The sequence below is a fragment of the Paenibacillus sp. 1781tsa1 genome, from assembly GCF_024159265.1.
GTDB lineage: Bacteria > Bacillota > Bacilli > Paenibacillales > Paenibacillaceae > Paenibacillus.
The window spans coordinates 115,343-173,013 of the sequence record NZ_JAMYWY010000001.1 but is presented as its reverse complement, the minus strand read 5'-3'; the positions used below and the strand labels follow the sequence as shown (position 1 = coordinate 173,013).

General features: G+C 47.4%; 48 protein-coding genes, 10 tRNA genes, 3 rRNA genes and 1 other RNA gene (2 of these 62 running past the window's edge). 4 read left to right on the top strand and 58 right to left on the bottom strand.

What is annotated here, in order from left to right; all coding sequences use genetic code 11:
- Nucleotides 1–651, bottom strand: partial view of a tetratricopeptide repeat protein gene (locus NKT06_RS00855; protein WP_253429037.1) — the 5' end (the start) only. 1,083 nt of this gene lie to the left of the window's left edge; only the first 651 of its 1,734 coding nucleotides appear in the window; the start codon lies at nt 649–651; its stop codon lies off the left edge, out of view.
- 317 nt (nt 652–968) lie between these two features.
- On the opposite strand from NKT06_RS00855, the gene NKT06_RS00850 reads away from it, so the two are divergent.
- The gene (locus NKT06_RS00850; protein ID WP_253429035.1) at nt 969–1,418 is read left to right on the top strand and encodes a hypothetical protein; all 450 of its coding nucleotides are present in this window, start codon (nt 969–971) and stop codon (nt 1,416–1,418) included.
- Between the two features lie 143 nt (nt 1,419–1,561).
- Here the strand turns inward: NKT06_RS00850 and NKT06_RS00845 are convergent, their stop codons facing one another.
- The 49 genes from NKT06_RS00845 to rpoE form a co-directional block, all read right to left on the bottom strand.
- Nucleotides 1,562–3,319, bottom strand: a complete 1,758-nt coding sequence (locus tag NKT06_RS00845; protein ID WP_253429033.1) for a hypothetical protein — start codon at nt 3,317–3,319, stop codon at nt 1,562–1,564.
- 262 nt (nt 3,320–3,581) lie between these two features.
- Nucleotides 3,582–4,532 (bottom strand): sugar phosphate isomerase/epimerase family protein, encoded by a 951-nt coding sequence (locus tag NKT06_RS00840; protein WP_253429031.1) that lies wholly within the window; start codon nt 4,530–4,532, stop codon nt 3,582–3,584.
- A 49-nt stretch (nt 4,533–4,581) separates the two neighbouring features.
- Nucleotides 4,582–5,454: a carbohydrate ABC transporter permease gene (locus tag NKT06_RS00835; protein ID WP_091038632.1), complete on the bottom strand. Its 873-nt coding sequence runs from the start codon at nt 5,452–5,454 to the stop codon at nt 4,582–4,584.
- Between the two features lie 69 nt (nt 5,455–5,523).
- The gene (locus NKT06_RS00830) at nt 5,524–6,423 is read right to left on the bottom strand and encodes an ABC transporter permease (protein ID WP_253429029.1); all 900 of its coding nucleotides are present in this window, start codon (nt 6,421–6,423) and stop codon (nt 5,524–5,526) included.
- 117 nt (nt 6,424–6,540) lie between these two features.
- Nucleotides 6,541–8,142, bottom strand: a complete 1,602-nt coding sequence (locus NKT06_RS00825; RefSeq protein WP_253429027.1) for an extracellular solute-binding protein — start codon at nt 8,140–8,142, stop codon at nt 6,541–6,543.
- Between the two features lie 447 nt (nt 8,143–8,589).
- A complete protein-coding gene (locus tag NKT06_RS00820; RefSeq protein ID WP_253429025.1) occupies nt 8,590–10,851 on the bottom strand; it encodes a helix-turn-helix domain-containing protein in 2,262 nt (753 codons plus the stop codon).
- Nucleotides 10,852–11,105: 254 nt separating this feature from the next.
- Entirely contained in the window at nt 11,106–12,053 is a 948-nt protein-coding gene (locus tag NKT06_RS00815; protein ID WP_036616184.1) for a ribose-phosphate diphosphokinase, read from the bottom strand.
- 302 nt (nt 12,054–12,355) lie between these two features.
- The gene (gene hisJ / locus NKT06_RS00810; RefSeq protein ID WP_253429023.1) at nt 12,356–13,180 is read right to left on the bottom strand and encodes a histidinol-phosphatase HisJ; all 825 of its coding nucleotides are present in this window, start codon (nt 13,178–13,180) and stop codon (nt 12,356–12,358) included.
- Nucleotides 13,181–13,192: 12 nt separating this feature from the next.
- On the bottom strand, nt 13,193–13,927 hold the full coding sequence (gene hisIE / locus NKT06_RS00805) for a bifunctional phosphoribosyl-AMP cyclohydrolase/phosphoribosyl-ATP diphosphatase HisIE (RefSeq protein WP_483311554.1): 735 nt from the start codon (nt 13,925–13,927) through the stop codon (nt 13,193–13,195).
- On the bottom strand, nt 13,920–14,681 hold the full coding sequence (hisF, locus tag NKT06_RS00800; RefSeq protein ID WP_253429021.1) for an imidazole glycerol phosphate synthase subunit HisF: 762 nt from the start codon (nt 14,679–14,681) through the stop codon (nt 13,920–13,922). Before hisF ends, hisIE begins: the two co-directional genes overlap by 8 nt.
- Nucleotides 14,682–14,711: 30 nt before the next feature.
- Complete coding sequence (gene hisA / locus NKT06_RS00795) at nt 14,712–15,446, bottom strand: 1-(5-phosphoribosyl)-5-[(5-phosphoribosylamino)methylideneamino]imidazole-4-carboxamide isomerase (RefSeq protein ID WP_253429019.1); 735 nt, start codon at nt 15,444–15,446, stop codon at nt 14,712–14,714.
- Nucleotides 15,447–15,508: 62 nt separating this feature from the next.
- Complete coding sequence (hisH, locus tag NKT06_RS00790; RefSeq protein WP_105602314.1) at nt 15,509–16,135, bottom strand: imidazole glycerol phosphate synthase subunit HisH; 627 nt, start codon at nt 16,133–16,135, stop codon at nt 15,509–15,511.
- A gap of 3 nt (nt 16,136–16,138) precedes the next feature.
- Nucleotides 16,139–16,768 carry an imidazoleglycerol-phosphate dehydratase HisB gene (gene hisB / locus NKT06_RS00785; protein WP_197997954.1) on the bottom strand — a complete coding sequence of 210 codons (630 nt, stop codon included), beginning with the start codon at nt 16,766–16,768 and terminating at the stop codon, nt 16,139–16,141.
- Nucleotides 16,761–18,065, bottom strand: a complete 1,305-nt coding sequence (hisD, locus tag NKT06_RS00780; RefSeq protein WP_074092955.1) for a histidinol dehydrogenase — start codon at nt 18,063–18,065, stop codon at nt 16,761–16,763. Before hisD ends, hisB begins: the two co-directional genes overlap by 8 nt.
- A gap of 155 nt (nt 18,066–18,220) precedes the next feature.
- Complete coding sequence (gene hisG / locus NKT06_RS00775; protein WP_091012003.1) at nt 18,221–18,880, bottom strand: ATP phosphoribosyltransferase; 660 nt, start codon at nt 18,878–18,880, stop codon at nt 18,221–18,223.
- A 1-nt stretch (nt 18,881) separates the two neighbouring features.
- Nucleotides 18,882–20,081: an ATP phosphoribosyltransferase regulatory subunit gene (locus tag NKT06_RS00770; RefSeq protein ID WP_253429017.1), complete on the bottom strand. Its 1,200-nt coding sequence runs from the start codon at nt 20,079–20,081 to the stop codon at nt 18,882–18,884.
- A gap of 389 nt (nt 20,082–20,470) precedes the next feature.
- Nucleotides 20,471–21,013 carry an acyltransferase gene (locus NKT06_RS00765; protein WP_036616162.1) on the bottom strand — a complete coding sequence of 181 codons (543 nt, stop codon included), beginning with the start codon at nt 21,011–21,013 and terminating at the stop codon, nt 20,471–20,473.
- On the bottom strand, nt 21,010–21,666 hold the full coding sequence (ppaX, locus tag NKT06_RS00760) for a pyrophosphatase PpaX (RefSeq protein ID WP_211083888.1): 657 nt from the start codon (nt 21,664–21,666) through the stop codon (nt 21,010–21,012). The genes NKT06_RS00765 and ppaX overlap by 4 nt, the downstream gene beginning before the upstream one ends.
- 6 nt (nt 21,667–21,672) lie before the next feature.
- Nucleotides 21,673–22,698: a prolipoprotein diacylglyceryl transferase gene (lgt, locus tag NKT06_RS00755; RefSeq protein ID WP_253429015.1), complete on the bottom strand. Its 1,026-nt coding sequence runs from the start codon at nt 22,696–22,698 to the stop codon at nt 21,673–21,675.
- A gap of 121 nt (nt 22,699–22,819) precedes the next feature.
- Nucleotides 22,820–23,758, bottom strand: coding sequence for an HPr(Ser) kinase/phosphatase (hprK, locus tag NKT06_RS00750; RefSeq protein WP_091011999.1), 939 nt, complete (start codon nt 23,756–23,758; stop codon nt 22,820–22,822).
- A gap of 421 nt (nt 23,759–24,179) precedes the next feature.
- The gene (locus tag NKT06_RS00745) at nt 24,180–25,304 is read right to left on the bottom strand and encodes an ABC transporter ATP-binding protein (RefSeq protein WP_062837775.1); all 1,125 of its coding nucleotides are present in this window, start codon (nt 25,302–25,304) and stop codon (nt 24,180–24,182) included.
- A 103-nt stretch (nt 25,305–25,407) separates the two neighbouring features.
- Nucleotides 25,408–26,601, bottom strand: coding sequence for a PucR family transcriptional regulator (locus NKT06_RS00740; protein ID WP_253429013.1), 1,194 nt, complete (start codon nt 26,599–26,601; stop codon nt 25,408–25,410).
- A 143-nt stretch (nt 26,602–26,744) separates the two neighbouring features.
- Nucleotides 26,745–26,817: transfer RNA gene (locus NKT06_RS00735), tRNA-Lys, on the bottom strand.
- 7 nt (nt 26,818–26,824) lie between these two features.
- Nucleotides 26,825–26,910 (bottom strand) — tRNA-Tyr (locus tag NKT06_RS00730).
- A gap of 12 nt (nt 26,911–26,922) precedes the next feature.
- A tRNA-Phe gene (locus NKT06_RS00725) sits at nt 26,923–26,995 on the bottom strand.
- Nucleotides 26,996–27,016: 21 nt separating this feature from the next.
- Nucleotides 27,017–27,094: transfer RNA gene (locus NKT06_RS00720), tRNA-Asp, on the bottom strand.
- A 9-nt stretch (nt 27,095–27,103) separates the two neighbouring features.
- Nucleotides 27,104–27,179, bottom strand: a tRNA-Thr gene (locus tag NKT06_RS00715).
- A 5-nt stretch (nt 27,180–27,184) separates the two neighbouring features.
- Nucleotides 27,185–27,260 (bottom strand) — tRNA-Val (locus NKT06_RS00710).
- A 9-nt stretch (nt 27,261–27,269) separates the two neighbouring features.
- Nucleotides 27,270–27,346: transfer RNA gene (locus tag NKT06_RS00705), tRNA-Met, on the bottom strand.
- Between the two features lie 43 nt (nt 27,347–27,389).
- Nucleotides 27,390–27,481, bottom strand: a tRNA-Ser gene (locus NKT06_RS00700).
- 81 nt (nt 27,482–27,562) lie between these two features.
- Nucleotides 27,563–30,488 (bottom strand): 23S ribosomal RNA (locus tag NKT06_RS00695).
- Nucleotides 30,489–30,697: 209 nt separating this feature from the next.
- Nucleotides 30,698–30,773: transfer RNA gene (locus NKT06_RS00690), tRNA-Ala, on the bottom strand.
- Between the two features lie 22 nt (nt 30,774–30,795).
- Nucleotides 30,796–30,872: transfer RNA gene (locus NKT06_RS00685), tRNA-Ile, on the bottom strand.
- Between the two features lie 36 nt (nt 30,873–30,908).
- A 5S ribosomal RNA gene (gene rrf / locus NKT06_RS00680) occupies nt 30,909–31,025 on the bottom strand.
- A 105-nt stretch (nt 31,026–31,130) separates the two neighbouring features.
- Nucleotides 31,131–32,682, bottom strand: a 16S ribosomal RNA gene (locus tag NKT06_RS00675).
- Together the 16S, 23S and 5S rRNA genes with 10 tRNA genes alongside form the textbook arrangement of a ribosomal RNA operon.
- 345 nt (nt 32,683–33,027) lie before the next feature.
- On the bottom strand, nt 33,028–33,297 hold the full coding sequence (locus NKT06_RS00670; protein ID WP_253429011.1) for a pro-sigmaK processing inhibitor BofA family protein: 270 nt from the start codon (nt 33,295–33,297) through the stop codon (nt 33,028–33,030).
- A 34-nt stretch (nt 33,298–33,331) separates the two neighbouring features.
- A complete protein-coding gene (locus tag NKT06_RS00665; RefSeq protein ID WP_253429009.1) occupies nt 33,332–33,607 on the bottom strand; it encodes a DUF2508 family protein in 276 nt (91 codons plus the stop codon).
- A 185-nt stretch (nt 33,608–33,792) separates the two neighbouring features.
- Nucleotides 33,793–34,392: a recombination mediator RecR gene (gene recR / locus NKT06_RS00660; protein ID WP_062838113.1), complete on the bottom strand. Its 600-nt coding sequence runs from the start codon at nt 34,390–34,392 to the stop codon at nt 33,793–33,795.
- A 35-nt stretch (nt 34,393–34,427) separates the two neighbouring features.
- A complete protein-coding gene (locus tag NKT06_RS00655; RefSeq protein WP_036607248.1) occupies nt 34,428–34,739 on the bottom strand; it encodes a YbaB/EbfC family nucleoid-associated protein in 312 nt (103 codons plus the stop codon).
- 41 nt (nt 34,740–34,780) lie between these two features.
- On the bottom strand, nt 34,781–36,526 hold the full coding sequence (gene dnaX, locus NKT06_RS00650; protein ID WP_253429007.1) for a DNA polymerase III subunit gamma/tau: 1,746 nt from the start codon (nt 36,524–36,526) through the stop codon (nt 34,781–34,783).
- Nucleotides 36,527–36,700: 174 nt separating this feature from the next.
- An RNA gene (gene ffs / locus NKT06_RS00645) (signal recognition particle sRNA large type) lies at nt 36,701–36,968 on the bottom strand.
- A 146-nt stretch (nt 36,969–37,114) separates the two neighbouring features.
- Nucleotides 37,115–37,312 (bottom strand): 50S ribosomal protein L31, encoded by a 198-nt coding sequence (gene rpmE / locus NKT06_RS00640; protein ID WP_036607255.1) that lies wholly within the window; start codon nt 37,310–37,312, stop codon nt 37,115–37,117.
- Between the two features lie 103 nt (nt 37,313–37,415).
- A complete protein-coding gene (locus tag NKT06_RS00635; protein WP_253429004.1) occupies nt 37,416–38,690 on the bottom strand; it encodes a radical SAM family protein in 1,275 nt (424 codons plus the stop codon).
- Between the two features lie 97 nt (nt 38,691–38,787).
- Nucleotides 38,788–40,113 carry a transcription termination factor Rho gene (gene rho / locus NKT06_RS00630; RefSeq protein WP_036607258.1) on the bottom strand — a complete coding sequence of 442 codons (1,326 nt, stop codon included), beginning with the start codon at nt 40,111–40,113 and terminating at the stop codon, nt 38,788–38,790.
- A gap of 465 nt (nt 40,114–40,578) precedes the next feature.
- The gene (locus tag NKT06_RS00625; RefSeq protein ID WP_253429002.1) at nt 40,579–41,832 is read right to left on the bottom strand and encodes a UDP-N-acetylglucosamine 1-carboxyvinyltransferase; all 1,254 of its coding nucleotides are present in this window, start codon (nt 41,830–41,832) and stop codon (nt 40,579–40,581) included.
- Between the two features lie 147 nt (nt 41,833–41,979).
- Entirely contained in the window at nt 41,980–42,834 is an 855-nt protein-coding gene (fba, locus tag NKT06_RS00620) for a class II fructose-1,6-bisphosphate aldolase (protein ID WP_091039193.1), read from the bottom strand.
- 261 nt (nt 42,835–43,095) lie between these two features.
- A complete protein-coding gene (locus NKT06_RS00615) occupies nt 43,096–43,482 on the bottom strand; it encodes a response regulator (protein WP_017691292.1) in 387 nt (128 codons plus the stop codon).
- Nucleotides 43,483–43,709: 227 nt separating this feature from the next.
- A complete protein-coding gene (locus NKT06_RS00610; RefSeq protein WP_253429000.1) occupies nt 43,710–45,314 on the bottom strand; it encodes a CTP synthase in 1,605 nt (534 codons plus the stop codon).
- A gap of 453 nt (nt 45,315–45,767) precedes the next feature.
- A complete protein-coding gene (rpoE, locus tag NKT06_RS00605) occupies nt 45,768–46,337 on the bottom strand; it encodes a DNA-directed RNA polymerase subunit delta (RefSeq protein WP_091039194.1) in 570 nt (189 codons plus the stop codon).
- Nucleotides 46,338–46,802: 465 nt separating this feature from the next.
- Between rpoE and NKT06_RS00600 the strand changes: the two genes are divergently transcribed.
- Nucleotides 46,803–47,957, top strand: a complete 1,155-nt coding sequence (locus NKT06_RS00600; RefSeq protein ID WP_253428991.1) for a S8 family peptidase — start codon at nt 46,803–46,805, stop codon at nt 47,955–47,957.
- A gap of 281 nt (nt 47,958–48,238) precedes the next feature.
- On the opposite strand, the gene argS is transcribed toward NKT06_RS00600, so the two are convergent.
- From argS to NKT06_RS00575, 5 genes are all read right to left on the bottom strand, one after another.
- A complete protein-coding gene (argS, locus tag NKT06_RS00595; RefSeq protein ID WP_253428989.1) occupies nt 48,239–49,918 on the bottom strand; it encodes an arginine--tRNA ligase in 1,680 nt (559 codons plus the stop codon).
- Complete coding sequence (locus NKT06_RS00590; protein ID WP_017691299.1) at nt 49,915–50,340, bottom strand: YwiB family protein; 426 nt, start codon at nt 50,338–50,340, stop codon at nt 49,915–49,917. Before NKT06_RS00590 ends, argS begins: the two co-directional genes overlap by 4 nt.
- Before the next feature lie 265 nt (nt 50,341–50,605).
- Nucleotides 50,606–50,875, bottom strand: a complete 270-nt coding sequence (locus NKT06_RS00585; RefSeq protein WP_253428987.1) for a DUF6171 family protein — start codon at nt 50,873–50,875, stop codon at nt 50,606–50,608.
- Nucleotides 50,875–52,356, bottom strand: coding sequence for an alpha-N-arabinofuranosidase (locus NKT06_RS00580; RefSeq protein WP_253428985.1), 1,482 nt, complete (start codon nt 52,354–52,356; stop codon nt 50,875–50,877). The genes NKT06_RS00585 and NKT06_RS00580 overlap by 1 nt, the downstream gene beginning before the upstream one ends.
- Nucleotides 52,357–52,574: 218 nt before the next feature.
- On the bottom strand, nt 52,575–53,762 hold the full coding sequence (locus tag NKT06_RS00575) for a WD40/YVTN/BNR-like repeat-containing protein (RefSeq protein ID WP_253428982.1): 1,188 nt from the start codon (nt 53,760–53,762) through the stop codon (nt 52,575–52,577).
- Nucleotides 53,763–54,155: 393 nt separating this feature from the next.
- Here NKT06_RS00575 and NKT06_RS31610 point away from each other — a divergent pair, with 393 nt between their 5' ends.
- Complete coding sequence (locus NKT06_RS31610; RefSeq protein WP_017691304.1) at nt 54,156–54,287, top strand: hypothetical protein; 132 nt, start codon at nt 54,156–54,158, stop codon at nt 54,285–54,287.
- A 409-nt stretch (nt 54,288–54,696) separates the two neighbouring features.
- Here NKT06_RS31610 and speB read toward each other — a convergent pair whose 3' ends face one another.
- The 3 genes from speB to NKT06_RS00560 are packed head-to-tail and all read right to left on the bottom strand — an operon-like array spanning nt 54,697 to nt 56,613.
- Nucleotides 54,697–55,566: an agmatinase gene (gene speB / locus NKT06_RS00570; protein ID WP_253428980.1), complete on the bottom strand. Its 870-nt coding sequence runs from the start codon at nt 55,564–55,566 to the stop codon at nt 54,697–54,699.
- A 14-nt stretch (nt 55,567–55,580) separates the two neighbouring features.
- The gene (speE, locus tag NKT06_RS00565) at nt 55,581–56,408 is read right to left on the bottom strand and encodes a polyamine aminopropyltransferase (protein WP_017691306.1); all 828 of its coding nucleotides are present in this window, start codon (nt 56,406–56,408) and stop codon (nt 55,581–55,583) included.
- A gap of 31 nt (nt 56,409–56,439) precedes the next feature.
- Nucleotides 56,440–56,613 (bottom strand): hypothetical protein, encoded by a 174-nt coding sequence (locus NKT06_RS00560; protein ID WP_253428978.1) that lies wholly within the window; start codon nt 56,611–56,613, stop codon nt 56,440–56,442.
- A 207-nt stretch (nt 56,614–56,820) separates the two neighbouring features.
- Between NKT06_RS00560 and NKT06_RS00555 the strand changes: the two genes are divergently transcribed.
- Nucleotides 56,821–57,671 carry the 5' portion of a transglycosylase domain-containing protein gene (locus tag NKT06_RS00555; RefSeq protein WP_253428976.1) on the top strand. It continues 1,228 nt past the right edge of the window, so only the first 851 of its 2,079 coding nucleotides appear in the window; the start codon lies at nt 56,821–56,823; its stop codon lies off the right edge, out of view.

Here is a 57,671-nt window from a genome sequence, read left to right as displayed (position 1 = left end):
TTCAAGCACTTCGGCAATGGTCTCTTTCGCTTTGGAAAACAGACCCATATAATAGTAGGCGAGTGCCAGATTGTTACGGGCAGCCAAGTAATCAGGATAATCAGAAGACATGCCTTCGAGCAATTCAGCAGCCTGTGCAAATTTCCCTTCTTCCAATAGTTCCCGTGCCTGATCGTGCTCCACTACACCTTTGCGTGATTTGATTCGATTCAGTTTGGTCGGACGATCCAGCTCATAGTACAGAAGCTCCATCATCTCTTCGGCCTCCGTCATGAACTGACCCTGGGTGTCCTCCTCCAGATAGGTAACAAGTGCTTGCTCGGCTTCCTCAAACCGATCCATATTTGCATAATTGTTCGCCATATAGAAATAACATTCCGTCATCGACGGATCTACCACTTCCAGCACGTTAGCCAGAATGGCATTGGAGGCTTCGTAATCCCCCTTCTCCGATAATATACCCGCCATATTACAATGATTTACCGGATTTTCCGGTTCGTATTCAACAGCTTTGCGAAAATATTTTAATGCCTTGTCAACATGATTACGGTCCAGCGAGCGGACAGCTCTTTCAAAAAAGAAAGAAGCATCCAAGTGAATCGGTATAATATTGGCAAGGTGTCCCTCAGCCCGCACTAGCTTGCCCTTCATCTTCCAAGGCACCTCCTCTTTGCATTTCATTCATACTCTCCAGTATACCACATCTTAAGGCCCACTTCTCAATATGTAGTTTCATGTCGTTTATGAAAAAAATGCAAAAGAAAGTGATATTCCATTTTGTAGGAAACATATCACCTTGGAGCGTTGTTTATTAAAAGGATACCCTTTTTTGCCTAGAGATTCCGACACCACTTGCCACAGGATCTCTTTGCAGTATTGCATTAGTCTAATCCCGTCGGTTACGGGATGTCGTATGTAATTATAAAAATGAAGGTACATCATTATTGTTTTAAGGAGATGTTATATTGATGATCTCGAAAATAACACCACGTATATTCATCTTAATCTGCTTGTTTGCTTTGAATGGATGTTCAGAAGATATAAAAAATGATGAAAATCAATTTACACTTGATGAAGTAGTAACAGTGCTCGAGTCTCAAAACTTGAATTTAGTGTCCTTTGGTATAACGGGGTATCCGTTGAAATTAAATGATGTTGTACCTGAGGTGTACTCCGTTGAAGTGCCAGTGGAAGAAGATCCGTATAACCCTGAATTTATGCATTTCTATATTTTCAATTCTGAAAAGGATCGTAGTAGCGGGACCAAAGAATTCAATAAACACATGGAAAGTGCCCATTTCACAACGTTCCCTTTTCTATATGAGAAAGGAAATGTTCTTATCGTCTACTGGAGCAATACCAAAGATAATCCTCTGTTCACTAAACCAATCGAAACTGCGTTGGAGCAACTGAAATGATAGTTCACAGTATGAGACGTATCCTGAAATATCAAAATCCATTAAGTTGCATGGATTGAGCACATCATTGGGGATGTAGTGAAATCTTCGCCGTAATCATTCGTAAAAAAGAAGACCAAGCCCGCAGGCTCGGTCTTCTAAAGTTATGACTCAATATTCAACGCTATCGAAGGCGATAGTGAAATATGAATGGTTTTATCAAATGGTGTCATGAAATTGACCAGCACAACCTTGCATTTGTCCGGTAATTTTGCCTCCCGTACCGTTGCCGCCAGATGCCCAAGCTCGCCCCCGGTGATCTCCAGCCAGTCTTCTCCGCAGGTATAGCGTAATGTACCGCTTTTCCACAGATAGTGACCCTCACTCGTTTCCATCGCGTCCTCACAGGTCAGCTCACCTTCGCTTCCAAACACAAAGGACAATTGCATCATCGTATCCTCCGGTTCATTCCCTGTGAGATGCATCGTCCAGCCATTTTCCGTATGCAGAACTTCTGCCCCTACGCGCAATGTCTGCTCATGAGTAAGTTGACGACTCTGATGGGGTAACAAATACCACGGACTTATTGTTGATGCAGCAGATTCCGGCAGGAGTTCCGTAGGAATCGGACCGTAGTACCCTTTCTTCTGTTCACCCGTCAGATGATATCCCTCGGGCAGCTTCGTCATGTTTTGCATGGGTATATATCCTGGATTAAAATAAGAAGCCAGTTGCACAGCAAGCAGACGTACCTTACCGTGTCGGAGTGCAAAGAAAGGTGGAACTTCTGTCATGACAGTTACGCTTGTCTCACCCTCACGGATTCGGACCACAGGAGCACCAAAGTCCGTGTGCATCCGACTGTGAGAGATTCGTCCATGATGTCCAGTCGAACCCATCTGCCCCAGATATTGCTCGCGTACAAAGTGTTCATTCAGCATCAACTCGTAATTTTCCGGGAGCGAATTCTTCGTACCACTGGTTTGTTGAAGATCAGGTTCCAGCAACAATCTAACAAGAGCGTTGACCGAGCATACGCCCGGGTCCGTTAATGTACTATCTGCCCATGTTGCCATGCCCGCAAAAATGGAGTCACCATCTATCTTCGCCAAGATCGCATATGGTAGATAATACGACGACAAGTCGTGAATGCTTCCCAGATCCTGCCGACCAGAATAATCTGTCACAATCTCACCCGTGGGATGCACCAGATACACCATCATACGAAGATTTAGACGCACCGGCTCCAGCAACTCTGGGCGCTTGAGCAGACGTGCCGCATGAATGAGCATAATGTCGCTTACCGCATTATAGATTCCGTTGCTTCGTTCGGTCCACTCCCCATCGGGTGTAATATCCATGCCTTCCGCCAGCCACTGCTCTGCGCGCTGCACAGCTTCCTCCACACCAAAAATTTCATGCAAGAAACCGAGCGCCGCGCATAGCACCCAGCGATGATTAGGCGTATGACAGCCTCCTGTAAGCATGGTTGGAATCGTGCGTTCCAGAAACAGCCTCATGTTGGTCAGTACAGGTTGCAATGGTTCCCATTCCTGTTGCTGAAGTAGCTGATACAACTGTGAATATCCCACAACGACAAATGCAGTGTCTGGAGGGGAGTGGTAATTAGTCCAACCCGGAGATATTGAACCATCTTCATGCTGGAAGCGGAGTACATATTCCGTAGCTATCAGCAGTCGATCTAACAACACCTCATCCCGATAATAGATGGAGTCCGGATTGGAGATCGCAGCCCCCCAGTAACACATATCCGTGGGCGTGCCAGTTGTGTGGTTGACCCAGGCAACACCTGTATAGGGATCGATGGTGCCTCCATAATAACGGCTTTCAGGGTCAAGCATCTGCCGGGATATGCCTCTTTCTACCGCTCTGTCATTACTCTCCACCAGTTGTTTGTACATGTGCAGTCCCTCCATACCAATGCATTCTCCCGATGTGCGGAGTATGTTGCTTCAGCGCCTTCAATTCAGAACGGAAGCATACTCATACCGCCCGTAGGTGAGTTCATTTTTCTCGTCAGTATATACCATATACCGACAAAAGTCGCTAGAAAATACGTGCTTGTTTACTTCATATTTACGGGTCTTTGTCACTGAGGAAACAGTCGTTGAACACACGCTGTGAACACGCCAACTGTTTCCCCATCACCGCGCCTACTCTGTCTTACTCTGTCACTCCAAGCTTCTTCATAAGCAAGTCATGACTCTCGTGAATCTCTTCTGCCTTACAGGCAGACTTCAACTCATACACCTTCACTTGTGCCCGGCGGATCATCGGCAGATAGGCATCATAGAAGTTCATATCCTTACTGTGAACATACGGGCACCAGTGATCAGAGAGACCGAGTGTCTCATGAATATGCACCCCTACGATATCATCCATCAGCCCCTGCATTTCTCCCACACTGTCATAAAGGCCCATTCGGTCCATCATGATGGCATGACCCGTATCGTACCAGATACCAACCGGTGCCCCTTTGAGGGCCGTAATAATGGTCTTGGCTTCGGCAAGGGTAGGAATCTGTTGTGGTCTGGATCTCGTCTCAATGCCAAAACGAACATCCAGACCTTTAGCTGCCGCCCGATTGCATACTTCATCCAGACTGGCGATAATTTTCTCCACATACCCTGAACTGAGAGCTTGCCGCCGCTCCATCAATTCCGCCCATTTGCTGCGATACTTCGGTGAATCCGGGCCTTCCTCGTTATAGATCTTTCCAAGATCTTTGCTGATATCCTCTGGGAAAGGTACCTCTCCGGGGTGCACAACAACAGCTTCTCCCCCATAACGCTGCGCATATTCAGCCGACTCTACCAGCAATTCGATCGCCCGCTTACGTTTCACTTCATCTTCGAAGCCGAGCAAAATGGAATCTGTACCATAATCGGGATCAGGGTCATGTGGAAAGGTATTGTGGACACTAGAAATTCCGATCTCTCCACGCTCAATCATGGGCTCAATCGTCGTGAGCATCTCCTTCGTCACATTATAATTGAGCTCCACCCGGCGAAAGCCGAGATCTGCAATCTCCCGAATCATATCTTCCCCGACATCATGTTTTCGGATATTCCAGCATGTGGAGAACGAATATATCCCCTTATCTATGTGCTGCATCTGTTTTCCTTCTCCTCCCTCTGGCTAAACTTTTTACACCAGCCTTAACTCAACCTTTTACCGCGCCAAGCATCGCACCGCTGACAAAATACTTTTGCAGCCACGGATAGACGAGCAGAATCGGAACGGTTGCGAAAATAACGGTCGCGGCCTTGAGACTCTCGGGAGTCAATGGCGTACGGTTAGCACCCTCCATCTGAGTAAGCTCGCTGACCATATTGTTCTGTACCATTTGGAATAACTTCAGTTGAAGCGGGTACAACTTCGGATCGTTAATATACATCAGGGAATCCTGGAACCCATTCCAGCGTCCAACCGCATAGAAAAGAGCTAATGTAGCCAGTACTGGCATGGATAATGGCAGTATGATTTTAAATAACGTGTGTACATGTGAGCTGCCGTCAATTTCTGCTGATTCTTCCAGACTTTCAGGAATACCTCTGAAGAATGAGATCAGGATAATCAGGTTAAACGGACTGACCAGTCCAGGCAGAATCAGTGCCCACACTGAATTAAGCAAGTTCAGGTCACGAATGAGCAAGTACTCAGGGATGATCCCGCCACTGAAGAACATCGTAATGATGATGACATACATGAAGAGCTTGCGCCCTTTCAATTTTTTCTTGGTTAACGGGTATGCAGCTGCCAGTGTGAACATCATGCACAAGACAGTAGTAGCAATTGTCAGAACCGTCGTGTATCCCAGTGAATAGATCATCGACTGATCAGAGAACACCTGAATATACGCATCCCAATTGAATTCTTTAGGGAATATGGTTACTTCACCTGACGTAATCGCACGGTTAGAGCTGAATGATATCGCAATCGTGTGCAGAAATGGAGCCAGACAGAATATAACAAACAAGGTGATAAAGGAGATATTAACGATATCAAAAATCCGGTTTGAGGTGCGTTCACTCATATGCGCACAGCTCCTTTACTGATGGTCTATACAAACAAGCCGATTGGTGCCTCTTCCGTTCATCACAACCTACAAAATACCTTCACCGGTTGTTTTCTTCGAAATATAGTTGGAGCCTAGTACGAATACAAGTCCTACTACTGCCTGGAACAATCCGACGACAGTTGCCAGCGTGTATTGTCCTGATTCAAGACCAACTCTGTATACAAAGGTACTGAGTACATCGGAATATTCACGCACAGCCGTATTACCAATGATATAAGGCCGATCAAAACCGATGCTGACCATATGTCCAAGATTAAGAATGAGTAGGGTCACAATGGTTGGTTTAATGCTTGGCAATGTAATATGCCAGATTCTCTTCAGCCGCGATGCTCCATCAATTTCAGCTGCTTCGAACAATTCCTTGTTGACGCCGGTTAATGCTGCCAGATATAGAATGGTTCCCCATCCTGCACTTTGCCAGACACCTGTGAACAGGTATGTCACAAGCCATGGATTTTTTTCTGTCAAAAATGGTATTGAATTTAAACCCATACTCTCCAGTACACCGTTAACCATACCGGATTGATTACCGAACAATTGGTATACAATTCCCCCGATGATTACCCATGAGATAAAGTGAGGAATGTACAGAATGGTCTGTGATATTTTTTTAAACCATTTGAATCGAACTTCATAGAGCATGATCGCCAAAATAATAGGAGCTGGAAATGAAACGATCAAATCCAGAAAATTCAGCATAAAGGTGTTACGCAATGTGGTGTAGAAGTCCCGCATTCCAAACACTTCACGAAATGCATCAAAACCGATCCACTCACTTCCACTGATTCCCTGGAACAAGTTAAAGTCCTTAAAGGCGATCTGTACACCGTACATCGGTCCATAACGAAAGATTAAAAAGTAGATAATAGGCAGTGAAATTAGCGCGTACAATTGCCAATATCTCTTCAAGTATGTGGTAGTCAAGTCGGTTTCCTCCTATCAACTAAGAAACGGCTGTGCCGCCAAGCCGGCGGCACACGTCCCTTCCAAAGTTATACGGTAACATGCATATCTGTCTTTGATCTTAAAGTGTAGAGCTAGTTAGTTTGCAGGGAGTGCTTGAACTGCTTCTTCAAGTTCTTTTTTCAGTTCAGTACCACCGAGCGACATGAAATCAGCCATTTCTTTCTCATACACCGCATCGAAATCTGCTGGCTTAGCCATCGCTGTTTTTACAATAATGACGTTCAATTTATCTTTGAGAGCTGTGCTGTACTTCATCTCTGCTTCAATCGGTTTATCGAAGATAATCGGTCCCACTGTGTCGGTGTTGGCAATATCAATGGATTGTTTCAGGAGCTCCTGGTTATTCTGCGGGAAGCCCAGAATCCATGCTTTTTCATTCGTTGCCTGATCACCGATGTTTTTACCGTTGGAGATAATTGCTGTATCCCCTGCATTGAACAGGCGATCCTGCGCTTCTTGGGATGCATCTTCCTTCACAACTGGAATGCCGTCTACCAGATCATAGTTCTCGCCTTCCACACCACTGTAGATATCAATCAGATTGTTGTCAGATGCCATCCAGTCGAGATATTTGATCGCTTCGACAGAACGTTTGCTGCTCTTCGGAATCATAATGTACATACCATTTGTTCCGTAGCGTGACTTGATGTGTTTGTTGTCTGCATTTGGATTAGTGTATACATCCACCGGCAACACTTTGCTGCCACTTACGTTCTTCGTTAAATTATCCAGTGTCCCATCTCCGTAGAACATGGCATCCACATCTTCAGACCAGTAACCTACGTTACCGTTTTGAATGTCTTTACCTAATTGCGTTTTGTCTTCATCCAAACTGAAATCTTTGCTGATCAAACCTTCGTTGTACAATTTGTTCAGGAACTGCATCGATTCTTTGAATCCTTCATGCAGCGGCAACTCATACCGTTGACCGTAAGTCAGGTCGCCACTAACAGGCTTGATGAATGAATAGATGAGCGTTTCGAATTGAGCCGGTGCAAGAGCCATACCCATTGGGATGTTTTTGCTTCCGAGACCACCAGGATCTTTATCCTTGAACGCTTTCAAAGTTGTATATAATTCATCCGTGGTCTTCGGTGCTGGCAATCCCAGCTTATCGAGCCAATCCTGACGAATGTAAGAGCTGTATCGGCCTGTGATAGCACGTTTACCCGGAACAGCAAACTGTTGTCCTTCTACTTGCCCGAACTTCAAAGTATCTTCGCCCAGGAACTTCTTCAGGTTTGGACCGTACTGATCAATCAACTCTCCAACATCAGTCAGTCCACCTTGTTGGGCATACCGATAAAACACGCTTGAGTCATAAACAAAGACAATATCAGGGACATCCGTATTACTAGCCATCAGGACATTCAGCTTGGTAACTTCCTCAGAACGCTGAACGGGTACAAACTGTACATCAATATTGTTGGGATCACCGAACTTCTCCTGAATCATTTTAGATAGATAGTTGTTCGTAATTGTGTACGGCGAAGGACTGTTACCACGGTCGAAAATCTCCACCTTTAAGGTAACGCGCTCACCATTGCCTGATGTTCCGCCTTCAGCTGATTCTTCTGATGCTGATGAGCATCCCGCAAGTAAAGAAACGCCCATTACCATCGTAAGCGCCAAACCCATCCATTTCTTCAGACTCCCTTTGGTTGCTTTTCTTGTCATTTTGTCATCCCCTTTGGCTTTGCGTGAATGTTTAAAGCTTGCCCAGAGTATTTCACATTTTTCCGTTGTCCTGCAATAAACCAGTTTCGGAAGCGCTTACAAGCGGATTATGGTTTATATGCTAAGCCCATTTTCGCAGACTGATTATTTTCCCAAAGCCGCGCTGCCCTAGGTTGTGATGGCTCTCAACGCCTCACGACTCGGAACTGCCTGTCCCCATTCGGATAAACCATTTTCACACACTGCCTATATTCGCATACGGGGAAAAACAGGGATATTAGCTTGTTATCCTGCGAAAACAGTTGCATCGATCTCACGTAGCAGAGAACTGTTCAACCAAAAACAGGGCGAACCTCTGCAAGCCTGCTCTCCTGGTGGAAAGTGACTGCATGAAATTCACCCTGTGCTATCCTGATGTACAGATCTCAGAATATGGTCATCATTGTGTTACTCTTCGGGTTCTCGATGTTCTCGTTTCAAACGACGATAATCTCCTGGTGTAATGCCCGTTACCCGTTTAAATACACGTCCCAACGTAATTCCATTTGCATACCCAACCTTCAGGGCAATATCCTGCAGAGAGTAATCCGTATTGAGCAGAAGCTGCTCCGTCTCCTTCATGCGAAGCTCCGTAACAAAATCAACAAACTTCATGTTGAATTCTGTCTTGAACAAATAACTCGCATGTTTGCCCGTAATCTGGAATCGGTCGCTGAGATGTTTCAATGAAAGATCAGGATTCGCAAACTGTTCTTCGATATAATTTTTCATTTCGTTAACCATGGCTTTGTAACTCTTGGTTTCCGTTACCGCCACATACGTTCTGAATAGGTCCGTCAGACCATCGAACAAAAGACTCTTCACATCCGTAAGCGTCTCTGCCTCTTCCACAGCACTCAACCATCTATTGATGTTGTCTTCGGACAGCTCTTCCTGGAGTCCTTCCGACATCATGGCCACCTCTCGGCTAAGCATCTGCAACATGGCCTGAATCAGAGAACGAATCTCGTCATCTGGCAGTTTGTTCTGTTCAAATGCTGTAAAGATCTCCTCCAACTGTTCCCGCCACTGTCCACTCGACATCCGGAACCGCTTAACAAAGTCCGCAATCATCTGTAGATAAGTATAGGTATCCAGCAAAGGATGCTGTGGTTCACCGCAGTCGGCTTGGCCGACATCTCCATTCATCAATAGTTTGCGTTGCATTACCGCTTCTGCTGCCGCATAGGAATTGCGTATCGCACCGATTCCCTGAGCAATAGGTCCAATACCAAAGCTTAAGGAAATGCGTAGATTTTGTTCCACCCAAGATTTGCATTCCTCAGCTACAACACGAATCTGACCAGACATATCCAAGTTGTTATCACTCTGTTCTTTGAACACGAAAAGGATTGCAATCTGATCTACACTAATCCATTCCGTCCAGCATTGTACTCCAGTATTACGTGACAGTTCTTGCAAAACGTTCATCAAGGCAAACTTCAGCGTATTTTGTTCACCTCTTGTGTACCTCTCCTGAAACCCCTTCTCATAACGGTTAATCTCTCCAACGACAACGACAAAGCGCGAGGAGTCATGCACGTCATTCAGTGGAGAGAGCTCTGTTAATTGCTCTGCTGCATTTTCGATGTGTTCACCATGCAATAGGGCATTGAACAACTTGCTACGCTGCATGAGTACATTTTCCCTGCTTTTCTTGTCATAATCCATCATGTGATTAATCAGATTCTCAAGCACACCGTCAATCATCTTCATCTCATCCGTGCGAGCACCCGAGTGCTCAAACGCCCGAATCTGATGAGACTCGATCCGGTTCATGATAATCTGAATGGGTTTATAGTTACGACGAGTAATATACACGATATACACAATCGCACAGATGACAGTCACAATGGCAATGATTACCCATACATATGACACGACAGATACCCAGCCAAATAAGTTGCCGGCCTTGATTCCACTGGATATTGTCCAGCCTAGTCTTTCTAGTGGCAGCCTGTTCAGTTCCTGACCATCTATCGAGCCTTCTTGGTCCGAGTGTGCATTATACACAACCTTACCGTCCCGATCCGTAATCGTCAGGAATGAGAGCTGACCATTAACCATACTATCTACACTTTGTTCAATACTGCTCATCTTGATATTAATGACCAATGTGCCCTGAGAGCCAAAAGGCAAAGGCATGTCCTTATTCACGGTCAATACACGAATAGGGGTACGTTGAACAGAGCCCGTATCGAATTCCCGAACTGGCTGCCAGCCTGAACCGATAGATCCGGTAGCCATCTGATCAATCCATGCCTTATCCGAGAAACTTTCTGCTTCTCTGGAACCACTTATGGTCAGAACATGTTTATTTCGCTTGTCATATAGATAGATGGATTGAATCCATGAGGACGAATTGGTTAGCTCACGTAAATTCTGCGCTATTGCATACACCGTGTCCGGGCTGGCCAGGTTGGTATTATTAAAATAGAGTTTGTATGCCTGCTGACTCTGTACCGTTTCCAGGATGGATAGTTCAATATCCCTGATTGTGCGATCCACCGTGTCTATCATATAACTGGAGGAGATCCGGTCTGCTTTTTTTGTTTCCTCTTTAGATATGTCATTGATGAAAACAAACGCGATGAAAATGAGTATGGTCACCGTAAGAAAAAAAATTGGGAAATACGAGAACAGTAACCGGTAGTACCAATTACGAGACAATAGACCCCACTCCTCACTCCACGATGCCAATGTTCTCAGCCGTGGTTCTACTGTTCAGCATCCATCTCACCTTAGGGGCTGAATACTATATGATAACGTTATCATGACTGATTTTATGTTATTATAGCACAAGCCTCTGAGCAGCAATGCAAGAATTGAATTCCAAGAGCCAAAACAAAAAAACCGTGCTGAGCAGACAACAACTCAGACACGGAACAGTTCATCTGGCCACACACCGTTATATCCTCGATGCTCTAAATGCCAGAATCCTTAAACAATGTGGCCATGGAGCCACCATCCACAATAATGCGCACGGCGCGAGCCAGCATTGGCGCAACAGGTAACACTTTGAAGCATTCAGGGTGGTCATCTGGCAGTGCGATCGAGTCCGTAACTACCACCTCTTCAATTGACGGGTGATTCAATTTACTTACTGCCCCATCTGAGAACAATCCGTGTGTTGCACATACATATACATTTTTGGACCCGCGTTCCTTCAACCCTTCCACCACATTCAGAATGGTTGTTCCGGTGTCGATCAGATCCTCAATAATAATCGGTGTCCGTCCTTCTACATCACCAATGACATGGGTAATTACCGATTCATTATGGCTTGGACGTTTCTTGATCATAATGGCAAATGGGGAATCCAGACGATTAGCCAACTTCTCTGCCATCGATGCTCGTCCCGCATCAGGGGAGACCACGACAGGGTTCTCGATTCCTTTGCTTAACAGATAATCACTAATCAGATCGAGCGATGTCATGTGATCAACTGGAATGTTGAAAAATCCCTGAATGGCCGCTGCGTGCAGGTCAATCGTTACCACTCGATTGGCGCCAGCCGTAGTTAATACATCTGCGACCATCTTGGCCGAGATCGGTTCCCGTGGAGCGGATTTGCGCTCTTGACGAGCATAGCCATAATACGGAACAATGATGTTCACAGTGCGTGCTGAAGCCCTCTTTGCGGCATCAATCATCACCAACAGCTCGACAAACAGCTCATTGATCGGATGAGACAACGACTGTACCAGAAACACATCACAATTACGGATCGTTTCTTCATAATGAACGTATATTTCTCCGCTCTTGAACCTGGACAGCTTGATCTTGCCCAGTTGTACTCCCAGCTTGTCACATACCTGTTCTGCCAGCTTAGGGTTCGATGAACCGGAAAAAATACGTAACGAATGCTGCATAATGCCCTCCCGAGGGTTGAAGTCCCTATATAATCCCTTATCTAAAAGCGAGTGTTCAAAAAGTCCGGTTTTCAGTACCGAGAAGATGGGATAAAGCTAGAAATGGAGTAGCGGAGCGTAGGCAAAACTACGTGAGCAACCACAATGTTTCCAGAGGAAACATACTTCGTAAGCATCCACCTATTTCGGCTGAATTCCAGCTTCGATGCTGAAGATGCCATTAGGCATCCTTCGTAATCAAAGGCGGACTTTTTGAACTACCTCTAAAAGGTTATTTCCTACCCTCATTATACTCCACTGGCTTATACATTTAAAGGAATGAACGAGCGCTGACGGCCTTCAAAAACAGCGACTTCCGTACAGCCCAACTCATGTAAAAGTGCTTCAGCTTCCGGCAAATAATCCCCCAACTTCAGTGGGTCATGTGCATCAGAACCCATGGTTAATGGAATGCCCAATCGAATGGCTTCCGTCAGCATTCTGCGACTAGGAAACATCTCGGCACACGGCTTCGATAATCCGGAAGCATTCAGCTCCATGGTGCAGCCGCTTTTGGCAATTGCCTGTAGCGCTGCGTTCTCCAGTGAGATACGTTCGTCTGTCTGCTCCTCTGAAGGAACATAGCCAAACCGTTTAATGACATCCGTATGGCCCATAATATCGTACATGCCCGTCGCAGCTGCCTTGCTTACAGCATCATAGTACTGACGATATACGTCAAGGATGTCTTTGCCCTCCCAGTGATGGGTCTGGCGGAAATCCGTAATGTCCCATTCCCCGAGGAAATGAACGGAGCCAATCACATAGTCCCAAGGATAACGCTCAATGATCGCACGAATCTCTGTTTCCCAGCCTTCAATATAGTCACCTTCCAGACCAACACGTACGTCAATCTGCCCACGGTAACGTTCTTTCAGGGAGAAACACTCCTCTACATAACGCGGCAACTCATCCATAGGCATCGCCATTTCCGGATAATATTGAGCCGGATCGACATGCAACAATGGCATGTGATCGGACAATCCAATCTGGGATAGTCCGATCTCCACACCACGCTGCACGTACTCTTCCAGTTTGCCAACGGCATGTCCACACCGCTCATGGTGTGTATGATAGTCTATACGCACGAAACTCGCCTCCTAATCTCGGCGAGGCCGTTCATGACGGCGGCTCAGCTCTGACATAATGTCGTCCAGTGGCAGCTTGCGCTCTTGTAACAGGACGAGCAGGTGATACATCAGGTCACTGACTTCCAGACGAAGCTCGCCATTATCTTTATTTTTGGCGGCGATGATCGTTTCGGACGCTTCTTCACCGATTTTTTTCAGTATTTTGTCTACACCTTTATCAAACAGATACGTTGTGTATGCACCCTCAGGACGCTCACGTTCACGCTCTGCAATAACGGATTCCAGTTCAGCCAATACCTCAAAGCGACTTTCGGAACCGGAACTTGCAGAAGCAGATGCCGCACCCGCTTCATCCGGAGCCTTGTCTGTCGAATTCTCTGGCAATCCAATGATCTCATTATGGAAACAAGTTACCGCCCCTGTATGGCAAGCGGGACCGTTCGGTTTGACCTCAACCAACAAGGTATCACCGTCGCAATCATATTTTAGGGAAGTAATGGTCTGCACGTTGCCAGATGTTGCCCCTTTATGCCACAGCTCTTGGCGCGAGCGTGACCAGAACCAGGTTTCACCGGATTCAAGCGACAACTTCAGAGATTCGCGATTCATATAAGCCATCATTAAGACTTCCCGAGTATCCACGTCCTGCACAATGGCAGGAACCAAACCATCACTCCAACGAATGTGTTCCACAACCTGTTCCAAGGACAACTGTTCCTTGATTTCATCGCTCACTTTAGTCACGGATCTCCACCCCTTGTTCTCTCAAATGTTGTTTTAACGCCGGTACGGCGATTTCTTTGTAATGGAAAATCGTTGCGGCCAGACCTGCATCTGCTTTGCCTGTGGTGAATACATCATAGAAATGTGATTCCTTGCCCGCACCGCCCGATGCGATGACCGGAATACGCACAGATTCGGATACAGCTGCCGTCAGCTTCAGATCGAAGCCGTCTTTTGTTCCGTCTGCGTCCATACTGGTTAGCAGAATCTCTCCCGCGCCTAAGCTCTCAGCCTGTTTAACCCATTCCAGCGCCTTGATGCCGGAGGGTTTCCGTCCACCATGTGTATAGACCTCCCACTCGCCCCAAGCATCGTTATACTTGGCATCGATCGCTACCACGATACACTGCGAGCCAAAGCGACGTGCACCATCGGCAATCAACTGCGGATTAAGTACCGCGGCTGTATTCACTGCAATTTTATCCGCTCCTGCACGGAGAATCCGCTTCATGTCCTCCACCTTGGAGATGCCACCACCTACCGTAAAGGGAATAGCAATCTCGCCAGCCGTCTGCCGCACGACTTCTTCCATCGTTTCGCGACCTTCTACCGAAGCAGAGATATCGAGAAATACCAATTCGTCCGCGCCCTCGCGGTCATATAGCGCCGCCAGCTCTACCGGATCACCCGCATCGCGGAGATTGACGAAGTTGACGCCTTTGACGACCCGGCCGTCCTTCACGTCCAGACAGGGGATGATTCTTTTTGCCAGCATGCTACCTCTTCCTCTCTACCCGAATATCCCTTACTTATTAACCGCACGTACCGCTTCAGACAGATCGATGCTTCCCGTATACAGTGCTTTACCCACGATTGCTCCACCAACACCATCATCGGCGTGACGACTCAGACGAAGCAGATCATCCATTACACTCACACCACCGGAAGCAATAACCGTCCGTCCGCTTGCCTTGGCCAGAGATACAATCGCTTCAACATTAGGACCCTGCATCATACCATCACGGGAAATATCCGTAAAGATAAACGTTTCTGCCCCATACGCCGCCAATTCCTTCGCGAGTACCTCTGCCTGTACTTCCGATGTTTCAAGCCATCCGCGGGTTGCCACATAACCATTACGAGCGTCGATGCCAATTGCCACTTTGTCGCTGTAACGTCCCAGTACTTCCTCTGTAAAAGTACGATCCTCAATGGCTGCTGTTCCAATGATCAGCCGGCTAACACCCAGACCCAGCAAACGCTCTACATCCGCTACTGTACGAAGTCCGCCGCCCACCTGAACAGGTACGTTCACAGCCGAGGCAATCCGCCCGATCAGCTCATCGTTAACAGGATGACCTGCTTTGGCACCATCCAGATCCACCAGATGCACGTATGTACCGCCTTGCTTCTCCCAGGAAAGAGCTACTTGAACCGGGTCATCGTTATACACAGTCTCCTGATTATAATCTCCCTGCACCAGTCTTACACATTTGCCGTCCCGGATATCAATCGCCGGATATAGGATAAAAGATGACATACAAGGCCTCCTGAATATGAATTAGATTTGTACGCTTTCTATAGTTAAGAAGAGATGATGTTTTACCTTTGTACAGGTGCTCCTGTCAGAGCCAAAAAGTTGCCGAGCAGCTTCATACCGAGCTCTCCACTTTTCTCCGGGTGGAATTGCATGCCGAAGTTGGATCCTCTGCCTACAATGGCTGTCACCGGATGTCCGTAATCCGTTACCGCCAGCAGATCGTCCCTGTTTTCAGTAAGCGCATGATAGGAATGGACAAAATAGACATGACCTGCCTCAAGACCCGTAAATAGCGGGTTTTCCGCGTGCAGGAATTCCAAACGGTTCCATCCCATATGAGGAACCTTCAGTTCTCCTGGTGCAAATCGCACCACTTTACCTGGCAAAATATCCAGTCCCTCATGTTCGCCATGCTCTTCACTTGAGCTGAACAACAACTGCATCCCCAGACAGATACCGAGCAGTGGTTTGGACCCGGCAGCGGCTTCTTTCACCACCGTATCCAGTCCACTCTCCCGCAAATGAACCATTGCATCACCAAAAGCACCTACGCCTGGCAGAATGACACCATCTGCGCCAAGAATCTCTTCCCGGTCACCCGTGACCAGCGCTTCGTAGCCAAGACGTTCGACCGCTTTGCCGACGCTGTGCAGGTTACCCATACCGTAATCGACAATTGCAATCGCCATCGTCTACAGCACTCCCTTCGTGGAAGGCACACCCGTTACACGTGGATCAATCATCGTTGCTTCATCCAGAGCACGTCCCAATGCCTTAAAGATCGCTTCAATCATGTGGTGGGTGTTCTGACCATAGTGCACAATGACATGTAACGTAATCCGAGCTTCCAGCGCTAATTTCCACAGGAATTCATGTACCAGCTCCGTGGAGAAACTGCCAACCTGTTGGGAAGGGTATTCTGCACGGTATTCAAAGTGAGGTCGGTTGCTCACATCAATAATGACCTGAGCGAGTGCCTCGTCCATCGGTACAAAAACACTGGCGTAACGCTTGATACCACGTTTGTCACCCAATGCTTCTCGCAACGTCTGTCCCAGACAGATGCCGATGTCTTCAACCGTGTGATGATCGTCGATATCAATATCTCCACGGGCCTGCACGTTCAGGTCGAATTGTCCGTGCTTCGTGAACAGATCCAGCATATGATTCAGGAAAGGTACATCCGTTTCAATCGTGGATTGTCCTGTTCCATCTACAGTAAAGGCCAATTGGATATTGGTCTCGTTTGTTTTGCGGTCAACCTCTGCTTGGCGCACTGCACCTTTGTTTTCAAGTTCCACACCATTATTTTGCTTATCCATTATCCGATTCCGCCTTTCCTTCCTGTTCTAACCGTACAGCAATTGCACGGGCATGCCCTTCAAGACCCTCATGGCGGGCCAACTCTATAATAGCCGCTCCGTTCTGCAGCAGTGCTTCTTTACTATAATAAATCAGACTCGATTTCTTGATAAAATCATCCACGTCCACTGGTGAACTGAATCGCGCAGTTCCATTGGTCGGAATAATGTGATTGGGTCCTGCAAAATAATCCCCCACCGGCTCCGAGCTGTACGGGCCGAGGAAAATCGCGCCGGCATTTTCGATCCGGCCAGCGTAAGCCATCGGCTCCTGCACCATGATCTCCAGATGCTCCGGTGCGAGCCGGTTCACCACGTCGATTCCCTCATCGATGGAATCGACCACAATAATCGCGCCATACTGCTCCACCGAAGCAGCAGCGATATCACGCCGCGGCAGCACTTCAAGCTGCCGCTGCACTTCGCCCTGCACGGCTTCCGCCAGCGTGGCCGAATTCGTGACGAGAATGGCCGATGCCATCTCGTCATGTTCCGCCTGCGACAACAGGTCCGCGGCGACATACACCGGATTCGCCGTATCATCGGCGAGTACCACAATCTCACTCGGCCCGGCGATACTGTCGATATCGACCGCACCGTACACCTCGCGCTTCGCGAGCGCCACGTAAATATTGCCCGGTCCACAGATCTTGTCGACCGGTGCAATACTCTCCGTGCCGTAAGCCAGGGCGGCGATGGCTTGAGCGCCGCCAACCCGGTACATCTCGCTTACGCCTGCTTCCGCAGCAGCAACGAGAATGTACGGGTTAATGCCTTCGCCGCCGTTCGTAGACGGCGGCGTCACAAGAACGATCTCCGGCACGCCTGCCACCTGTGCCGGAATCACATTCATCAGCACAGACGATGGATACGCTGCTTTACCGCCAGGTACATAGACCCCGACCCGCTTCAGCGGTCGGATGACCTGGCCCAGCAGGCTGCCGTCCGGCTGCCAATCCATCCACGAGTTGCGTTTCTGTTTCTCATGAAACGCACGAATGTTGGCGGCGGCTTGGCGAATCGCCGTCACAAAGGATGGCTCCACGGCTGCATAAGCCGCCTGCAGCTCTTCCTGCGGCACGCGCAATTCCGCGGCCGTCAGCTTTGTGCGGTCCAGCTGCTCCGTGTAACGCAGCAGTGCCGCATCACCCTCACGGCGAATGTCGCTGACAATACGCCGTACCGTTTCATTTTGCTCTGGCGTGCCATACTCCACTTCCCGCTTCAGATCAAATTCACGTGCAGGTACAATTTTCATACGTACAACCTCCTCATCCTCTGTAATGCCTGCCTTTATATGGCCAATTCGATTCTGATTTTTCACGTTTCTTGCTTCTATCGTTTCATTCTTTTGTTATTTCCGTTACTTTATTTCTCGTTCTTGCTACCTTGCAGTCCCTGCATATCAGTAATTTATCCCCGAAGGCTTCCCGCCGATATCTCATTCGATGCCGGAATAACCTGCTGAAGTGCATCACACAAAGCCTGGATTCGTGCATTTTTCATCCGATAACTTACCCGATTGGCGATAAGACGGCTGGTGATGTCCAGAATGCCTGTCATCTCCACCAATCCGTTCTCGCGCAGCGTCTGACCAGTCTCCACCAGGTCGACGATCCGGTCTGCCAGGCCAATCAGGGGTGCAAGCTCAATGGAACCATTCAACTTGATCACCTCGACCTGCTGCCCCTGCTCCCGGAAGTACTGCGAAGCAATCCTCGGGTACTTCGTTGCAACACGTTGCTGAATGCCTGGCTTCCAGTCGGGAAGTCCAATCACAGACATACGGCACTGGGCGATTCCCAGATTCAACAGTTCGTACACGTCCCGATCTTCCTCCAGCAGCACGTCTTTTCCAACAATTCCGATATCAGCAACACCGTACTCCACATACGTTGGAACATCTACTGGCTTAGCCATGATGAATTCCATTCCAGCTTCCGGCACTTCAATGACCAATCTGCGTGTATCGTCTACGTCTTCTGGAATATCCAGCCCCGCTTCACGAAACAATTTGGAGGCTTTTTTATAGATTCGGCCCTTCGGCATGGCCACCTTCAGAATATCCGACATCTCAGCGTCCTCCTTCTTCAGATCCGTAAGTAATAACCTGCTCAGCCTGAGCGGTTCTTGCTTCAACCGACACGGCACTTGCCCCAGCCCCGTCTTCAGGAAGAAGGAGTGTCACTACATTTTGTCCCATACTGCGTAATCTTGCCGCTTCTGTTAATGCCTCAGCCCGACGTTTCGGGGTATATTGGATAAGTACCGGTTTTTTCTCTTCAATGGTAATGCCATGAACACCATCAATAATACGGTTCGTTTTCAGTGCAAATCCTGTAGCTGGCAATGAACGACCAAACTGTTGTAACAGATTATCATACCGTCCACCGCTACATACCGGAGATCCTAGTTCGGCTGCATACCCTTCAAAGGTCATGCCCGTATAATAGGAGAAATCACCGATCATCGTCAGATCAATCAGCACATGTTCGGATACACCGTACGCTTCCAACACTTCGAATACCGCACACAGATGTGCAATCGACTTTGCTGCTTCAGCGCTTGAACTTAGCTCTACCGCATGTGTGCATACTTCCTTGCCACCGCGCAGACGCAGGATCGCTTCGAGCTGTTCTTTCAACTTGGGTTCCAGGTTCAATGCTTCGATGGACTGGCGATAGCCGACATAATCACGTCCGAGCAGCCCTTCCTTTAATTGCTCCTGTTCCGTTGTCTGGCCTGGAATCACTTCCTCCAGTAATCCGTTCAGGAATCCCATATGACCCATCGCTATTTTAAAAGAAGACACGCCCGCTGCCTGCAAAGAGGCAATCGCAAGCGCAACAACTTCTGCATCCGCCTCAGGTGAGTCATCTCCAACCAGCTCCACCCCTGTCTGGAAGAACTCCGCCTCGCGTCCAGCTTCCTCTTCAATCGAACGAAATACGTTCGCATGATAGGACAGACGCAGTGGCAATTGCTCATCTTTGAGCATGGACGAAACGACACGTGCAATCGGAGCCGTTAGATCCGATCGGAGCACCAGGGTGGTTCCCCGGCTGTTCAATAATTTAAACAATTTGCGATCCGATGTAGAGCTGGCTACACCTACCGTGTCGTAATATTCAATCGTTGGTGTGATGATCTGACGGTAACCCCAACGTTCCATACATTCTAGTACATTCCGCTCAATCGTACGCAGCTTGGATACAACATGTGGTGTATAGTCGCGAAATCCGGTCGGTTTTTCAAATCCTTTTGGTTTGGACATTGGTATTATTCACCCCGAGTCAGTAATTTAAGAGTGGTGCTCATTCTATTTCAACAGGATTTATGTAGTGTAAATCCCCATTCTATCTTGTAACCCTGAATCAACGTATTGCTGCACAAGCTTTTAACTATTGGTTTAGTTCAACCTTTATCACGTTTAATTTCTCCAACAATACTTTCACATGGTAAAGTGCTAACAAACTAAAGGATATGGGATATGATAACATGAAATCCGCACTACCGTCAACAATACCGAAGCTTGATTGCCCTTGGATAGGCATATCGTTTTATATACACACCGTTACCCTCGCCAATCGGTATTTATATACGAAAAAAGCTGCCATAAGCAGCTTTTTACTTCAACCCATCTTCTTTCATTACGTTATGGACTTAATGCACACTACCCTGAGAGGAATCATCCGTGTTAAACACAGTCTCTTCCGTAGAAGCTGCCGCACGGGATAAATCACGCAGTGGATTACCTCCAACAAAAGCTCCTGGTGCAACATCCTTATGTACGACTGCTCCAGCAGCTACAACCGCTCCATCTCCTATGGTTACCCCAGGCAGAATCGTTGTATTGGCACCAATCAGTACATTTTCCCCGATAATGACCTCGCCGAGCCTGTACTCCTTAATGAGATACTCATGAGCGAGAATTGTTGTGTTGTAACCGATGACCGAGTTTTCGCCGACCGTTATTTTCTCCGGAAAAAACACATCCACCATCACCATCAGGCCAAAGGCTGTGTGTTTTCCCACCTTCATGCCCAGCATTCGGCGATAAATCCAGTTCTTCACCGATAGGATTGGACAGTAGCGTGACAACTGGATCCAGATAAAATTACGAACGCCCTTCCACGGACTCACTGTCTTGTAGATATGCCAAAGTGCATTCTGGTCCTCTACCGGATAGCGGGTTACTTTTCTCATGAACGTCCCGTTTCAACACGGATGAGTTTCAACAAGTCTCTCATATCATGCAGCATATGATCGGGTCCATATCCATTCAGGATTGTTTCCCCTTTAAGAGACCATGCAACCCCCGCCGAGAGTGCGCCCGCATTTTGTGCCGATTGGATATCCACCGGACTGTCACCTACCATTAACGTTTTAGCAGGATCTGCACCCAGTTCCGTCATGGCTTTCAGTACCGGTTCAGCATGTGGCTTCGGATTCGTCACATCGGTCACGGTTACAATCGTCTTCATATATTTCAGTAGGTCAAAACGTTCTAGCACCTTTAATGTAGATGGACGAATTTTGGTTGTGACTACACCCATCACAATGCCAGCCTGATGAAGCGCCTCTACTACCTCAATGACATGTGGAAAAGGTCTAACCATCGCTTCATGATGGATATCATTATAAGCACGGTAACCTTTCACGTACTCGGAGACTTCCTCCTGGCCAGAGAAGGTACGCATTTGCTGCTCCAGTGTGCCACCCATATGCGGAATGATCTGTTCCCGTGTCCATGGAGCTGAATGTTCCCATCCCCCCATGACATGCTGGAATGAGCTGATAATCAGCTCATTGGTATCAATAATCGTTCCGTCCAGATCAAACAATACCGTGTCAATCATGTTGCATTACTCCTTTTTATCATCAACTTGCTTCGGATCATCTTTGGCTGGAGGTGTTACCTTGCTCTCTTTGCCAACAACTGTTCCCGTATGTTCCATATCATCTGAGGTAACTTTGGACGATACAATCGGATCACTATAACGAACATCTGCTGTACCTGTCACTCTTCTCACCACAATGAATACAACAGCAACAATAATGATGCCAATAGCGAGCAGTTGCGAGATTCTTACGTTACCATAGGCAGGATCAAGATAGCCTTGTTCAAAGCCCATTGCAGTCATTGGAGACCACAGCCCGTTCACTAATGAAGCAACCCATTGCGGAGCCTGGAAGCCAAGACTGTCCGTACGCAAAGCTTCAATGAAGAAACGACCGATAGAATACCAGATGAAATAAGACATAAACAGTTCACCTGAACGCAGGAACTTCTGACGACGCAGAACCAGCAGCAAGATCAGGCCAACGAGGCTCCACATCGATTCATACAAAAACGCAGGATGATGGAATACGCCATCTACGTTCATTTGATTCACAATAAAGTCCGGCAGATGAAGCTTGTCTCTCAAAAATGATTCTTCCACAGGACCGCCGTAGGCTTCCTGATTCACAAAGTTCCCCCAACGTCCGATCATCTGTCCAACAATTAGCCCAGGCGCACAGATATCGGCCATACGCCAGAAGTTATACCCTTTACGACGGAAGAAAATAACTGCACAGATGATTGCACCAATAAGGGCACCATAGATGGCAATACCACCATTCCATATTTTAAAGACATCCCAGAAATTATCCTTATAATCTTCCCACTTAAATGCAACATAGTAGATGCGGGCACCAATGATGGCAGAAGGCACGCCCAGCAGGACCATGTCCATGAACACTTCCTGGGGAATGCTGTAGCGTTTGCCCTCCCGGATCACGAGCAGAAGTCCTATAAGTGCCGCGGCACCAAGAATAAGCCCGTACCAGTGAACCTTTAACGCTCCAATAGAGAACGCAATCGGGTTCAACAGTAATAATGTATCCATTCATTCACACTCCTATTTATTCGATCAATCGCACGCATGACGAATGGTTGGCATGCCCTGCGCCTTCAGAGAAGCAGAACATGTCAACCATTTATCTTCATTTCCTTATATCAAATATTTCTTAATCCATGTCTTCCATATCTTCCGAGATGGTTGCTGTCAGCTTGTTCGTAAATTGCAGTGCAGCATTAAGACCCATCTGTTTCAGACGATAGTTCATACCGGCTACTTCAATAATAACCGCCAAGTTCCGTCCCGGACGAACAGGAATCGTAACGAGAGGCACATCTGTATCAATGATACGTGTAGTCTCTTCATCCAGACCCAGACGATCGTATTGTTTATCCTGCTGCCATGCTTCCAGACGTACAACCAGGGTAATCCGTTTGTTATTCCTAACGGCACCGGCTCCGAACAATGTCATGACGTTGATAATACCGACACCTCGAATTTCGAGCAAGTGGCGGATCAATTCAGGTGCAGTACCGTGGAGCTGAAAATCTGACGTTTGGCGGATCTCTACCGCATCATCGGCAATCAGTCGGTGTCCACGTTTAACCAGTTCAAGTGCTGTTTCACTCTTACCAATACCGCTACTACCTGTGATCAGCATACCTACGCCATAGACATCACAAAGTACACCGTGAATGGTTGCTGTTGGTGCTAATTTGCCCTCCAAAAATCCGGTGATCCGGCTGGACAGAATCGTTGTTGCCATATTACTGCGCAGTACAGCCAGATCCCGTTCTTCACTGATATCAATCAGCTCTTGCGGGACTTCAAGTCCGCGCGTTACAACGATACACGGGGTCTCTTCCGTACAAAGACGTTGCATGCGATCACGTCGCTCTTGCTCGGGTAACATTGCAAAAAAGGCAAGTTCCGTTCTTCCAAGCAACTGAACGCGTTCTTGAGGATGGTATTCAAAATAACCGGCCATTTCCAGACCAGGACGGTTCAGATCATCTACCGTAATGACTCTTTTCAATCCGTGAGATCCAGAAACAACCTCCAACTGAAACTGCTGTACCAATTCGGATACTTTCACTTTTTTCGCCATTTGTCTCTTCCTTTCAGCATTCGCTGTACCTCTATGTAATTCAGATCGTGTATCAGTTCTTTCCATTATTAGCGCATTCACAACATGGGGTACAGAATGCATACCCTTCCAACAGTCGGTTCTCTCAAATATATGAAGACAGACCTTCAAATAATCTTAAATGAATTCCGGGATGAATGCAATCGTAGCCTCCGACAACTATTAGTAAGAAAAACCTTCTGATCGAGCACCCATCGGGAATACTACATGGATGGTTTAGCGGTTGTCTATCTGGTAATTATGAATCCTAGCCACGCTGAATATTATAGAATTCATTAATTTTAAAAAAAGCCCCTTCCAGCAATAACGGAAGGGGCTCTCATTACAATGTATAATTGCGTTAACTGTCAGATTCCATCGTCACCGAGGAATCCCAGTAATATTAGTCTTGAAGAAGTACGTTCACTTCAGTCTCTTTGTCAAAGATATGAACTTTGTTCATGTCGATGGCCATTTTAACTGTGGAACCATCACGAGTGTTAGAACGTCCATCTACACGTGCGATTGTTGTATCGTTACCTACACCACTCAAGTAGAGGAGCATTTCGTGACCGAGGTTCTCTGTTACATCTACGTGAGTAGAGAATACAGAGTTCGGGGATGCTTCCAGGAATACTGGCTCTTCGTGAATGTCTTCTGGACGAACACCCAGAATGACTTCTTTGCCAATGTATCCTCTAGATTTCAACACTTGTGCTTTACCTTGCGGGATTTCAACGTCCACGCCTGGAGCTACGAAGTGCAGGTTAGCACCTTGCTCAGCCAATTTACCCGAGATAAAGTTCATTGTCGGGGAACCGATGAAACCAGCCACGAACAGGTTAGCCGGCAGGTTATACAACTCTTCCGGAGAAGCTGCTTGTTGGATGATACCATCCTTCATAACTACGATCCGGTCACCCATCGTCATTGCTTCGATCTGGTCATGCGTTACGTAGATAACTGTTGTTTCCAAACGTTTAGCCAGTTTAGTGATTTCCGCACGCATCTGACCACGAAGTTTAGCATCCAAGTTGGAGAGAGGCTCATCCATCAAGAAGACTTGTGGATCACGGACAATCGCACGTCCTAGAGCGACACGCTGACGTTGACCACCGGACAATGCCTTAGGTTTACGCTCAAGCAAATGTTCGATATCCAGGATTTTAGCTGCTTCACGTACACGTTTGTCGATCTCGTCTTTTTTAACCTTACGCAATTTCAAACCAAACGCCATGTTTTGATATACGCTCATATGCGGATACAAGGCATAGGATTGGAATACCATCGCGATATCGCGGTCTTTAGGTGCAACATCATTAACGACACGGTCACCGATATAGAGTTTACCTTCAGAAATTTCCTCAAGGCCTGCGATCATACGCAGTGTTGTTGATTTACCACAACCGGACGGGCCTACCAATACGAGAAATTCTTTATCTTTAATGTCCAGGTTAATGTCAACTACAGTTGCTTTATCAGAACCCGGGTATTTTTTGAAAATATGCTCTAAACGTACTCCAGCCATGATTGTTGCCTCCTCAGAGATCATTTTGTAATCGAATACAATTTGTATTTTTATAATACCCTATCACCGTGAGGTTTGACTATTCGCAAACTGCACAAAAATATCAATGCTTTTTCGTCACTTTGTACATAAGCAGCAAAAACTGCACTAGAACAGCACTTTCGAAGTGCCTTACATCGTAACCAATCTCTTGTTTGATCTTGTCCAGACGATAAACCAACGTATTACGATGAATGAAAAGCCGTTTGGCTGTCTCGCTCACATTACAGTCCAGGCTAAAAAAGGTCTCCAGCGTAGCAAGAGTCTCACTGTCATTGAAGATTAACGTGTCTTTGCCTGTTTCCTGTATAAACCGTATCCGTTGTGCATCTGGAATACTCGCTACCAATCGTTCCAGATGCAGATCCCATGGGAGATGAATATGCTGCGTAACATGGAATGCTCTCCCCAAGTGAACACTTTCTTTAAGAAGAGCCGTGACTGCTACTAGTTGTTGTGCGGGTATGCATGGCAGGGATGCAGACAGATGGAACACCCCAGCCCACTCACTGGCAACCAGTTCATGTAACCCAAGACAAAAAGCGTTCAGTGAATCCTTTTTGGCTTCCGTTGTATCTTCTTCAGCTTCTTCTGTAACAATTTCTTTATCACCCATGAAAACCCACTCTTGCTCCCTTAAGGGAATCAATACAATCTCCTCGCCAAAATAACTCTCAAGCAGCTTGTTGAGTTCCTTGGATCGTAAACGATGTGCATCCGGCGTATCTCCTTGCAGCAAGAACAGAATTTTCTCAGTATTCAAATCTGCAGGTACCACAAAGCGATCAGGAACCGCTTCAGATTCCTGCTTGGCTGGTTCTTCGATCTGCTCTCTAAGCCAGAGACCCAATTCAGTCAAATACTGCTCCCTATCATTCTCATATACAACAGGCTGTGTCTCATTGGGTAATCCTGTGTTGGAACGGATCAAAAGCTCAATAAATCTCCGTCTCTCCACAGTGATAGATCTTGCAGCGCATCCCCAACATACAACGGTCTCATCTATCTCATTCATCCGAACCTTAAAAAATATACGCTCTCCCGTATTCAAACTGATCACACTGGATGAGTTTGGAGATGTAGATTGTTCAGATAGCTCCAGACTCTCACCTTCATCACCAAAGATCTCTGAATTTTCATGAAGACCCACCAGATTCGCAACGGATTGCGTCCATTCTTCTATTGTAATTTCATATTCGTCCAAAGTTGTGCCTATAATGACTTCAATTTGCTGTTTTAGATCAGGTATGAACTTCATATAATGAACGTCACCACTCTGCATGTTTTCTATTAGTTTATCATATCTTGCGCAGCATTAATAAATATCCATATTCCGTTATAATTACATAACAAAAAAGAGCGACTAATCAAATTAATGATTAATCACTCTTTTTTTAAAGATGAGTCATGAAGGGCTCGAACCTTCGACACCCTGATTAAAAGTCAGGTGCTCTACCAACTGAGCTAATGACTCATAAAACTGGTGGAGGATGATGGATTCGAACCACCGAACCCGTACGGGAGCAGATTTACAGTCTGATGCGTTTGGCCACTTCGCTAATCCTCCAGGGATTAAAGGTGGCTCGGGACGGAATCGAACCGCCGACACGAGGATTTTCAGTCCTCTGCTCTACCGACTGAGCTACCGAGCCATATTTAATTTTTAGGATTAATGGCGGAACCGACGGGATTCGAACCCGCGATCTCCTGCGTGACAGGCAGGCATGTTAGGCCAACTACACCACGGTTCCAGGCATTAATGGTGCCGGCGAGAGGACTTGAACCCCCAACCTACTGATTACAAGTCAGTTGCTCTACCAGTTGAGCTACACCGGCGTATATGGTGGAGGCTGAGGGGATCGAACCCCCGACCCTCTGCTTGTAAGGCAGATGCTCTCCCAGCTGAGCTAAGCCTCCTGGGTAATATGGTAGCGGCGGAGGGGATCGAACCCCCGACCTTACGGGTATGAACCGTACGCTCTAGCCAGCTGAGCTACACCGCCATATTAATTGTGTCTCGATTGCTTGTCCATCTTAAGGTAAAGATGGCGGAGAGAGAGGGATTCGAACCCTCGCACCGCTTACGCAGTCTAACCCCTTAGCAGAGGGTCCCCTTATAGCCACTTGGGTATCTCTCCAAATAACAATCTTCAACTTCATTCAAGGATTGCTCCCTGAAAACTAGATTCGAAACGAAAGATGCGAATTATCACTTGCAATTGGATAAGCCCTCGACCGATTAGTACTGGTCAGCTCCATGCATTGCTGCACTTCCACCCCCAGCCTATCTACCTCGTCGTCTTCAAGGGGTCTTACATACTGGGAAATCTCATCTTGAGGGGGGCTTCACGCTTAGATGCTTTCAGCGTTTATCCCGTCCGTACATAGCTACCCAGCGGTGCTCCTGGCGGAACAACTGGTACACCAGCGGTACGTCCATCCCGGTCCTCTCGTACTAAGGACAGCTCCTCTCAAATTTCCTACGCCCACGACAGATAGGGACCGAACTGTCTCACGACGTTCTGAACCCAGCTCGCGTACCGCTTTAATGGGCGAACAGCCCAACCCTTGGGACCTACTTCAGCCCCAGGATGCGATGAGCCGACATCGAGGTGCCAAACCTCCCCGTCGATGTGGACTCTTGGGGGAGATAAGCCTGTTATCCCCAGGGTAGCTTTTATCCGTTGAGCGATGGCCCTTCCATGCGGTACCACCGGATCACTAAGCCCGACTTTCGTCCCTGCTCGACTTGTAGGTCTCGCAGTCAAGCTCCCTTATGCCTTTGCACTCTTCGAATGATTTCCAACCATTCTGAGGGAACCTTTGGGCGCCTCCGTTACTCTTTAGGAGGCGACCGCCCCAGTCAAACTGCCCACCTGACACTGTCCCCGCACCGGATTACGGTACCAGGTTAGAACCTAGATACGATCAGGGTGGTATCCCAACGTTGCCTCCACAGAAGCTTGCGCTCCTGCTTCAAAGGCTCCCACCTATCCTGTACAGATCGTACCCAAATTCAATATCAAGCTGCAGTAAAGCTCCATGGGGTCTTTCCGTCTTGTCGCGGGTAACCTGCATCTTCACAGGTATTAAAATTTCACCGGATCTCTCGTTGAGACAGCGCCCAAGTCGTTACGCCATTCGTGCGGGTCAGAATTTACCTGACAAGGAATTTCGCTACCTTAGGACCGTTATAGTTACGGCCGCCGTTTACTGGGGCTTCGGTTCACAGCTTCGGATTGCTCCTAACCACTCCCCTTAACCTTCCAGCACCGGGCAGGCGTCAGCCCGTATACTTCGCCTTACGGCTTCGCACAGACCTGTGTTTTTGCTAAACAGTCGCTTGGGCCTTTTCACTGCGGCCCCCTCGTGCTATTCACACTACCGGGGCACCCCTTCTCCCGAAGTTACGGGGTCATTTTGCCGAGTTCCTTAACGAGAGTTCTTCCGCGCGCCTTAGAATACTCTTCTCGCCTACCTGTGTCGGTTTGCGGTACGGGCACCTTCACCTGGCTAGAGGCTTTTCTTGGCAGTGTGAGATCATGACCTTCGCTACTACAATTTTCGCTCCCCATCACAGCTCAGCCTTATTGATGTGCGGATTTGCCTACACATCAGCCTCACTGCTTAGACGGACATCCATCAGTCCGCGTCACTACCCTACTGCGTCCCCCCATTGCTCATAACGGCTTACGGTGGTACAGGAATTTCGACCTGTTGTCCTTCGACTACGCCTTTCGGCCTCGCCTTAGGTCCCGACTTACCCTGAGCGGACGAGCCTTCCTCAGGAACCCTTAGGCTTTCGGCGGATCAGATTCTCACTGATCTTTTCGTTACTCATACCGGCATTCTCACTTGTATAATGTCCAGCGCTCCTTACGGTACACCTTCAACCCTTATACAACGCTCCCCTACCCCTGATGCAAGCATCAAGCCATAGCTTCGGTGGTGTGTTTAGCCCCGTTACATTTTCGGCGCAGAGTCACTCGACCAGTGAGCTATTACGCACTCTTTCAATGGTGGCTGCTTCTAAGCCAACATCCTGGTTGTCTGTGCAACTCCACATCCTTTCCCACTTAACACACACTTGGGGACCTTAGCTGATGGTCTGGGCTGTTTCCCTTTTGACAATGGATCTTAGCACTCACTGTCTGACTCCCGGAAGTAAGTCTATGGCATTCGGAGTTTGACTGAGCTTGGTAACCCTTGCGGGCCCCGCACCCAATCAGTGCTCTACCTCCACGACTCTGTTTTCCGAGGCTAGCCCTAAAGCTATTTCGGGGAGAACCAGCTATCTCCGAGTTCGATTGGAATTTCTCCGCTACCCCCACCTCATCCCCGCACTTTTCAACGTGCGTGGGTTCGGGCCTCCAGTGCGTGTTACCGCACCTTCACCCTGGACAGGGGTAGATCACCCGGTTTCGGGTCTACGTCCACGTACTATGTCGCCCTATTCAGACTCGCTTTCGCTGCGGCTCCGGCTCTTCACCTTAACCTTGCACGGGAACGTAACTCGCCGGTTCATTCTACAAAAGGCACGCCATCACCCCTAAAACGGGCTCTGACTTTTTGTAAGCACACGGTTTCAGGTTCTATTTCACTCCCCTTCCGGGGTGCTTTTCACCTTTCCCTCACGGTACTGCTTCACTATCGGTCGCTAGGAAGTATTTAGCCTTGGCAGATGGTCCTGCCGGATTCATACGGGGTTTCACGTGCCCCGCACTACTCGGGATCCGTCTCGGAGAGAATCAACTTTCAATTACAGGGCTTTTACCTTCTTTGGCGGGCCTTTCCAGACCTCTTCGTTTAACTGACTCCTTTGTAACTCCATGTGAGACGTCCCACAACCCCAAAGAGCAAGCTCTCTGGTTTGGGCTTCTCCGCGTTCGCTCGCCGCTACTGACGGAATCACTATTGTTTTCTCTTCCTCAGGGTACTTAGATGTTTCAGTTCCCCTGGTATGCCTCACACTAACCTATGTATTCAGTTAGGTGTAACTGGAAATTACCCCAGCTGGGTTTCCCCATTCGGACACCCCCGGATCAAAGCTTGCTTACAGCTCCCCGAGGCAGTTTCGTTGTTCGCCACGTCCTTCATCGGCTCCTAGCGCCTAGGCATCCTCCGTGTGCTCTTAGTAGCTTAACCATATTGCTCCGGTTTTGACTGCTCGCTTCCCTTGTTTTGGACTACGTCCAAAGCCAAAAGTCGCTCCCACCCAATACCATCGCAAAAGCAATTAAGTACCAATTTATTAAACTTGTTGAACACAAGTTCAGCTAAAAAGGAATGTTCTAATTCGCATTTACTTTCGTTTCGATATCTAGTTTTCAAAGAACAAACTTGTAAATCATTTTTGGTGGAGCCAAGCGGGATCGAACCGCTGACCTCCTGCTTGCAAGGCAGGCGCTCTCCCAGCTGAGCTATGGCCCCATATGAAATTTAAAGGTATAGATGGTGGGCCCTGGTGGACTCGAACCACCGGCCTCACCCTTATCAGAGGTGCGCTCTAACCAACTGAGCTAAGGGCCCACATTATATATACTATTTGAACCCAAAATGGGTTACGCTTGGCGGCGTTCTACTCTCCCAGGACCCTGCGGTCCAAGTACCATTGACGCTGAAGGGCTTAACGGTCGTGTTCGGGATGGGAACGTGTGGAACCCCTTCGCTATCGCCACCAAACGTTTGAGAGTTTGAGCTCTCAAAACTGAGCAACGAGTGAGTAACTAGCCGACCTGGCTAGATTTTGTATTTGAATGTTTCCACGCGGGAAACGATTCTCCATAGAAAGGAGGTGATCCAGCCGCACCTTCCGATACGGCTACCTTGTTACGACTTCACCCCAATCATCTATCCCACCTTCGGCGGCTGGCTCCTTGCGGTTACCCCACCGACTTCGGGTGTTATAAACTCTCGTGGTGTGACGGGCGGTGTGTACAAGACCCGGGAACGTATTCACCGCGGCATGCTGATCCGCGATTACTAGCAATTCCGACTTCATGCAGGCGAGTTGCAGCCTGCAATCCGAACTGAGACCGGCTTTTTAGGATTCGTTCCACCTCGCGGCTTCACAGCCCGTTGTACCGGCCATTGTAGTACGTGTGTAGCCCAGGTCATAAGGGGCATGATGATTTGACGTCATCCCCACCTTCCTCCGGTTTGTCACCGGCAGTCACCTTAGAGTGCCCACCCGAAGTGCTGGCAACTAAGATCAAGGGTTGCGCTCGTTGCGGGACTTAACCCAACATCTCACGACACGAGCTGACGACAACCATGCACCACCTGTCTCCTCTGTCCCGAAGGAAAGATACATCTCTGTACCGGTCAGAGGGATGTCAAGACCTGGTAAGGTTCTTCGCGTTGCTTCGAATTAAACCACATACTCCACTGCTTGTGCGGGTCCCCGTCAATTCCTTTGAGTTTCAGTCTTGCGACCGTACTCCCCAGGCGGAGTGCTTAATGTGTTAACTTCGGCACCAAGGGTATCGAAACCCCTAACACCTAGCACTCATCGTTTACGGCGTGGACTACCAGGGTATCTAATCCTGTTTGCTCCCCACGCTTTCGCGCCTCAGCGTCAGTTACAGCCCAGAGAGTCGCCTTCGCCACTGGTGTTCCTCCACATATCTACGCATTTCACCGCTACACGTGGAATTCCACTCTCCTCTTCTGCACTCAAGTCACCCAGTTTCCAGTGCGATCCGGGGTTGAGCCCCGGGATTAAACACCAGACTTAAATGACCGCCTGCGCGCGCTTTACGCCCAATAATTCCGGACAACGCTTGCCCCCTACGTATTACCGCGGCTGCTGGCACGTAGTTAGCCGGGGCTTTCTTCTCAGGTACCGTCACCTTGAGAGCAGTTACTCTCCCAAGCGTTCTTCCCTGGCAACAGAGCTTTACGATCCGAAAACCTTCATCACTCACGCGGCATTGCTCCGTCAGGCTTTCGCCCATTGCGGAAGATTCCCTACTGCTGCCTCCCGTAGGAGTCTGGGCCGTGTCTCAGTCCCAGTGTGGCCGATCACCCTCTCAGGTCGGCTACGCATCGTCGCCTTGGTGAGCCGTTACCCCACCAACTAGCTAATGCGCCGCAGGCCCATCCCCAAGTGACAGATTGCTCCGTCTTTCCAGTTTCCTTCAGGCGAAGAAAACAACTATTCGGTATTAGCTACCGTTTCCGGTAGTTGTCCCAAACTTGAGGGCAGGTTGCCTACGTGTTACTCACCCGTCCGCCGCTAACCATCAGAGAAGCAAGCTTCTCATCAAGTCCGCTCGACTTGCATGTATTAGGCATGCCGCCAGCGTTCGTCCTGAGCCAGGATCAAACTCTCCAATAAAGTATTGAAAAGAGCGATAAGCTCATTTTGAATCTGACGAGATTAAAATCTCAATTGTGCTCCAGTCGATCCAAGCCAAGGCTTGTTTCAAACTTTTGCGTTCATTCTGCAAGCAGAATATTTACTCACTCGTTGTTCAGTTTTCAAAGATCAAACTTGTTTTTTGTCACCATTTTCTCTCAGCGGCGACTTTTATAATATACCACACTTCGTTTGTTTTGGTCAAGTGTTTTTTTGAAATTCTTTTTCGAAGCTCGTAATGAACTTCTTCATTTCATCTAAGCATATAACCAAGCAAGCAAAGCAACGAGATATAATGTACCATATAAATATCCTGTGAGTCAACTATCCAAACAAAGAAATTTTCAACCCCAATAATAGCCCCACACCTGGCAATCCCAAAACAGCTACAGTCCCTATCGTTGCAGGGTTCAGTGGGATGTAGGTTCCTATAATCCAGCCGGAATAATTCACGATGTATATCCCAACTGCAGCAAGCACCAGATGAATTCCGAATGACGTGAAAACCGATAACCCTAACCGCTTTCTGAATAAAACCACGATAAGTCCCAGTAACGATACAACCAATACACTCCCCAATATAATACTCTTCATATGGTACACCTCCATGTTTAATGTAAACCCGACTCTACATACTCATTCCTCGCTGTGATGCAACATCATCATTAGCTCTGGCTCGCTTTGCTCTCCTCAAATGAATCTGGTACTTCCGCTCAGCTGCCTCCAATACATAAATGGCATAATCAATTTCATCCTGCCCCTGTGCATCTTCAAACTGTCTCATAGCCCGTTCCCATTCCTGCTTAGCCATCTGAATATCTGCATAGATCTGATCCTCCTCAAGCTCCTTCAACACTCTGTTGTGTTTCTCTATTGAGTTCCGTGTATTTCGCCACAAAAACATAATCTCTCCTCCTCCTGATCAGCACAGCATATTCTCATACTTATCAGGGAAAGGACAAACTTAGAACTCGAGCATTCATTTTCTCCACAAAAAAAAGAGAGCCCAAGGGCTCTCTTTGCACATCGAAACTTATTTAGCATTCGAAGTTTCCAAGGAAGTGCATTGCATAATACAAATTGAAAACACTAACGCATCTCCCTGCGCCCTTCTAACGCTTTGGAAAGGGTCACTTCATCCGCATACTCAAGATCGCCACCTACAGGCAATCCATGCGCAATCCGGGTCACACTGATCTCAAACGGACGTACCAAGCGGGAGATGTACATCGCTGTAGCCTCGCCCTCAATATTGGGGTTTGTCGCCAAGATGATCTCTTTAATACGTTCATCACTTAATCGAATCAGGAGTTCCTTCAAACGAATATCGTCTGGTCCGATTCCCTCCATAGGTGAAATCGCACCTTGTAACACATGATAGTATCCGTCGAATTCCTTGGTGCGCTCCATGGCCACCAGATCTTTCGAATCCTGAACTACACAGATTACAGAGACATCCCTGGACTTATCCTGACAGATGCGACACGGGTCCGTATCGGTAATATTACAACATACAGAACAGTAATGAAGATTACGCTTCACACTTACAAGTGCCTTGGCAAAATCAATAACGTCATCTTCCTTCATGTTAAGCACATGAAAAGCTAAACGCGCTGCCGTCTTGGGACCCACACCCGGCAATCGGGTGAAGGCATCAATCAGCTTGGCTATTGGTTCGGGATAATACAATCGATTGTGTCTCCTTTGACAGGATCAATTTTTAATTAAAATAATCCCGGAATATTCATGCCGCCTGTGAACTTGCCCATATCCTTGTTGGCAATCTCATCGGCTTTGGCCATCGCATCATTAACAGCTGTCATAACGAGATCCTGCAACATTTCAACATCTTCCGGATCTACCGCTTCAGGTTTGATCGTGATAGCAAGCAATTTCTTGTGTCCGTTAACTTCAGCCGTCACTACACCGCCACCGGATGTACCTTGGACTGTTTTGTCCGCCAATTCCTCTTGTGCTTTCAGCATTTGCTCCTGCATTTTCTTCACTTGTTTCATCATTTGGTTCATGTTGTTCATAATTGTTCATCTCCTTCGTTATGGTTATCGCGCTATGCGCATTATTCTTTGATCACTACAAGGTCCTCACCAAAGAGCTGGATGGCTTCATCAATCCATGGCTGCTTGTTGCTTGAACCGCCGTCTTCATGCTCAGGTTCAAGCTTAAAGTCCTCCTTTGGCGTTTCAGAAGCTCCCTCCGTTGCTCCGGTCCAATCTTTGAGCATCATCGTCACCAATCGCGCAGGACGCCCAAGCTGTTCGGACAACACCCTCTCAATAACTTCACGATTAGCCTGTTTCTCCGTTGTTTCACGGTGAATGTTGTTTTTAAAAGCAACCAACACATTGTCTTCAAGCAATGATACCGGCTCACCATCCACGAACCAGGCGTGAACAGTAACCCTCTCTTCCTTCACCCTTTGCAGGATCTGACTCCATTTTTTGCTGATCTCTGCGAACTCAGGGGCTCCCTTGCGCGCAACATACTGATCCAACTGTGCAGGAAGCTTCGCAGGCGAGTTGCCTCTCGATACAGGAGCTCGTGTTGTCGGACGCGATGGAGCGCTCGATGCACCTTCTCCACCAGACAACCCACTCTTTAGTGCACGATCCAACTTCTTCTCCAACTCAGCAAGTTGCTGCTTCAAGCGGTTGATCTCTCCCCCATCAGCAGGTGCTGCATGAGCTGAAGTTCCCACCTGAACAGAAGCCTCGCCTTGAGCTGGAATACTACACAGTTTAAGCAATGCAACTTCAAATAATGTCTGTGGCTGTACTGCATACTTCATTTCGCTCTGGTACCGATTAAGGGTATCAATCATGTGGAACAGTTGTTCCCTGGTGAATGACTCCGCCATATCACGGAAAGATTCCGGATTAAGTACCCGGTCCGTCAGTTTATCTGCATCAGGTACCATCTTAATCATAAGCAAATCACGGAAATAATACAGCAAATTCTCCATGCACTTGTCTGCACTCTTTCCTTCATGCATGAAACCTTCGATCATCTGCAGAATATGACCAACATCACCCTTGAGCAACGAAGCAGCCAGTTTGGCAAATTGCTCTGAAGCAATTCCCCCCGTCATGTCCATGACCTGCTGATACGTTACTCGCCCATCCGTAAATGAAGAGATCTGATCCAGCACACTAAGTGCATCCCTCATTCCACCGTCTGATAAACGGGCAATGTATTGGAGCGCATCCTGGTCCGCTTCCATGCCTTCCTGTTCACAGATCAGGGTAAGTCTTGCTGTCTGCTCTTCCAGAGAAACCCGGCGAAAATCAAATCGCTGACAGCGCGATATAATGGTAGCTGGGAGGCGGTGCGGTTCTGTTGTTGCCAAAATAAACATCACATGTGGAGGTGGCTCTTCCAATGTTTTGAGCAAAGCATTGAATGCCTCCGTCGTCAGCATGTGCACTTCATCAATAATATAGACTTTCTGCCGGACTTCGGTTGGCGCATATTTAACCTTTTCCCGAAGATCACGGATTTCTTCAACGCCCCGATTGGACGCAGCGTCAATCTCCTGCACATCCATCACAGCGCCAGTCGTAATCCTGCGGCAAGCTTCACACTCGTTACAAGGTTCAGGCGCAGGCCCACGTTCGCAGTTCACAGCTTTGGCCAAAATCTTGGCGGCACTTGTCTTCCCCGTTCCTCTGGGCCCGCTAAATAAGTAGGCATGGGAAGTCCGCTGTTCACGAATCGCGTTCTGCAAGGTCTGAATAATATGCTGTTGCCCCACCATATCTTGAAACGACTGGGGACGCCAAGCCCGGTATAACGCGATATGCTCCATGATGCGTTACCTTCCTTCCACTTCGCATTCGAGTCCTTTGTCGTTCCCCCATTATACTATATTCCAGGGTGAATCCAAACTTTATCTGACTCATTCATGCGTGGTTTTTTAAGACATATCAAAAAGACCTCTGCATACATACAACTGCAAAGGTCTCTACATTTAAATGGTAAGCCGTGCACCTGCTATCGATATTCGCGATCCAAGTGGCACCCCTGAACAATAGCTCGGGCTAGGCAACCCTCCGGCACAAGAGTGATCTCACTTATGGCTGCTTCCTTCCGGACCTGACCAGGTTCATGAGTACTCATTGCGGAGGACCCAACCGTCAACACCACGTTCAGGGACCAAACCTCACATCGACAAAACCTCTAGCAGGAATTCAACCTCGCTATAGCGGATTGCGAGTTACAGGGCACCGCTACCTCCCCATCTAGCACGGTAAGAAATAGTATAACGTAAGGTCATCCAAATTGCAACCAGAGGAAAGCGGAAGCAACTATGCTTACATATAACATATAAAAACCCCTGCCAGATCAGCAGGGGTGTGTTGGATGCAATTAGCAGACAACTCCAAGAATTGTCCTATTAGATTCCGTATTTCTTCTTGAAACGATCAACACGGCCGCCAGCATCGATAAACTTCTGTTTACCTGTGAAGAACGGGTGGCACGCGGAGCAAATCTCTACACGAAGTCCGTCTTTAACCGAACCTGTCTCAAAAGTATTCCCGCAAGCGCAAGATACTTGACCAATCGTGTAATTAGGATGAATTGCTTCTTTCATTACCTTTCACCTCTTTCCGCCCTGAGCCTCAAGCGGACCCAGAGTAAATGGCACAACTCTGAGATTATAACACGGCCTTGTGCCCTGTTGCAATCCATTATTGTTAAGAGGTAATCAACCGTTTTGGACGTGCCATTCCAGCTGGTGGAACATGGGTATACGATCCGATCACAACATCAGGCAACTCGTCTTCAAAGATCTCAATCATCTGCTTCATGCCCAAGATATCGCCTTGAGCAGGAGGAATTAATTCCAGATAACTCTCCGGATCAATATTGAGGTTACGCATCTGAATCAAGCGTAGATCGGTTCTTCTCGCAAACTCAATCATCGCCTCAATCTCTTCTTCACGATCCGTTACACCCGGGAAGATCAAATAGTTAATCGAGGTGTATACACCCTGCTGCGCCGCGTATTTCATCGACTTTTCAACATTGGCTAAGGTATAACCACGCGGTTTATAGTAGGCGTTATAGTGGTCATCCCGTGCGCTAATTGTACTTACGCGCATCAGATCCAATCCAGCATCTACAATACCTCTAATATGATCGTTCAGACCGGCATTGGTATTAATGTTGATATACCCCATGTCCGTTACAGAACGTACTTCGCGAATCGCTTCAATAATCAGCTTAGCCTGCGTAGAAGGCTCCCCTTCACAACCTTGTCCAAAGCTAATGATGGACTCCGGCGTCTTCAGGTGTTCCAGCATAACCTCCACAATCTCATCCACACGTGGTCGGAAGTTCATACGTGTCTGCGGGGAAACAAAGCCGCTATCATCCGGTTGCTCGGAGATACACCCGAAACAACCTGCATTGCAAGAATAGGATACTGGTACTCCACCTTCCCAACGGTTCAGGAACGTGTTCGATGAAGTTAAACATTCATATCCAAGAGCACAGTTGGATAGATGGGTGTAGAGACGGTTCTCGGGGTATTGCTCTGTCAATCGTTTAACCCCGGAACGCACATCGTCACGGTCACAGTTGAGCGGATTCCATTTGTCAGGACTATCCGACTTCGAAGCGGTGACATAGAAACCACCATCTTTCCATACTACTGCGGAATAACCGAACAACGGCAACTTATACTCCTTATCCGTCTTCACATATCCCGGGAGGCACAAACGAGTAAATCCTTGCGGAAGCAAAGCACCTACAGCCTGTGTGTCCGTTGGCATTGGCAGCATCTCACCGGTGTCCGGGTCCATACCAATGGGCCGGGTGCTCGGGAGTCCAACCAACGTTGCGCCCTCTGGCAAAGGGATAAGTTCGTCTTCCATAATCTCCACGATCATATCTCCACTGCGGGCAAGCCCGTACAGGGAAGGATGATCAAATACATTACCTTTTTCATCTGCGTATACTAAATACATGATGTTCTCCTCACATCTAATGGGTTAAACCTAACGACGAGTGTATTGTAACATTCACAGCAGTGCTGCAAAAAGAAAGTGATTAGTCGAACGACACTTACGTCGAAGTACCTGACGTAGCTGTCTGTCTAGGTGAGCGACGGGTGGTTGTTGTCCCGGAATTGCTTGTCGGGCTATTACCAGCCGAATCAAATGCCGCCAAAAACTCTGCATTTGTCTTGCTGTTACGAAGTTTCTTCAGGAATCCTTCGACAAAGTCATGGGAATCATTCATGTTTTTACGAATTGCCCAGATTGTATCCAACTCTTCCTTGCTGAGCAACACTTCTTCACGGCGTGTGCCGGAACGACGAATGTCGATTGCCGGGAATATGCGGCGCTCTGCCAGACGACGGTCCAGATGAAGTTCCATATTACCCGTACCCTTAAATTCTTCATAAATGACGTCATCCATACGTGATCCGGTATCAATCAATGCAGTTGCCAGGATGGTCAAGCTTCCGCCTTCTTCCACATTCCGGGCAGAACCGAAGAAACGTTTCGGACGATGGAATGCAGCCGGATCAATACCACCACTAAGTGTACGACCGGATGGTGGAATAACCAGGTTATATGCACGGGCAAGACGCGTAATGCTATCCAGCAGGATAACAACATCCTTTTTGGCCTCAACGAGACGAAGCGCACGCTCAAGTACCAATTCCGCCACTTTAATATGATTCTCAGGCAGTTCATCAAATGTCGAAGCCACAACTTCCCCTTTTACCGAACGCGACATATCCGTTACTTCCTCTGGACGTTCATCAATCAACAGGACAAACAGTTCAATTTCAGGATTGTTAGTTGAGATGCTGTTGGCAATTTCTTTGAGGAGAAGCGTTTTACCCGCTTTGGGAGGTGCTACGATCAATCCGCGCTGTCCCAATCCTACCGGGGCGAGCACATCCATAATGCGTGTGGACAAATGGTTGGGGGATGTTTCGAGAACCAGTTTTTTCTGCGGATACAGTGGGGTTAGTGCCGGGAAGTGAAGTCGCTCTGCAGCCGCCGATGGATTCTCACCATTTACAGCGTTGACTTGCAACAAACCGAAGTATCTCTCGTTTTCCTTAGGCGTTCTACATTTACCTGATACGAGGTCGCCTGTTCTTAGGTCAAACTTGCGAATCTGAGAAGCCGAGATGTAGATGTCTTCCGTACTTGGCAAGTAGTTAATCGGCCGAAGAAATCCGTAACCTTCAGGTAAAATCTCTAGTACGCCTTGCATGAACATCAGACCGCTCTGTTCGGCTTGTGCGCGCAGTATAGCAAAGATTAATTCTTTCTTTTTTAACGTACCATAGTAAGGTATCTGATATTTTTTGGCCAGTTTGTAGAGGTCCGTTAGTTTCATTTCTTCCAAATCGGAAATTTGTAGATCCATATAATAACCACCTATTCAATTAATAAGTCCGTGTGAAATGGATAGTTTCGCTAGATGTTCCGGCTATAGAGCGCAGCATCTGCCACAATCTCTTCTGTCCATTGTACGGAATGTAACCGTTATAATGCAAATACTTGTCTTTGAGTGTAAGTTTCCGGGTGGGATGGCCAATATTCGGCATGATCCGCTATTGAGTGAACGATGCATTGAGGCGATCAATCCGGATAGACCGGCTATGGAGCGCAGTTCAAACAAAACCGGGGGTTGGGGATGAAAAATGATGTTCTTACAGCCATATGAAGTTTAATTCAAAAAAAGACCCTCCGGTAAAGGAAACAGTAACATTTCGTCTTATGCCGGAGAGACTGAGAACTCTATTAAAACAGGTTTACCTAATCATCGAAAAGATATGCAGTTCAGCTAAAATAAACATGTGTATGACTGAATCACGCATAATGCTTACCATTAATCCGTTTCCCGCCACACATCTGCACCGAGCAAGCGCAGGTTAGTCACCAGATGATCATAACCACGGTCGATATATTCGACCCCAGTTACTTCAGTCACACCCTCACTGACGGTGAGACCTGCAATCACCAGCGCTGCTCCAGCGCGAAGATCGGATGCTTTTACTTTGGCCGCGTTTAATGCACTGCCTTCAATAATCGCTGACCGTCCTTCTACTCGAATCTTTGCGCCCATCCGTACCAATTCAGGCACATGCTTAAACCGATTGCTGTATACAAAGTCGCTCAGGACACTTACACCGGTTGCCTGTGTTAAAACACTGGTCATTGGTGACTGTAGATCCGTCGGAAAACCAGGATACACAAGTGCCTTCACGTCGACATGATTATAGTTCGGTTTGCCAATAACACGTATACTTTCATCCAATTCTTCAATGCCAACACCCATCTCCAACAGCTTTGCCGTTAAAGCTTCCAGATGTTTGGGAATCACATTGTCAATCAGAACATCTCCACGCGTCGCTGCTGCAGCGATCATATACGTTCCCGCTTGTATACGGTCCGGAATGATGGAATGACGGCAGCCTTTAAGCTCCGAGACCCCTTCAATACGGATCGTTTCGGTACCAGCACCCTTGATGCTGGCACCCATGGAATTTAGAAGTGTTGCTACATCTATAATCTCAGGCTCTTTAGCCGCGTTTTCGATAATTGTAGAGCCTTTGGCACGAGTAGCCGCCAGCATGATATTAATGGTTGCGCCGACACTGCTTACATCAAGATAAATTTTTGCTCCGCGCAGCTCTTTGGCATGCAAATGAATGGAGCCATGTTCGTTCGTTACGGTTGCGCCAAGCGCTTCAAATCCTTTGATATGTTGATCAATTGGACGAGGCTCAAAATTACAGCCCCCTGGTAAACCTATGGTTGCTTCTTTGAAACGTCCTAGCAATGCACCCATCATGTAATACGAAGCACGAAGCTTCTTCACGGGACCATTCGGCATAGGAATCGATTTGATATCAGAAGGGTCAATTTTCATCTGACTGCCTTCCCAAGTCACATGTGCTCCGAGTTCCTCCAAAATTTCTGCATAAACCGCCACATCACTCAAAAGCGGCAGGTTGTCCAACACGACTTCTGACTCGGCAAGCAATGCTGCAGGAATAAGCGCAATGGCGCTGTTCTTGGCGCCGCTTATAGTTACAGTTCCCTGTAACGGACGTCCGCCACTAATCATCAATTTTTCCATAAAGCTTAATGTCCCCCTACGTGTTTTGCAGCCGATGAACGGCAATACGTGCTGATGGCTTCCGATGTAGAAATAAGGTGTGAAAATGGAAAGACACCGGCTAGGCGGTGTTCTTCCATTTCACAGTATGGAACTGGCAAAGATAATTTACGCTTTGTTGTTAGAACCAAACTCGCGGATTTTACCTTTAACGGTTTCTTTGATTGCATCACGGCCTGGTACGATGAATGTACGTGGATCGTAAGCATCTGGTTTAGCTGCAAGCACTTCACGAACCACTTTTGAGAAAGCAATTTGGTTCTCTGTGTTTACGTTAATTTTGGAAGTACCCAGGGAAATGGCTTTGTCGATGTCGTGTTTAGGAATACCTGTACCACCGTGCAATACGAGTGGAACTTGTACCGCGTCACGAACTTCTTCCATCTCTTTGAAGCCCAGGTTAGGCTCGCCATGGTAAGGACCGTGTACGGAACCAAGAGCCGGTGCCAATGTGTCGATACCTGTTTCTTTAACGATACGGATACACTCGTTCAGGTCAGCGTACATGATTCCGCCGATAACGTCGTCTTCTTGTCCGCCTACAGTACCTACTTCAGCTTCTACAGAAACGCCTTTAGCGTGTGCATATTCAACAACTTTTTTAGTCATTTCGATATTTTCATCGATAGAGTGGTGGGAACCGTCGATCATAACGGATGTAAATCCAGCATCGATCGCTTCTTTACACTTGTCGAAGCTTGAACCGTGGTCCAGGTGGATCGCAACTGGTACGGAGATTTTCATGTCGTGAATGAGTCCTTCTACCATTTTAACTACTGTGTAGAAGCCGCCCATGTGACGTGCTGCGCCTTCGGATACACCCAGGATTACTGGGGATTTTTCTTCTTCAGCTGCACCAAGAATCGCTTGAGTCCACTCAAGGTTATTGATGTTGTATTGACCAACTGCATATTTTCCTTCAAGTGCTTTGTTCAACATGTCTGTCATAGATACTAATGGCATGGTTTCAATCCTCCTAGGGGTTTGGGTTGTGTCTATGGTTTTTAGCCGAAATCACATACGGCCTTATTATACCACATCCCATGTCAAATACTAAACAAGCATTTGCAAAAATGCTGTGCTTTGCAGCACAGTTTTCATAGACACCGCTTTATAACTTGCCCATTCCCAATATTCCCCGGATAAAGCGGTGAAATACCCCATTCTCCCCACCAAGTACCATCTATGTTCTCCACACGCAAAAAAATCCTGTATCAACAGGATTCAGCTGCATTTATTGGCAGTACCATTGCGCAGTTGCATATTAACAGCCACTCGCATCTCGTCGATATCAAACGGTTTCGTAAAGTGCATGAGCGCTCCGAGATCCGTGGCTTCCTTAATCATGTCCAGTTCACCATATGCGGTCATCATAATCACCTTGATACCCGGATCAATTTCTTTAATATGCTTCAGGATTTCCAGACCGTCCATCCCAGGAATCTTCATATCGAGCAATACCAGGTCAGGCTTGTCATTATTTACAATCTCCAGAGCAACCTTGCCGTTGGGTGCTTGAAAGGTGTTATACCCTTCACTGCTGAACACTTCCATTAACAGGATTCGGATTCCATTCTGGTCATCAACAATCAAAACTTTTTTATCTTCCACTCTGTAACCCCCTAGAATTAGGAAAGCATATACGTCTTCGAATCTGGATAACTATCCCATAGTCGTCATGATAAGTATTCTACCTCTTCCATTAAAATCCTGCTACTTTCACAAAATGACAAAAAGCAATTCAGACTGCTTTTTACGCAAAAAAAAGGGATGTTCAAGGCATCCGCTTCGGTTGCCTTGAACATCCCAATATCTATTACGTCAACACTAAAACATTATTATTTCTTTACATTCTCCAATGAAGCTTTCACGAATTCACGGAACAATGGTTGCGGACGGTTCGGACGGGAAGTGAATTCCGGATGGAATTGTACCGCCAGGAACCATGGGTGTCCTGGAAGTTCCACGATCTCAACCAGACGTCCATCCGGGGATGTACCCGAGATAACCAGTCCTGCTTTTTCGATTGCTTCACGGTATTCGTTGTTGAACTCATACCGGTGACGGTGTCTCTCATATACCAGCTCGTCATCATAACAAGCCATCGCCAAAGAACCTTCCTGAAGCTTACAAGGATACAGACCCAGACGCATCGTACCACCCAGATTTTCGATATCTTTTTGCTCAGGCAACAGATCAATCACAGGGAATTCGGTAGCCGGATTAATCTCGGAGCTGTTCGCACCATTCAAACCAACGATGGAACGTGCATATTCAATAACGGAAACCTGCATACCCAGGCAAATACCGAAGAACGGAATTTGTTTCTCACGAGCATAACGGATTGCCGATACTTTACCTTCAATACCACGATCTCCGAATCCGCCAGGAACAAGGATACCGCCAATACCATGTAACAAATCGCCTACATTCTCATCCGTAATATCTTCAGAAGGAACCCAGCGAATTTTGACATCGGCATTTGATGCAAATCCTGCGTGAGACAACGACTCAACAACACTCAGGTATGCATCATGCAACGCTACATATTTACCAACAATAGCGATCTCAACCGTATGCTCCAACTTGTTAATCCGGTCAACCAGCCCTTCCCACTCGCTCATATCCGGTGCAGGAGTAGTCAGTTTCAGGTGATTTACCACGATCTCATCCAAGCCTTCTTCACGCAGGTTCAAAGGTACTTGATACAAGGTGTCTGCATCGCGACATTCAACCACGGCATTCTCATCAATGTCGCAGAAGAGAGCAATCTTGGCTTTCATGTCGTCAGACAATTCATACTCCGTACGGCATACAATCACATTCGGCTGAATACCGATGCTGCGCAATTCCTTAACACTATGCTGCGTTGGTTTTGTTTTCACTTCACCCGCTGCTTTGATATAAGGAATAAGTGTTACGTGGATGTACATCACATTGTCGCGACCTACATCACTCTTGATCTGACGAATGGCTTCCAGGAAAGGCAAACTCTCGATGTCGCCCACTGTTCCACCAATTTCCGTAATAACCACATCCGAACCTGCTTCACGTCCAGCGCGGAATACACGCTCTTTGATCTCGTTCGTAATGTGTGGAATAACTTGTACCGTTCCGCCCAGATATTCCCCGCGTCGCTCTTTGCTGATGACGGAAGAGTATACTTTACCAGTCGTGACGTTGCTGTTTTTGGAGAGATTGATATCAATAAAACGTTCATAGTGGCCAAGATCCAGATCCGTTTCCGCGCCATCATCCGTTACAAAAACCTCGCCGTGCTGATAAGGACTCATTGTCCCCGGGTCGATGTTGATATATGGATCAAATTTCTGGATCGTTACTTTAAGCCCTCTGTTTTTCAGCAATCTGCCCAGCGAAGCAGCCGTAATCCCTTTGCCCAGGGAGGACACAACTCCGCCTGTCACGAAAATATACTTTGTCACTGTTATTACCCTCCTAATATAAGTACAGAAATTCAGGCGATATATGGTGTTATCGTAACCTGTTTCCCAGGTAATCATCGTTAAAAAGAGCAATGGCAGAAATTCCCTGCATCTGCGAACTGCTCTTTCTGCGAAGACGGTTTAAATACACGTTGTTCTACAGCAAAAAATGGTGCAAATATTCCGGTAGCCTCCATTTCATTTTGTGTTTTTGATATACAAAAACGGGCCACGAAATGTTGGCCGGGAGCATACGGAAAAGAAATCATTTTGCAAAATTATGCCTCTAAAAATACAAAAAAAAGTACTCCCGCAGGACGGGGCACCTTCTATAAAAAACATAAATATATTGTCGCTCATTCATAAGCCCATGCAATAGTTTACCCGTTACCCCGTCTGCTGTCAAGGCTGACTATTCCGGGGAAACGGGTAAATTATAGACGTCAAAAATGACTACCGATTATCAGAATCGTCGTCAAATTCATCCTCGTTTTCGGACTCTTCTTCGTCTTCTTCGAGGTCTTCATCTTCCAGATCGTCATCTTCAACCAGCACTTCTTCTTCGCTGTCTTCTTCATCAAAGATGTCGTCTTCGTCTTCATCTTCTTCGTCTTCATCTTCGTCTTTGTCCGGGCTGTCGAAGTCTTCATCGCTGTTATAGCTATCTTCTTCTTCACCGAAGTCTTCATCTTCCAGATCATCATCTTCATCGTTGATGATACGCGGACGCTTCGCACCCGTCATGGAATCTTCTGTTCCAGCTACCGGATACCAGCGCTTCAAGCCCCACAGACTTGTACCGACGCAAGCAAAACGGCCATCGATATTAATCTCGGTATATAGCTGGGCGATAAACTCGTTGATTTCTTCATCAGTCATTCCGCGCTGCTTCGCTACCTCATTCATCAAGTCACGATAGTAATACGGCGTATTAGCCGCTTTCAGCACCATAAAGGCAAGGTCCACCAAAGGGATCTCTTTTACCTTTTCTTTATCAATTTTCAAATTGAGCGAGGTACTCACTGCAGACACTTCCTCTCACACAAAATTCACTTTTTAACCCCTACGAACTGGACTGTTACGTATAACATATCCATTAACAAACCTAAGTAAAACCTATTTAGCGTTAAAAAGCAAGTTTTTATGTACGGATGTGACGCAAATGCGGAGAGCAGCTCCAATCCGTCCAATATATTCAACGCGATGCGACAATAAACTCACACCTATCCTTCATTGCAAAAGAGACAACTCCATAATAAATAAAAAAGACGGAGTCCCCTCCGCCTTTTGACTGTATACCCTTGAAGGATTGCTCCTCACCAGGTTCCCCGCAAGAGCCCTATAGCTCTCCATCCATCATATGTCCCTGCGCCCGTTTTGACACGAAGTGAATGTGTTTTTGTAAAAAAAGGGCAAGTTCCCCATGCGGCGGGATGAACGCATTCATAGAATACCTCAGCATGTTCATCCCGAAGGGGGCTGCCCATTATGGACTATACTGGTTTATTGCATCAATTGATTGACGGAATGCGACGCCCTGAACCAGAACAGGGAGGGCGATATTTGATCCGATTTGCCAAACCGCAGCAGTACGAGGCCTGCCTCGTGGAATTATCCCGAATGCGGAATGAATTTACCGACCTTGGGGCCGTCCGCTCCTCGCGACTAGCTCGTTCCCTTATCGCTACAGTACAACGCCCGGAGGACCTATCCCGCTATGGGGATGAGATTACAATTGAAGAAGACACACCTATCTCCCTTCATGCCACCGCACTCCACAGCAAACCGAGCAATGCCCAAGGCATACCCTGGGGAGTAAAGCAGATTCGGGCGCCCAAAGTATGGTCTGTGTCTACCGGACACCGGATTAAAATCGGTGTAATTGATACAGGTGCTGATTACCACCATCCTGATCTTCGATATTCCCTGGCACGCGGAATCAATCTGTTAAACCGCAGCCTGCTCCCACACGATGATAACGGACACGGTACCCACATTGCGGGAACTATCGCCGCAGCCAACAGCACCGCAGGCATGATTGGTGTAGCTCCACGCGCCCTGATCTATCCCGTGAAGGCATTCGATCACAACGGATCAGCTTATGTATCTGACATTGTGCTTGGCATCGATTGGTGTGTGCGTAACAGGGTCGATATCATCAATATGAGCTTTGGCATGAAAACACGCAGCAAGGCGCTTCTTGACGTTGTCAACCGTGCGTACCATGCCGGAATCGTCATTGTTGCTTCGTCAGGAAATGATGGCAAACGCCGCAGTATTGATTATCCAGCACGTTATCCGCAGACCATATCCGTCGGAGCAACCGACAAAAACAGACGTATCGCGTCCTTCAGTAATCGTGGTGCATATGTGGATGTCTATGCACCCGGTGATAAGATTGTCTCCTCTTGGGTACAAGGCAAGCATCACGAGATGAGCGGCACCTCCATGGCGACCTCCCATGTGAGCGGTGCTATCGCTTTGCTGCTCGCAAAACATCCAGGGTTATCCCCCAGCGAAATCAAGACCCTCGTCAAACGTTCTACGATCCCGCTGCGAGCCCGCAAGACCACCACAGCGAAAAGCAAAATACGTGGTGGTGAAATTGACGCCCTGAAGCTAATGCAGGAGGGCGGGGAGTGAGTCGGCTATGCCACCGTCAGCAGAACTCGCTTGGTGCTTGGCGAATCACATTAACCCGCCCCTGACTGGTACGCGCGAAGGGATATGACGTAGCGGCAAAACTCTCAGGTGGCGCCCGCCGTGATGTCTGGGCAAGCTAGCGTACCTTAGACAGGGCAATTCGTTTTCTTCAACTCCAGGTACACAACAAAAAAAGTCTCCATGCACCACGTTGAAGACGCAACGTGGACATGGAGACTTTTTGCTTGAGGCAGAGGGCCAGCAGGCCGCGAGCCTGGAAGTTACATTTTATCTGGTGCGGTTACGCCTACCAGACGAAGCGCCGTTGCGATAACTGTGCGCACAGCACCGATCAGTGCAAGACGTGCCTGAGTTTGCTGCGCATCTTCCGTAATAACACGTTCTGCACGGTAATAGCTGTGGAACAGGGATGCCAGCTCGTAAACATAACGGATGATACGATGAGGCGCATATCCTGTTGCCGCTGCCGAGATTTCTTCAGGCAGTTCTCCCATTTTGCGAAGAAGGTCATACTCGTGCTCTGTAGTCAGCTTGGACAGGTCGATCTGTGCCAGTGGCAGCAGTTCAATACCCTGTTCTTCAGCCTGACGGTATACACTGCATACACGTGCATGCGCGTATTGTACGTAGAATACCGGATTCTCATTGGATGTCGAAATAGCAAGGTCCATGTCAAAGTCCAGATGGGAGTCCATGCTGCGCATTGTGAAGAAGTAACGAATGGCATCAATGCCGACTTCATCCATCAGGTCTTCCATCGTTACAGCTTTACCTGTACGTTTGGACATCTTCACTTTTTCACCGTTCTGGAACAAGCTCACCATCTGTGCAATCAAGACTACCAGTTTCTCAGGGTCATTACCCAGTGCTTGCATTGCGGCTTTCATCCGTGGAATATATCCGTGATGATCTGCACCCCAGATGTTGATCATCGTGTCGTATCCACGCGCATATTTGTCGCGGTGATAAGCAATATCTGGCGTCAGGTAAGTATACGTGCCATCGTTCTTGATCAACACACGTTCTTTGTCGTCACCATATTGCATCGTTTTCAACCAAGTTGCCCCATCTTGCTCATAGATCTCATTGCGGTCACGCAATTCATCAAGCACTCGCAGCACCTCTCCGTTGTCATACAGGGAAGTTTCGCTGAACCAGATGTCAAAGTTAACACGGAAGCGATTCAAGTCACGTTTGATCTTGTCCAGTTCCTTCTCCAGGCCAAAGTCACGGAAATAAGCCGCACGGTCCCCCGGATGCATGGACAGCAATTCATCACCCTTTTCAGCAACAAGCTGCTTGGCAAATCCTTTAATATCCTCACCGTGATAACCGTCCTCAGGCATCTCAGCATCCTGACCCAGCTCTTGCAGATAACGAGCTTCAATGGAACGCGCCAAATTAAACACCTGATTACCTGCATCATTGATGTAGTATTCACGGGTTACTTCATATCCAGCGTAGTCAAGGATGTTACATAGAGCATCACCTACAGCTGCTCCACGGGCATGACCCAGATGCAAACTGCCTGTCGGGTTGGCACTGACGAATTCCATCTCAACTTTGCGGCCTTCTCCGATTTTAATTCTTCCGTAATCTTCACCCTGCTCCTGCACAAGCGCAAGTACTGGGTAAAGGTAACTCTTGTCCAATTTGAAGTTAATGAATCCTGGACCCGCAATCTCAGCCTTCTCGATTCCTGCTTCAGCCAGATTCAGATTGGCAATAATCTCTTCAGCAATCTGACGTGGATTGCGCTTGGCAATCTTGGTCAGCTGCATAGCAGCATTGGTAGCCAGATCTCCGTGTGTCTTCTCACGCGGCACTTCCAATGTGATGGCTGGCAATTCGTCCTGCGTAACAATTCCGGCCGCCACAATGGCGTTGCCGATGGCCGTGCTTACCCGTTCGTTAATCGTATCTAGTGGATTACGTGTCATGAAATTGGTTCCTCCTGTATATGCAAACTAATCGCGAAATGTCCGGATTCTTCATCAAAGCGGTAAAAGTCGTAGCTCCACGCTGCGCGTGCGCTCAATCCCTGAATGGAAAGTTCCAGCTTCTGTGTATGCGTGGACAGGGCAAACGACATGTATGGTGATCGGTAGAAACCAGGAAGCTTCCGATTCAATTCAAAAGTCTGCTCCGATTCCACTTCACCATGACGTATAATCTTGATGGATTGTCCACCCAGCTTCAATGTGGTACGAGTTGTGCCTCCCTCGGGTCCAACCTGCGGTTCTTCATAACGAACATAAAGAACAGACCCTTTTAACACGGCTTCACCCTGCATTTCCTGCAGCACATCTTCACCTTCATAACGGCTGTGCAGCCGGATGTGTACCGGTCGCATGTTCGACATGAATGTTAACCTCCATTATATTCGAGGCGACGCAAAATCAGGCACGGCCGGTGAGAACAGCCCTTCCCGTATTGTTGTGTCGCTATACGCGCTCATATTCCAGGATAGCTCGCTATCCTACACTCTACTGTATAACTATATCCAGTTCCCTCGCTCAATTCAAATCCAAATTCAGAGTTTTTTCCTCATCAAGCCAAAAAAGAAGAGCCACACCTGTAAAGTGCAACTCCCTTTTGCTTCATTATAATAAGATTCATTCATCCGATCAGGCCCATTGTGATTCATAAGGAAAAGGACATGTCGACTCGCTCAACTTCGCTCGCACCTGTACGAGACAGCCACAGTGCCGACAAGTTGTGCCATATTGCAATCCCGGACAGGCAGAGCAGATGGATAGCCGCCGCTCATATTCCTCATCCTGTACCGTGGGACGCGAGCGTGAAGCAATATCAACAAGTCTGGCCATTTTGGCATCGCTAATCTTCACATCATACTGATCATTGCAACCCTTGCAAGGTTCCTGCCTTTTCATCATTAACCCTCTACAGCGATAACCCCAACCGATGCTGGAGGAAGAACAAAACGCAAGGTGTTATTCTCCAGTGTGAGTCCCTCCCACGCCACAGGCTGAACATGATTCGGTTGTTCAAAGGTATTGAATGCACCAAAATCAGTATGGTGCAGAATCTGCCCGGATACTTTAGCCGCTTGAGCTGCGTCCAGCTGACACACGACTTCCAACTCATCGATGTGGCTCAGATTACAAGCTGTCACATGAATGACCCCATCTTTGTTGCGGGACGCTGATAAGCTGAGCTGAGGAATGGTGTCTTCTCCGAAGGTATACCCAGGGCTATCATAATTCAAATCCAGTCGCTGCGCATCCATATGAACCTGATACATATCAAATACATGATACGTAGGTGTCAGGAGCATTTTGTCCCCTTCCGTGAGCACAAGCGATTGAAGCACGTTCACGATCTGAGCCAAATTGGCCATCTGTACCCGTTTATTATGCTGATTGAAAATGTTAAGGTTCACCGCTGCAAGAACTGCATCCCGCATCGTATTTTGTTGGTAGAGGAAGCCGGGATTGGTTCCCGGCTCAACGTTATACCACGTTCCCCACTCGTCTACAATGATACCGACCCGGCCATCTGGATCATATTTATCCATAATTTCGGAGTGCTTCACAAGCAATTCATCCATAAACAGCGTTTTCTTCAACGTGGTAAACCATTCACCCTCTCCAAAACCGGTAGCGTTCCCCTTGTCTTCCCACACACCTGTCGGAATTGTATAATAATGAAGACTGATGCCATCCATGAAACGGGCAGCTTCCCGCATCAACACTTCCATCCACTCATAGTTACTGTCGTTCGGGCCACATGCAATTTTATAAATCTCGTTCCCGGAATAGTTCCGTACATATGTAGCATAGCGGCGATATTCATCCGCATAATATTCAGGACGCATATTTCCGCCGCATCCCCAGTTCTCATTTCCCACGCCAAAATACTTCAGTTTCCAAGGTTCTTCCCTACCGTTACTCTTACGCCAGTTCGCCATCGGGGATTCGCCATCAAATGTGATGTACTCCACCCATTCCTGCATCTCCTGCACTGTACCGCTACCCAGGTTGCCACTGATATATGGCTCGGTGCCGAGCAATTCACATAATCTCAAGAATTCATGCGTACCAAAGTGATTGTTCTCTTCCACACCGCCCCAGTGCGTATTGATCATACGAGCACGCTCACTCTTCGGACCCACACCATCTTTCCAGTGATATTCATCGGCAAAACAGCCACCCGGCCAGCGAAGTACTGGAATATTAAGCTTCTGCAAGGCCGTCAATACATCATTTCGAATCCCATCCGTATTCGGAATAGGTGAATCCTCTCCTACCCACAGCCCCTCATAAATACAACGTCCCAAGTGTTCGGAAAAGTGACCATATATATTGCGATTTATTAATCCTTGGTCTGAATCTACCTTTAGAATAACATCAACCATGATTTCAACCTCCATATAATGTATTGTTATCGCTTACAATAACTTGTTTTAAAGCAGGTTTCAACCGTTTTTATTTCTACACAAATAAGCCCCCTCCCACATCATAAGCCAGGAAGGGGCTTGTTCATTATAGATATCCATGCAGAGACTTACCAAATTGATTTTTATTCATTTCTAATTTGGATTTGCCCGGTTATTATTTCAGTATAACAGGCTACTTAATCCTGCTCTGAAGGCAACAACATTTTTTGTGTCCACGTCGTTCCGCCATCTGTAGTCTGATAGATCGCAGGAGAGTTATCACTTGTTACGACGAGCCAACCCGTCTTGGCCGATGGGAAAGAGATACGGGAACTGTACCCCGGATCTTTCAAGTCAACGTTTTTCCACGTGGAACCTGTATCATAAGAACGTCCAATACCCACTTTGCCAGCTGCTGGTGAACCCGCAGACAGATAAGCCGTCTGATTACCAATCAAAGCCATGTTGCCGGGATGACCACCTGGGTTGGCAGGTCCCGTTCCTTTGCCCGTACTGTTTGTACCTGGCGCTAGACCTCCTCCTGCTGTGGATTGCGCAAATACTTGGGTCCAGTTCTTACCTTGATTGCCGCTCGCATAGAGGGAGTAGGATTGTTGGGACATGCCTGCATCACCATACAGAAGGGCCCACACTTGCTGACCATGTGCATAGAGGTCCGCTCCACTCCATGTGTCTGAGACAACTCGAAGAGAGGTTGTCCAGTTCTTGCCGCCATCACTCGTTTGCTTCAAATGATATCCCGATCCGGGTACAACCACCACGGCATATCCTTGCTTTTCTGTGGCAAAGGCAGCTGCACGCGTGTTGGCAGGTGTATTCATTTTGCTCCAGGTTACCCCGCCATCCTTCGTCTGATATGCACCATTATAGGTGTAACCATAACCTACATCTTTATTGCGAAAATCGATTCGCTTGAATTGAATGCCCGGAGTATCGAGCCGCGTCCAGTGCGATCCCCCATCATGGGTACGGATCAGATAGGTTGCAGGTGAATTTCTCACTTGTGCCAACGCATATCCATTCACATTATTCGGAAAATCCAGCTGTGTGAATTGCCACTGCCCGGTATATATGGACTGCCACGTACATCCTGCATTTGAGGTCCCGATCAGGAAGCCTTCACCCCCAGCTCGTCCAGTCGTATCATTAAGAAAATCAATGTCTGTAAATTGCAGGTGTTGCTCTTCCACACCACTACCTTTTTTCAGTGTAGTAGCTAGTCCGTGATCTCCCTTTCCACACGCCTGCGAGGATGCAGCGTTAGCGCCTGAAAGCATATGTACCGGCCCCATCCCCCAAGCCAGCGTTAACGATAATGCGAGTGCACCAATCCGTTTCCATGTCATTGTACTCTTGGTTGTCATCGTAACACCTCCTTCTATGGTTTTACCCAAATTTGATGATTATAACGTAACAATCGGATGAACCCCTATGACAATTTTGCAAGAAAAAAACCACCTTCACCCATGATTGGATCATGTAGGCAAGGGTGGTGCATCAACAATCGTTGTGTACTCTAAGTTAAATGGGATACGTCCCCACAGCAAGGATAACAAAACTGATACTTAAGAAAAGGCATAAATATTAAGATGGAGTCATGCCAAGGCAAGATATCTGCATATGCGAGCCTATACTGATACAAGCAATAAATGGTAGAGACATAGGAACATACGTGCTATAATTGATTTTATGGACTCTTGAATAACGGTGGATGTTTTCCAGATCACGGCGCAGCTTCCCGAGAGGGGGTGACGTCGATGGTCAAACTTGTGGCGTTGCTTGATGTGATCCGATGGATTGCTGCGATCCTCAGTATTGTACTGAGCGGACGAAAGCTTTACCGTTGGTTACGCAAAAAGTTTCGTAGCAAGCGAAAACCCACCTCATAAGGTTTGGACGCCTGACGGTGGGTTTCGCTTGAATAACAGTATTTAGTTCATGCGCGCCGTGGCAATCCACAGCCTTTCGGGTCCTAAGAGTCTTTACCGTTGGTAGCGGTGAAGGCTCTTTTTAGTATATGACCGAACCCGATCACCATATACTTCACGAATGTAATATATCAATTAATATACTACTGAAAACTTATGTAGTCAGTATAGCACAGCTCTGTACAAAAGTTAAATTAAGCTAAGTTAACCTAACTTAATTTTACTTCGTTATTTTGTTTGGCAGCATAGTTCAACATCTATCACCCAGTCCGTTCGAGGATAGCAAATAAATGTGAACAAAAAAACGCCCTGCCTGCGCTAATTTGAAAAGGCGCAGACAGAGAGCGTTATCTCTATCAATTATTCTATGTTATTTCACGAATCCTAGCAGCATTTCACGGATCAGCTTCGCAGCTACAATCTGTGTCTGTTGTGTGGGATCATAGATTGGTGCTACTTCAACCAAGTCACAACCAACTACATTTACATCAGATCCAGCGATCATATGGATGGCTTCCAGCAGTTCTTTGGACGTAATGCCGCCCGCTTCTGCTGTACCTGTTCCTGGAGCTGCTGACGGATCAAGCACATCGATGTCGATGGTCACATACACCGGACGGTTGCCCATCTTCGGTAGAGCTTCCTTCATCGGAGCTGACACTTCAAATGGGTAGAAGTTGATGTTCTCGCGACCATACTGGAACTCCTCACGGGAACCAGAACGGATACCGAACTGATAGATGTTTTGGCCACCCATCAACTCAGCTGCTTTACGTACTGGCGTGGAGTGGGACAATGGCTCGCCTTCATAGTTTTCACGAAGGTCTGCGTGTGCATCAATATGAATCAGGATAAGATCCGGGTATTTCTTGTACATTTGTTGGATGACTGGCCAAGTAACCAGATGCTCACCACCGAGACCAACTGGGAACTTGTCATCAGCGAGCAGACTGCCGATGTATTCATGAATTACATCAAGGCTACGACCTGCGTTACCGAAAGGCAGTAGCAAGTCTCCAGCGTCAAAGTACGTCATGTCTACGATGCTTTTGTCCAGATATGGGCTGTACTCTTCGAGTCCAACCGATGCTTGACGGATATGAGATGGGCCAAAACGGGAACCCGGACGGAAGCTGACAGTATAATCCATTGGCATACCATAGATAACCGCTTTCGAGTTCTCATAATCCTCAGAGCTGCAAATAAATACGTTTCCTGAATAAGCTTGATCCAGTTTCATTAATGATTTCCCCTTTATTTCGTTAAATCTTCCACGAATTTAGGAAGTACAAATGCTGCTTTATGCAGACGCGGAGAGTAATACTTGGTATCCATCTCCGGGATTTGAGTCTCATCCACTTCAAGCGGGTCATGTTTCTTGCTGCCCATAGTGAATGTCCACAAACCACTTGGATATGTTGGAATATTACAGCCGTACACATGTACGATCGGGAAGATTTCTTTGACGTCTTTGTTCACCTTCTGGATCAGATCCGCCTTAAACCACGGGTTGTCCGTTTGAGCAACAAAGATTCCGTCTTCTTTTAACGCTTCGTAGATACCTTGGTAGAACCCGCGCTCAAACAATGGAGCAGCCGGACCTACAGGCTCTGTAGAGTCTACGATGATCACATCGTATTCATTTTTATGTTCAATAATATGCATATAGCCGTCGTTTACAAGCACTTCAACATTAGGCTCGTCCAACTTGCCGGCGATTTCAGGCAAATATTTTTTGGAGTATTCAATGACTTTACCGTCGATCTCGACGAGAACTGCTTTTTCTACAGCAGCATGCTTAATCACTTCACGAATGACTCCACCATCACCGCCACCGACAACCAGAACTTTTTTCGGATTCGGGTGAGTGTTCAGCGCAGGATGTGCCGCCATTTCGTGATATACGAATTCGTCTTTTACGGTAGTCATCACCATGCCATCAAGAAGCAGCATGTTACCGAATTCCTCGGTTTCTACCATGGCTAAATCTTGAAAATCGGTTTTCTCTGTAACATAGGTCTGCTTAATCTTCGCGGTGATCCCGAATACCGGGGTCTGTTTCTCCGTAAACCACAATTCCATAATCTCTACCTTCTTTCCGTAAAGTTAATGATCAGCCATACCCGACCAAGTGCGGTACACTATAATCGGTTCGCTCAAGCACGTCCAGCGTTCGGTGCCATATCACGTTATGATTGCTGGCCTGCGGGAAATGTCCGCGGTTCACTTCATTATATAGATTAAATTGACCAGTGCGTGCAGAGCGTCTGACTAATCGATGAATCAATGACCACTCGTCTGTTCGTCCTTACGCGCTTTAGTATCTTGTACCGAATCTTACCTTTTCATTACCCTTTTGCATTATACGCGATTGACGTTTATACTGCAAAACGGTTTTTGCGGCGAAAACGCTACATTTTGTCTGCTTACGCACCCGATTGAATATCCCTGCCAATGAAGTCCCATACTGGAAGAAAAGAGAGGAGCCCGTTCCATGACCAAGCCAAATCAGAAGACCCGCAAACGCGGGTTCCGTGTACGTAAATTCATTAAAAACCTGTCTCTGCTCGCCGTGCTCGCTATGCTTGCTACTGCCGCGGGATTGGTGTACCTATACGCAACCAGCCTGCCCCTCGCAGACTCTGATCGGAATTCCCGATTGCTGGACAGTCAAGGTGAAGTGATCGCTACCTTCTCCGCAGGTGGCAAAGACTCTGTTCCCGTTCAACTGGAGGATATCGCTCCGGATCTCGTCAACGCCACTTTAGCTGTAGAGGACCGCAAATTCTATAATCACTACGGTTTCGATGTTCAAGGGATGGGACGAGCTGTACTTGTTAACCTGGAGCACATGCAGATGTCTCAGGGCGCGAGTACATTGACCCAACAGCTGGCGCGCAACCTATATCTATCTCATGAGAAAACATGGACTCGTAAAGCCAAGGAAGCCATGTACACGGCTCAATTGGAGATGAAATACAGCAAGGATGAAATTTTGCAGATGTATCTGAATGAAATCTATTATGGACATGGTGCTTACGGAATCGAAGCAGCTTCACGAATGTATTTTGGCAAATCAGCCAAACAGCTGGATCTCGCTGAGAGCGCTATGCTGGCAGGAATCCCAAAAGGACCGACCTACTATTCACCCTATAACCATATGAAAAACGCCAAAGACCGGCAGAAGATTGTGCTGAATGCCATGGCTGATATCGGCAAGATCACCCAAGCCGAAGCGGATAAAGCTTATGAGCAAATGCTAGCGTTCAAACCCGAAAGTGATCGTAAAACGGTGGAAAGTGCCCCGTATTTCCGCGACTATATCCGGAATCTGGCCATCAAAGA

Excerpts from the sequence above, each read along its gene's own strand:
- NKT06_RS00850 (WP_253429035.1), top strand. The coding sequence starts at position 969 with ATGATCTCGAAAATAACACCACGTATATTCATCTTAATCTGCTTGTTT.
- NKT06_RS00845 (WP_253429033.1), bottom strand. The coding sequence starts at position 3,319 with ATGTACAAACAACTGGTGGAGAGTAATGACAGAGCGGTAGAAAGAGGC.
- NKT06_RS00840 (WP_253429031.1), bottom strand. The coding sequence starts at position 4,532 with ATGCAGCACATAGATAAGGGGATATATTCGTTCTCCACATGCTGGAAT.
- NKT06_RS00835 (WP_091038632.1), bottom strand. The coding sequence starts at position 5,454 with ATGAGTGAACGCACCTCAAACCGGATTTTTGATATCGTTAATATCTCC.
- NKT06_RS00825 (WP_253429027.1), bottom strand. The coding sequence starts at position 8,142 with ATGACAAGAAAAGCAACCAAAGGGAGTCTGAAGAAATGGATGGGTTTG.
- NKT06_RS00815 (WP_036616184.1), bottom strand. The coding sequence starts at position 12,053 with ATGCAGCATTCGTTACGTATTTTTTCCGGTTCATCGAACCCTAAGCTG.
- hisF (WP_253429021.1), bottom strand. The coding sequence starts at position 14,681 with ATGCTGGCAAAAAGAATCATCCCCTGTCTGGACGTGAAGGACGGCCGG.
- hisA (WP_253429019.1), bottom strand. The coding sequence starts at position 15,446 with ATGTCATCTTTTATCCTATATCCGGCGATTGATATCCGGGACGGCAAA.
- hisH (WP_105602314.1), bottom strand. The coding sequence starts at position 16,135 with ATGGCGATTGCAATTGTCGATTACGGTATGGGTAACCTGCACAGCGTC.
- hisB (WP_197997954.1), bottom strand. The coding sequence starts at position 16,768 with ATGGATAAGCAAAATAATGGTGTGGAACTTGAAAACAAAGGTGCAGTG.
- hisD (WP_074092955.1), bottom strand. The coding sequence starts at position 18,065 with ATGAAAATTGTACCTGCACGTGAATTTGATCTGAAGCGGGAAGTGGAG.
- hisG (WP_091012003.1), bottom strand. The coding sequence starts at position 18,880 with ATGTCGGATATTCTGAAGGTGGCCATGCCGAAGGGCCGAATCTATAAA.
- NKT06_RS00770 (WP_253429017.1), bottom strand. The coding sequence starts at position 20,081 with ATGTCCAAACCAAAAGGATTTGAAAAACCGACCGGATTTCGCGACTAT.
- NKT06_RS00765 (WP_036616162.1), bottom strand. The coding sequence starts at position 21,013 with ATGAGAAAAGTAACCCGCTATCCGGTAGAGGACCAGAATGCACTTTGG.
- ppaX (WP_211083888.1), bottom strand. The coding sequence starts at position 21,666 with ATGATTGACACGGTATTGTTTGATCTGGACGGAACGATTATTGATACC.
- lgt (WP_253429015.1), bottom strand. The coding sequence starts at position 22,698 with ATGGATACATTATTACTGTTGAACCCGATTGCGTTCTCTATTGGAGCG.
- hprK (WP_091011999.1), bottom strand. The coding sequence starts at position 23,758 with ATGGCGAAAAAAGTGAAAGTATCCGAATTGGTACAGCAGTTTCAGTTG.
- NKT06_RS00745 (WP_062837775.1), bottom strand. The coding sequence starts at position 25,304 with ATGGCTGGAGTACGTTTAGAGCATATTTTCAAAAAATACCCGGGTTCT.
- NKT06_RS00740 (WP_253429013.1), bottom strand. The coding sequence starts at position 26,601 with ATGAAGTTCATACCTGATCTAAAACAGCAAATTGAAGTCATTATAGGC.
- NKT06_RS00670 (WP_253429011.1), bottom strand. The coding sequence starts at position 33,297 with ATGAAGAGTATTATATTGGGGAGTGTATTGGTTGTATCGTTACTGGGA.
- NKT06_RS00665 (WP_253429009.1), bottom strand. The coding sequence starts at position 33,607 with ATGTTTTTGTGGCGAAATACACGGAACTCAATAGAGAAACACAACAGA.
- NKT06_RS00655 (WP_036607248.1), bottom strand. The coding sequence starts at position 34,739 with ATGAACAACATGAACCAAATGATGAAACAAGTGAAGAAAATGCAGGAG.
- dnaX (WP_253429007.1), bottom strand. The coding sequence starts at position 36,526 with ATGGAGCATATCGCGTTATACCGGGCTTGGCGTCCCCAGTCGTTTCAA.
- rpmE (WP_036607255.1), bottom strand. The coding sequence starts at position 37,312 with ATGAAAGAAGCAATTCATCCTAATTACACGATTGGTCAAGTATCTTGC.
- NKT06_RS00635 (WP_253429004.1), bottom strand. The coding sequence starts at position 38,690 with ATGTATTTAGTATACGCAGATGAAAAAGGTAATGTATTTGATCATCCT.
- rho (WP_036607258.1), bottom strand. The coding sequence starts at position 40,113 with ATGGATCTACAAATTTCCGATTTGGAAGAAATGAAACTAACGGACCTC.
- NKT06_RS00625 (WP_253429002.1), bottom strand. The coding sequence starts at position 41,832 with ATGGAAAAATTGATGATTAGTGGCGGACGTCCGTTACAGGGAACTGTA.
- fba (WP_091039193.1), bottom strand. The coding sequence starts at position 42,834 with ATGCCATTAGTATCTATGACAGACATGTTGAACAAAGCACTTGAAGGA.
- NKT06_RS00600 (WP_253428991.1), top strand. The coding sequence starts at position 46,803 with ATGGACTATACTGGTTTATTGCATCAATTGATTGACGGAATGCGACGC.
- argS (WP_253428989.1), bottom strand. The coding sequence starts at position 49,918 with ATGACACGTAATCCACTAGATACGATTAACGAACGGGTAAGCACGGCC.
- NKT06_RS00590 (WP_017691299.1), bottom strand. The coding sequence starts at position 50,340 with ATGTCGAACATGCGACCGGTACACATCCGGCTGCACAGCCGTTATGAA.
- NKT06_RS00585 (WP_253428987.1), bottom strand. The coding sequence starts at position 50,875 with ATGATGAAAAGGCAGGAACCTTGCAAGGGTTGCAATGATCAGTATGAT.
- NKT06_RS00580 (WP_253428985.1), bottom strand. The coding sequence starts at position 52,356 with ATGGTTGATGTTATTCTAAAGGTAGATTCAGACCAAGGATTAATAAAT.
- NKT06_RS00575 (WP_253428982.1), bottom strand. The coding sequence starts at position 53,762 with ATGACAACCAAGAGTACAATGACATGGAAACGGATTGGTGCACTCGCA.
- NKT06_RS31610 (WP_017691304.1), top strand. The coding sequence starts at position 54,156 with ATGGTCAAACTTGTGGCGTTGCTTGATGTGATCCGATGGATTGCTGCG.
- speB (WP_253428980.1), bottom strand. The coding sequence starts at position 55,566 with ATGAAACTGGATCAAGCTTATTCAGGAAACGTATTTATTTGCAGCTCT.
- speE (WP_017691306.1), bottom strand. The coding sequence starts at position 56,408 with ATGGAATTGTGGTTTACGGAGAAACAGACCCCGGTATTCGGGATCACC.